This window comes from Sphingobacterium sp. HJSM2_6, from assembly GCF_049316305.1.
Lineage (GTDB): Bacteria > Bacteroidota > Bacteroidia > Sphingobacteriales > Sphingobacteriaceae > Sphingobacterium.
Genome location: NZ_JBMOXB010000008.1, coordinates 115,343 through 173,013, shown reverse-complemented (window position 1 = coordinate 173,013; position 57,671 = coordinate 115,343). Strand labels below are relative to the sequence as shown.

44 protein-coding genes and 1 riboswitch (2 of these 45 running past the window's edge) are annotated in these 57,671 nt (G+C 35.3%); of the genes, 20 read left to right on the top strand and 24 right to left on the bottom strand.

The genetic code is table 11. From position 1 onward, the window contains the following. The 6 genes from ACFRAE_RS09315 to ACFRAE_RS09290 all read right to left on the bottom strand — a co-directional run. Positions 1–1,034: the start of a GH92 family glycosyl hydrolase gene (locus ACFRAE_RS09315; protein ID WP_422796875.1), read on the bottom strand. 1,264 nt of this gene lie to the left of the window's left edge; 1,034 of the gene's 2,298 nt are visible here — the first part of the coding sequence; it begins with the start codon at positions 1,032–1,034; its stop codon lies off the left edge, out of view. 17 nt (positions 1,035–1,051) lie between these two features. Then, positions 1,052–1,768 carry a basic secretory protein-like protein gene (locus tag ACFRAE_RS09310; protein ID WP_422796874.1) on the bottom strand — a complete coding sequence of 239 codons (717 nt, stop codon included), beginning with the start codon at positions 1,766–1,768 and terminating at the stop codon, positions 1,052–1,054. 377 nt (positions 1,769–2,145) lie between these two features. Continuing rightward, positions 2,146–2,946, bottom strand: a complete 801-nt coding sequence (locus ACFRAE_RS09305; RefSeq protein WP_422796873.1) for a sulfite exporter TauE/SafE family protein — start codon at positions 2,944–2,946, stop codon at positions 2,146–2,148. A gap of 146 nt (positions 2,947–3,092) precedes the next feature. After that, positions 3,093–4,307, bottom strand: coding sequence for a carboxypeptidase-like regulatory domain-containing protein (locus tag ACFRAE_RS09300; protein WP_422796872.1), 1,215 nt, complete (start codon positions 4,305–4,307; stop codon positions 3,093–3,095). A 152-nt stretch (positions 4,308–4,459) separates the two neighbouring features. After that, positions 4,460–4,675: a hypothetical protein gene (locus ACFRAE_RS09295; protein ID WP_422796871.1), complete on the bottom strand. Its 216-nt coding sequence runs from the start codon at positions 4,673–4,675 to the stop codon at positions 4,460–4,462. Positions 4,676–4,803: 128 nt separating this feature from the next. Then, complete coding sequence (locus ACFRAE_RS09290; protein ID WP_422796870.1) at positions 4,804–6,081, bottom strand: ammonium transporter; 1,278 nt, start codon at positions 6,079–6,081, stop codon at positions 4,804–4,806. 313 nt (positions 6,082–6,394) lie between these two features. Between ACFRAE_RS09290 and ACFRAE_RS09285 the strand changes: the two genes are divergently transcribed. From ACFRAE_RS09285 to ACFRAE_RS09270, 4 genes are all read left to right on the top strand, one after another. Next, positions 6,395–7,228 carry a helix-turn-helix domain-containing protein gene (locus ACFRAE_RS09285; protein WP_422796869.1) on the top strand — a complete coding sequence of 278 codons (834 nt, stop codon included), beginning with the start codon at positions 6,395–6,397 and terminating at the stop codon, positions 7,226–7,228. An 83-nt stretch (positions 7,229–7,311) separates the two neighbouring features. Beyond that, the gene (gene ygiD, locus ACFRAE_RS09280; protein ID WP_422796868.1) at positions 7,312–8,199 is read left to right on the top strand and encodes a 4,5-DOPA dioxygenase extradiol; all 888 of its coding nucleotides are present in this window, start codon (positions 7,312–7,314) and stop codon (positions 8,197–8,199) included. 408 nt (positions 8,200–8,607) lie between these two features. Then, complete coding sequence (locus ACFRAE_RS09275; protein ID WP_422796867.1) at positions 8,608–9,039, top strand: nuclear transport factor 2 family protein; 432 nt, start codon at positions 8,608–8,610, stop codon at positions 9,037–9,039. Between the two features lie 169 nt (positions 9,040–9,208). Further along, the gene (locus ACFRAE_RS09270) at positions 9,209–10,168 is read left to right on the top strand and encodes a glycoside hydrolase family 43 protein (RefSeq protein ID WP_422796866.1); all 960 of its coding nucleotides are present in this window, start codon (positions 9,209–9,211) and stop codon (positions 10,166–10,168) included. 36 nt (positions 10,169–10,204) lie between these two features. Here ACFRAE_RS09270 and ACFRAE_RS09265 read toward each other — a convergent pair whose 3' ends face one another. The 5 genes from ACFRAE_RS09265 to ACFRAE_RS09245 all read right to left on the bottom strand — a co-directional run bounded on the left by ACFRAE_RS09265 (position 10,205) and on the right by ACFRAE_RS09245 (position 17,111). After that, positions 10,205–11,248 (bottom strand): 2Fe-2S iron-sulfur cluster-binding protein, encoded by a 1,044-nt coding sequence (locus ACFRAE_RS09265; protein WP_422796865.1) that lies wholly within the window; start codon positions 11,246–11,248, stop codon positions 10,205–10,207. A gap of 152 nt (positions 11,249–11,400) precedes the next feature. Further along, positions 11,401–14,424, bottom strand: coding sequence for a translation initiation factor IF-2 (gene infB, locus ACFRAE_RS09260; protein ID WP_422796864.1), 3,024 nt, complete (start codon positions 14,422–14,424; stop codon positions 11,401–11,403). 101 nt (positions 14,425–14,525) lie between these two features. Continuing rightward, positions 14,526–15,764 (bottom strand): transcription termination factor NusA, encoded by a 1,239-nt coding sequence (gene nusA / locus ACFRAE_RS09255; RefSeq protein ID WP_422796863.1) that lies wholly within the window; start codon positions 15,762–15,764, stop codon positions 14,526–14,528. Between the two features lie 2 nt (positions 15,765–15,766). Continuing rightward, positions 15,767–16,231, bottom strand: a complete 465-nt coding sequence (gene rimP, locus ACFRAE_RS09250; protein ID WP_422796862.1) for a ribosome assembly cofactor RimP — start codon at positions 16,229–16,231, stop codon at positions 15,767–15,769. A gap of 106 nt (positions 16,232–16,337) precedes the next feature. Next, positions 16,338–17,111: an XRE family transcriptional regulator gene (locus tag ACFRAE_RS09245; RefSeq protein ID WP_422796861.1), complete on the bottom strand. Its 774-nt coding sequence runs from the start codon at positions 17,109–17,111 to the stop codon at positions 16,338–16,340. 123 nt (positions 17,112–17,234) lie between these two features. On the opposite strand from ACFRAE_RS09245, the gene ACFRAE_RS09240 reads away from it, so the two are divergent. Next, entirely contained in the window at positions 17,235–17,549 is a 315-nt protein-coding gene (locus ACFRAE_RS09240; protein WP_422796860.1) for a GIY-YIG nuclease family protein, read from the top strand. A gap of 67 nt (positions 17,550–17,616) precedes the next feature. Here the strand turns inward: ACFRAE_RS09240 and ACFRAE_RS09235 are convergent, their stop codons facing one another. Both ACFRAE_RS09235 and ACFRAE_RS09230 read right to left on the bottom strand, forming a co-directional pair. Then, the gene (locus ACFRAE_RS09235) at positions 17,617–20,739 is read right to left on the bottom strand and encodes a DPP IV N-terminal domain-containing protein (protein ID WP_422796859.1); all 3,123 of its coding nucleotides are present in this window, start codon (positions 20,737–20,739) and stop codon (positions 17,617–17,619) included. A gap of 50 nt (positions 20,740–20,789) precedes the next feature. Continuing rightward, entirely contained in the window at positions 20,790–23,102 is a 2,313-nt protein-coding gene (locus ACFRAE_RS09230; protein ID WP_422796858.1) for a penicillin-binding protein 1A, read from the bottom strand. Positions 23,103–23,332: 230 nt separating this feature from the next. On the opposite strand from ACFRAE_RS09230, the gene rpoN reads away from it, so the two are divergent. Further along, positions 23,333–24,796: an RNA polymerase factor sigma-54 gene (rpoN, locus tag ACFRAE_RS09225; protein ID WP_422796857.1), complete on the top strand. Its 1,464-nt coding sequence runs from the start codon at positions 23,333–23,335 to the stop codon at positions 24,794–24,796. A gap of 111 nt (positions 24,797–24,907) precedes the next feature. Next, positions 24,908–25,001: riboswitch (SAM-I-IV-variant riboswitch) on the top strand. A 60-nt stretch (positions 25,002–25,061) separates the two neighbouring features. After that, positions 25,062–25,322: a 5-oxoprolinase gene (locus tag ACFRAE_RS09220; RefSeq protein ID WP_422796856.1), complete on the top strand. Its 261-nt coding sequence runs from the start codon at positions 25,062–25,064 to the stop codon at positions 25,320–25,322. Between the two features lie 166 nt (positions 25,323–25,488). On the opposite strand, the gene ACFRAE_RS09215 is transcribed toward ACFRAE_RS09220, so the two are convergent. Further along, positions 25,489–26,586, bottom strand: coding sequence for a DUF2891 domain-containing protein (locus ACFRAE_RS09215; protein WP_422796855.1), 1,098 nt, complete (start codon positions 26,584–26,586; stop codon positions 25,489–25,491). A gap of 64 nt (positions 26,587–26,650) precedes the next feature. Between ACFRAE_RS09215 and ACFRAE_RS09210 the strand changes: the two genes are divergently transcribed. Then, positions 26,651–27,334 carry a DUF937 domain-containing protein gene (locus ACFRAE_RS09210; RefSeq protein WP_422796854.1) on the top strand — a complete coding sequence of 228 codons (684 nt, stop codon included), beginning with the start codon at positions 26,651–26,653 and terminating at the stop codon, positions 27,332–27,334. 143 nt (positions 27,335–27,477) lie between these two features. Further along, a complete protein-coding gene (locus ACFRAE_RS09205) occupies positions 27,478–28,497 on the top strand; it encodes a threonine aldolase family protein (protein ID WP_422796853.1) in 1,020 nt (339 codons plus the stop codon). Between the two features lie 62 nt (positions 28,498–28,559). On the opposite strand, the gene ACFRAE_RS09200 is transcribed toward ACFRAE_RS09205, so the two are convergent. Beyond that, the gene (locus ACFRAE_RS09200) at positions 28,560–31,217 is read right to left on the bottom strand and encodes a phosphatidylglycerol lysyltransferase domain-containing protein (RefSeq protein ID WP_422796852.1); all 2,658 of its coding nucleotides are present in this window, start codon (positions 31,215–31,217) and stop codon (positions 28,560–28,562) included. Between the two features lie 297 nt (positions 31,218–31,514). Between ACFRAE_RS09200 and ACFRAE_RS09195 the strand changes: the two genes are divergently transcribed. Together ACFRAE_RS09195 and ACFRAE_RS09190 are read left to right on the top strand one after the other, a co-directional pair. Continuing rightward, positions 31,515–32,894, top strand: a complete 1,380-nt coding sequence (locus tag ACFRAE_RS09195) for a DUF3472 domain-containing protein (RefSeq protein WP_422796851.1) — start codon at positions 31,515–31,517, stop codon at positions 32,892–32,894. Positions 32,895–32,988: 94 nt separating this feature from the next. After that, positions 32,989–33,375 carry a (deoxy)nucleoside triphosphate pyrophosphohydrolase gene (locus ACFRAE_RS09190; protein ID WP_422796850.1) on the top strand — a complete coding sequence of 129 codons (387 nt, stop codon included), beginning with the start codon at positions 32,989–32,991 and terminating at the stop codon, positions 33,373–33,375. 27 nt (positions 33,376–33,402) lie between these two features. On the opposite strand, the gene ACFRAE_RS09185 is transcribed toward ACFRAE_RS09190, so the two are convergent. The 4 genes from ACFRAE_RS09185 to ACFRAE_RS09170 form a co-directional block, all read right to left on the bottom strand. Then, on the bottom strand, positions 33,403–34,449 hold the full coding sequence (locus tag ACFRAE_RS09185) for a nucleoside hydrolase (protein WP_422796849.1): 1,047 nt from the start codon (positions 34,447–34,449) through the stop codon (positions 33,403–33,405). 81 nt (positions 34,450–34,530) lie between these two features. Further along, positions 34,531–35,775 (bottom strand): Glu/Leu/Phe/Val dehydrogenase dimerization domain-containing protein, encoded by a 1,245-nt coding sequence (locus ACFRAE_RS09180; RefSeq protein WP_422796848.1) that lies wholly within the window; start codon positions 35,773–35,775, stop codon positions 34,531–34,533. A 7-nt stretch (positions 35,776–35,782) separates the two neighbouring features. Continuing rightward, positions 35,783–36,913: a 4-hydroxyphenylpyruvate dioxygenase gene (gene hppD, locus ACFRAE_RS09175; RefSeq protein WP_422796847.1), complete on the bottom strand. Its 1,131-nt coding sequence runs from the start codon at positions 36,911–36,913 to the stop codon at positions 35,783–35,785. 19 nt (positions 36,914–36,932) lie between these two features. Continuing rightward, the gene (locus ACFRAE_RS09170) at positions 36,933–38,090 is read right to left on the bottom strand and encodes a homogentisate 1,2-dioxygenase (protein ID WP_422796846.1); all 1,158 of its coding nucleotides are present in this window, start codon (positions 38,088–38,090) and stop codon (positions 36,933–36,935) included. A 316-nt stretch (positions 38,091–38,406) separates the two neighbouring features. Here ACFRAE_RS09170 and ACFRAE_RS09165 point away from each other — a divergent pair, with 316 nt between their 5' ends. After that, the gene (locus ACFRAE_RS09165) at positions 38,407–39,384 is read left to right on the top strand and encodes a fumarylacetoacetate hydrolase family protein (protein WP_422796845.1); all 978 of its coding nucleotides are present in this window, start codon (positions 38,407–38,409) and stop codon (positions 39,382–39,384) included. Between the two features lie 23 nt (positions 39,385–39,407). Beyond that, positions 39,408–40,304 (top strand): flavin reductase family protein, encoded by an 897-nt coding sequence (locus ACFRAE_RS09160; RefSeq protein ID WP_422796844.1) that lies wholly within the window; start codon positions 39,408–39,410, stop codon positions 40,302–40,304. On the opposite strand, the gene ACFRAE_RS09155 is transcribed toward ACFRAE_RS09160, so the two are convergent. Further along, positions 40,293–42,059, bottom strand: a complete 1,767-nt coding sequence (locus tag ACFRAE_RS09155; RefSeq protein ID WP_422796843.1) for an aromatic amino acid hydroxylase — start codon at positions 42,057–42,059, stop codon at positions 40,293–40,295. The two genes, ACFRAE_RS09160 and ACFRAE_RS09155, sit on opposite strands and share 12 nt — an antisense overlap. Before the next feature lie 339 nt (positions 42,060–42,398). Between ACFRAE_RS09155 and ACFRAE_RS09150 the strand changes: the two genes are divergently transcribed. The 3 genes from ACFRAE_RS09150 to ACFRAE_RS09140 all read left to right on the top strand — a co-directional run bounded on the left by ACFRAE_RS09150 (position 42,399) and on the right by ACFRAE_RS09140 (position 45,238). Continuing rightward, the gene (locus ACFRAE_RS09150; RefSeq protein ID WP_422796842.1) at positions 42,399–44,201 is read left to right on the top strand and encodes an AMP-dependent synthetase/ligase; all 1,803 of its coding nucleotides are present in this window, start codon (positions 42,399–42,401) and stop codon (positions 44,199–44,201) included. A 112-nt stretch (positions 44,202–44,313) separates the two neighbouring features. After that, complete coding sequence (locus ACFRAE_RS09145; protein WP_422796841.1) at positions 44,314–44,643, top strand: GNAT family N-acetyltransferase; 330 nt, start codon at positions 44,314–44,316, stop codon at positions 44,641–44,643. Positions 44,644–44,866: 223 nt separating this feature from the next. Further along, positions 44,867–45,238, top strand: a complete 372-nt coding sequence (locus ACFRAE_RS09140) for a hypothetical protein (RefSeq protein WP_422796840.1) — start codon at positions 44,867–44,869, stop codon at positions 45,236–45,238. Position 45,239: 1 nt separating this feature from the next. Here ACFRAE_RS09140 and ACFRAE_RS09135 read toward each other — a convergent pair whose 3' ends face one another. The 4 genes from ACFRAE_RS09135 to ACFRAE_RS09120 form a co-directional block, all read right to left on the bottom strand. Next, positions 45,240–45,968 carry a sulfite exporter TauE/SafE family protein gene (locus tag ACFRAE_RS09135; protein ID WP_422796839.1) on the bottom strand — a complete coding sequence of 243 codons (729 nt, stop codon included), beginning with the start codon at positions 45,966–45,968 and terminating at the stop codon, positions 45,240–45,242. A gap of 119 nt (positions 45,969–46,087) precedes the next feature. Then, the gene (locus tag ACFRAE_RS09130) at positions 46,088–47,536 is read right to left on the bottom strand and encodes an efflux transporter outer membrane subunit (RefSeq protein ID WP_422796838.1); all 1,449 of its coding nucleotides are present in this window, start codon (positions 47,534–47,536) and stop codon (positions 46,088–46,090) included. 23 nt (positions 47,537–47,559) lie between these two features. Next, on the bottom strand, positions 47,560–50,715 hold the full coding sequence (locus ACFRAE_RS09125) for an efflux RND transporter permease subunit (protein ID WP_422796837.1): 3,156 nt from the start codon (positions 50,713–50,715) through the stop codon (positions 47,560–47,562). 96 nt (positions 50,716–50,811) lie between these two features. Next, a complete protein-coding gene (locus ACFRAE_RS09120; protein ID WP_422796836.1) occupies positions 50,812–51,975 on the bottom strand; it encodes an efflux RND transporter periplasmic adaptor subunit in 1,164 nt (387 codons plus the stop codon). A gap of 386 nt (positions 51,976–52,361) precedes the next feature. Between ACFRAE_RS09120 and ACFRAE_RS09115 the strand changes: the two genes are divergently transcribed. From ACFRAE_RS09115 to ACFRAE_RS09100, 4 genes are all read left to right on the top strand, one after another. Continuing rightward, positions 52,362–52,874 carry an RNA polymerase sigma factor gene (locus ACFRAE_RS09115; protein WP_422796835.1) on the top strand — a complete coding sequence of 171 codons (513 nt, stop codon included), beginning with the start codon at positions 52,362–52,364 and terminating at the stop codon, positions 52,872–52,874. A 226-nt stretch (positions 52,875–53,100) separates the two neighbouring features. Beyond that, positions 53,101–54,045, top strand: a complete 945-nt coding sequence (locus ACFRAE_RS09110; protein WP_422796834.1) for a FecR family protein — start codon at positions 53,101–53,103, stop codon at positions 54,043–54,045. A 56-nt stretch (positions 54,046–54,101) separates the two neighbouring features. Next, the gene (locus tag ACFRAE_RS09105; RefSeq protein WP_422796833.1) at positions 54,102–57,203 is read left to right on the top strand and encodes a SusC/RagA family TonB-linked outer membrane protein; all 3,102 of its coding nucleotides are present in this window, start codon (positions 54,102–54,104) and stop codon (positions 57,201–57,203) included. An 11-nt stretch (positions 57,204–57,214) separates the two neighbouring features. Continuing rightward, positions 57,215–57,671, top strand: partial view of a RagB/SusD family nutrient uptake outer membrane protein gene (locus tag ACFRAE_RS09100; RefSeq protein ID WP_422796832.1) — the 5' portion only. It continues 1,067 nt past the right edge of the window; the window shows 457 of its 1,524 coding nt (coding positions 1–457); it begins with the start codon at positions 57,215–57,217; its stop codon lies off the right edge, out of view.

Here is a 57,671-nt window from a genome sequence, read left to right as displayed (position 1 = left end):
TATACAGAGGTGTAAAAATTCACCAAATCCTCTTGATTTAGCATATCCACTTGATATCTACCCAACTCTTTTTCCCAAGCTTCCTTACCTGCAGCAACAACTTGGTCGAAATTCCAATGTGGAGTTTCAACTTCCATATTCTCTAATGCATTACGCATACTTACCGGACTTAAGGCTACTTTCATCATGACCTCTTCCCCCTCTTGGGTATCAAAGTCTAAATGCATCTTAATATTATGGGCAGCTAAATCGGGATGATTATTCTGTTGATCGAATTTCCGCCAAAAACCCTTGTATGGGGATGCCGCATCCATGTACTTCGCACCATAGTTTTTGAATTTTTTTGATGTTTTAATTGCAAAATACACCGTTCTTGTTCTAGACCAGCCGTTTGTTTGCCTAAAACCTGTAATGGTTGAATCATTCAAAACTCGCACAAATGTCCATACGTTTTTACCATCGTAATTGTAAATCCCAGCGGTCAAATCTAGAATAATATGCGATTGATCTGAAGATGGGAAAGTATACCGATGCATACCTACACGAGTGGTTGTTGTCAGTTCTGCTAAAATATTATGCTTATCCAGTTTTACTTTATAATAATTGGTTTCTGCAACTTCATTATCATGACTAAATGCAGAACGATACCCGCTTGCCGGATTATCTGCTGTACCTGGATTTAACTGCACTTTACCTTGAGTTGGCATTACTAAAATATCCCCTAAATCGGAATGTCCTGTACCACTGAAATGCGTATGACTAAAACCTACGATGGTTGGATCGTCATACTGGTAACCAGCACAATAGCGATACACTTCACCATTGTACTTACCATTTACAGCATAGGGTATCGTATCCGTATCTGGAGACAGTTGTACTGCGCCAAAAGGAACTGTAGCACCGGGAAACGTGTGCCCCATTTTTGCAGTACCGATTAAGGGTTTCACATATTGCGAAAGTTTATCTTGTTGTGCCATACTCGCCGTAGGCAAAATGGCCAACAGCATAAACTTTAGTAATTTTGAATAATTCATTTGATTTGTTTAATTAATTATATTGCGGGATTTAACTTATAATCTGCCCATAATTCATCAATCGTTTTTCCTGTTTGTTCTTTCCAGAAGTCGGATGAATACGTATGATTTCTCATCGCAAGATCTAATTTTTTCATTGTTTTTTTCTTCACTTTGGTTTCTATCCAATGAAAAAATCTTGCGGTAACACGGTAGCCATTTTCATAAGAATGCTTATCCTCTAATTTTGGCAATCTCCAATTTCCAGCCTCATTAGCAACACCGTATGCATAGCGCACCCAGTCTGCAATGCCTTCAGTAACCCACCAAGGTCCAGATTTGCCTTCATAGGCCTGAACGATATGCATCACCTCATGCGTAACGACATCAATATCTTTAGGGTTTTTCGCAAACCACTTAGGGCTGTAACGTACAATTCCTCCAGCTGTTGCCGCTACCCCATCATAATCCGGGTCGATAACAAAAATGACCTCTTTGCGCGTTTTTTTATTAAAAGTTTTAGCCAATTTCGGGTAGGTAGCAAAAAATACATCAATCAATTCTTGCTTAAGTCCTGCATTAAAATTAGGCTCCTTATTAATCCAAACCAAGGTATACCCTTTCTTGGATATGGTATCTACATCTACTGCTTGTTCAATATCCTTTTTCGTATTATGCCAATCTTGGGCATGTACATTTAAAAATAATCCTGCAAATAAGAGGATGGCCAGAGATAATACAAATTTAATTTTCATAGTTTTCATAATTTTTTTCATAATCAAGTTTATCATTTAAATCAACCTAATCCTTCATTAAATAGCGATTATAGCCAACTAAAACGTTAATCTAATCCCCAAATATATTTAAAAGAAAAGGAATTTTAAGAATTTATATTCTTTTGTTTCCCAAGCTGAAATAGAGCTACTATTTTGTTTGCAATTGATATTTAGCTAATCTTAGCTAGAGGCGAAATAGGTGTAAAAGACAGGCTATTTTTCAAATAATCAAAAAATTGAGCTACTTAAAATTTACCTTATAATTTTTTTTATAGCGATTGTTGTTGTTATAAAATCTTGATCCAAGCATAAGTTATTATGACGAAAACGGTATTCCCTAAGACCAGGCAGTACAATTAATGAATCAAAATCAATTCCTTAACCAAAATATACAAGCCAATAATTAAAATCATATACCCAAATGATACCCTTAAAAATAAGTTGGACACTTTTTTCACAAGGTTAAAACCTATAAACAAACCAAATACGGTAGACAAGGTATAGGCACTAATAAGCCTCCAATCAAATTCCGGGAATTTTTCTAAATCGCCTAATAGACCAAAACACGAATTGATAGTTATGATAATTAATGAAGTGGCAACAGCCTTACGAATGGGGAGTTTATAGAAATTGATTAAAGCCGGAATTATTAAAAATCCTCCACCTGCACCAACCAATCCCGTAATAAAACCGACCATTGCTCCTTGTAGCATAACCCCATACAAAGGAACATGAAAAGCTTTTGCACTGCTTTCTAATGGAAATTTTGCTGTTCGAATCATATTGATGGAAGACGTTAACATCACTGCGGCAAACAATAGCATCAAGGCCACATGTTGTTCAAGTTGAAAGGAGCCTAATACAATGACATCCGGAACTAAGGGCAGTATAAATGCCCTGGTCGTAAACACCACCACAAGAGACGGAATTCCAAAGCTTAATACTTTACTTAAATCTGCCTCCTGATAAATGATTCCTCGTACCCCCCCTATAAAGGAGGTAATTCCAATAGCAAATAAGGAATAGGTAGTTGCTAGGATAGGATTTACACCCATGATATACACTAATATGGGAACGGTTAAAATAGTCCCTCCACTACCTATCATTCCTAAGGTAATACCAACTAAAACAGCCAACAAACAACCGAGCAAAAGCATTACAAGCAGCGATTAGAATTATTAAATCTCATGAAAACAGTAATCATTTAAACAAATGTAGGATAAAAATAGTTTCATCAAAGTTTGTCCTTCATTTTCACGCTTTCAAGGAAATTGCATTTTCCAAGCACATAAATGCTTCGCACTTAATTTTCTTGGTAATCCAAAGGGAGTAGAAACGCTAATTTTGAATAATTGACCATATAGCCATTAAACACCACCTGGTTGGCAGGAAAAAAGTTGCCGCTAGCATCAATAATAAGATTTCTACCTGATAGCAATTCTATTTCAGACACTTGTGATGCAGCAGCTTTTAACATTTTATTCTTAGATTTTTGAAATTCTGAAGGATATATAAGGTATAAAAAATCATCAAATCTAATTTCTTTCCATTGTTGGGTTACATCTTCTGAGATAATGATATCCTGAGTGGAGATTATGCCCATCAAATAACTAATTTTTTCAGGTTGCCGCATTTGATGCTGAAGTGCAGACACTTGAGCTTCAGTGTATTCTTTTTGAGAAAGATAAAACAATTTCCAATTATTTCTATATTCTTTCTGAACAATATCGGTGAGTTTTTTATACGTAGATAATGCTTCTAAACGAACTAAATTATCCTTTTTAACAAGTTTTCGGACGATATACCCATCTTCTTCCCAACGCTGTTGATAGGTACTCCGAATAAATTTCATTAACGAAATATCATAGGTTTCCTTCCTTGCTTTTTTAAACTTTGATTTATTGTTACCGATATCTTCAAAAAACGCAAAACCTTCAAAATATAATCGATTCTCTTTAAAATCCATTTGGAAATCTGTTAAATCGTAGGTTAGTAAATAACCTAATTCATCATTCTTAATTTTTAAAGGCGCTGAACAGATAGCTGTTAATAGCTTTGCATTTTTATCGTATCGGAATTGTACCACTTCAGGATTTTCAATACTAGTTTTTTCTGCATGATAACCCAAACCTAGTATTGATTCGGTAAAAAAAACGCCCCATTTTTGCCATCCATCTTTCACATAGCCGAGCACTACAATTTCCTCAATTTCAATAGCTTTAGGCTTCATAGTAATGATTAAATCCTTTTCTAGCGGTAACTGAATCTGCAAAGAAACGGTTTCGTAGCCTACCGCTGTAATGACCAACTCATTGATTTTATTTTTAAGGTTTTTGATCACAAATGAGCCCTGTTCGTTTGAACTAGTCCCTATCGAAGTATTGTTGATGTATATGGATGCGAAAGATATCGGTTTGGATGATTCTTGAGTTAATACTTTACCAACAATATCCTGTTGTGCAAATGCATCAAACAGCATAAATAAGGTGCAGAAAAATAATGAGAATTGCTTGATCAATGGTTTTTATTATTAAACAATCTCTAAAATTACATTTTTTTTACTTACTTTTTAACAGCATTAAACAACAATAAAGTATACTAAAAAAAGCCTGACTGTAATCAATCATCAGGCTTTTGACTAACAAAAATATAAAAGAATGGTTTTTGATTTTAATTTTTTAAGGTATCTCGAAGAGTGCTGTCTCTTGCTGCACTATCCAACTGTATAACCGCTTTATCGGCCTCATTGATATTGTATCGCTGTTTGTCCGATGCTTCCACAGGCGTGAGACTTTCTTTGGAATCTGATGGTTTATCCGCTGATTGACAGCTTGTCACCATCAAAATTACTGCGCATGTATAAATTATAGTTAAGAATTTCATCATAATCAATATTTGTTGATTTCCTTATTAAAAGGAACAAATCAAAACGGAATTGGTTTGTAATAAAAAAAAATACCTGCCACTTAAGTAAATGACAGGTCTCTAATTTAGGTTATGGATTGGGTGGAATATTATAATTTCTCCCCGTGCTGAGAAAGATCTAATCCGACTTCTTCTTCGTGATCAGAAACCCTAAGCTTGGAAATTAAATCTGTTACTTTTAATAGAATGAACGCCATAAGCACCGTGAAAATACTAGCCCCAACAAGACCAATAATATGTGCGTTGAACAAGGACCATTCTCCATAAAACAATCCATTATCAGGGATAGCGGCATTGATTTGATTGGTAGCAAAAACTCCTGTTAAAATCATACCGACCATACCTCCTACTCCATGGCTAGGAAATACATCTAAAGTATCATCAATATTAGATTTGGTTCTCCACTCAATTACTAAGCGACTCACAACTGCTGCTACAGCGCCTATAACAAGTGAATGGCCTACTGTTACGAATCCGGCAGCAGGCGTAATGGCAACTAATCCAACCACTGCGCCAATACAAACCCCCATAGCGGATGGTTTTATTCCTTTGGCCGCATCTAAAAACAAATAGGTTAGCGCGGCAGCACCTGAAGCTGTTGAAGTCGTAATCAAAGCCGTAGCAGCTAATTCCGAAGCGGCAAATGCGGAACCTGCATTAAATCCGATCCATCCAAACCATAACATTCCTGTGCCTAGTAAGACATAGGTAATACGTGCAGGATTATGTTGATGGGATTCTTTTCCCTTTCCTAAATAAATGGCCGACACCAATGCTGTTAAACCCGCAGACATATGTACAACGGTACCGCCAGCAAAATCTAATACTCCCAATTGCATTAATAAACCATCTGGATGCCAAGTGGCATGTGCTAATGGTGCGTAAATGAAAATGAAGAATAAACAAATAAAAAGGACATAGGAAGTAAATCGAATCCGCTCTGCAAATGCACCCGTAATCAATGCTGGTGTAATTATGGCAAACTTCAATTGATAAATTGCAAATAATGCAAATGGAATGGTGGGTGCTGCATCCCAAGGCTCTCGGTCCAAAACACCGTTAAACATAAAGAATGACATTGGATTCCCAATGACACCACCTATGGATTCTCCAAAGACTAGGCTGAATCCAAACACGACCCACAAGACAGCAACAACTGCCATACAGATAAAACTTTGCAGCATCGTGGAAATGACATTCTTCTTTTTTACCATTCCGCCATAAAAATAAGCTAATCCTGGCGTCATAATCAAAACTAGAGCAGTAGATGTCAACATCCATGCGATATCAGCATAATTATACTCGTAATTTCCATGACTTTGTGGTGGATTTGAAAAAATTAGTGAAATAATCACTAAAACTCCCATAAATATTAATGGGACAAACGATTTTTTACCTGATAATACCATATAGATTTAAATATTTCATCAAAAATATCAATAAAATGAATAAATAAAAATATTTTAACGTTTTTATTGAAAATAAATTTAAAAAAATTGATTTTTATAGAAATTTCCATAACAATATCCATTGTTTATTGAATTTTCAGCAACAAGACAAGAAACACACTAATGCAAGCATTAATTTGCTCTAAAAACGTATTGGATAATCAGGAATTCAATTTATAGTCTAATAATCTGATAAAATAAGTGGATATTAGCATTGCTAAACGGTGTAGCTATGAAAGATATATTTCAAATATTTAAAGTAACCGAAAAAAATGTAGCCCAATTTATTGAAGTTACCTACGAACCCCACCAACATAATTTTGAGGAATTAATCATTTGCTTAACGGGTAATGCTGAACATTTCATCGATTTTAATACCCAAAAATTTGAAGCCCCGTTCATCAGTTATATTTCTAAGGGGAAACTGCACAAACTAACGGTGGATTTAACAAAGCCTTTTTTATTCTGGGTCATTCGGTTTAGATCTGAGTTTATTCCCGAAACCATATTTAATTTATATAGTTATTACCACCAGCAAGCAGATATTCAATTGTCCTTTGGACGATGTTTTGAACGCCTAAACACGGTTTGCGAATTGATACATGATGAAATCAATCAAATAAAACCCTCCATGGCTGTCATTCGAGAATTGTTAAACAGTTTATTAATAATGATCGAACACGAGCGAAATAATTTAGACTTGGATCAGGACAATCAGCTTCTGTTTAATAATCAAGACACGACTTTTAAAAGTTTTCTCCAAATCCTCGAAGAAAATTTTCGACGTCCATTGGGTATTCAATATTATGCAGAAAAATTGTTTATGAGTGCCAAAAACTTAAATAGGATTACGCAAAATATACTGCAACAGTCGGTTTCTGAAATTATTGAAACAAGGAAACTCATCGAAGCTAAAAACTTACTTATTAGTACAGAAAAAAGTATCTCAGAAATAGGTTTTGAAATAGGATATCAGGATAAAGCTTATTTTACGAGTGTCTTTAAAAAAAAATCTGGTCAAACTCCTAGCGAGTTTAGGGATGAAATGAAAAATATGATGTCCTAATACTTATACGAATTATCCATTTTCTCATACCTAGCCCCTATTTAATTTATTCATCTTTGTATGTATTGTAATGCATACATCCTATGAATACGACAAATAATCTATACGGAAGTACTGGTTTTGAAAACCAACTACCTACTGCTCAAAAATTAAGCAGTCTGAACGCCTTTTTAGATAAAAAAAATAATTCATCGAAAATGCCTGTGCTCTTCTTAGGCCATGGAAGCCCTATGAACGCCATTGAAGATAACGAGTTTGTGCGAGGATTTAAAACGATAGCACAAGACTTGGAAAAGCCTAGCGCAATAATCGTAGTCTCTGCCCATTGGGAAACGAGGGGTACGTTTGTGACTGCAATGAATCAACCCAAGACTATTCATGACTTTGGTGGATTTCCTCAAGCGCTATTTGAGGTACAATACCCTGCTCCAGGATCCCCAGATCTTGCAAATGCAGTTCGTGATATTGTGACGCATCAGGAGGTTCATCTGGATGATGCATGGGGTTTGGATCATGGTTCATGGTCTGTCGTAAAACATTTGTATCCGCAGGCGGATATTCCGGTCATCCAATTGAGTATTGATTATACCCTATCCCCTACAGCACATTATGCTTTGGCTAAAGAACTTTCTATTTTAAGAAATAAGGGCGTTTTAATTATAGGCTCTGGAAATATCGTCCATAATTTACGAATGGTTTCTTGGAAACACCTGAATAGTGTAGGATATGCATTCGATTGGGCTACTGAAGCAAATGAAAAGATGAAAAATTATATGAGGGATTATAATCACCTTCCGCTAATAAATTTTGATCAACAGGGAACAGCTTTTGATTTAGCCATTCCTACCCCCGAACATTACTTACCTATGCTTTATGCTTTGGCATTGCAGGAAAAGCATGAAGATTTACAAATTTTCAATGACGCTGCAGTTGCAGGTGCATTGACCATGACTTCTTTTAAAATTGGTTAATCTTTAGTAAAAGAAGTTGTTTTACCGCTTTTAACACCAAACTATTAATGATTAGGGGGAGAAAACTATTTCTTCTTCTAATTTTTTGATGTTTTAAGGAAACTTAGGAAGAGGCTAGCCTTAGCCCTTTTACTGCGTAGTTCAATAACTTCAAGTCTCCCCCCCTTTCCTTACACCATAAACACTTAACATACAAGTCTTTGCTAATAAACAATTGCCGATTTTAATTTTTTGGAGTACGATTTAAAAGTTAACAATAAATTTTACCTGATAGGTAAAATTTTCACCGAAAAACTTCTGCTCTTTACCGAAAAAAAGATTAGCCCCACCTAATCACACATGGAGCTTTTGCGTTCTCAATATACCTTTGAATCAACAATCAAGAATTAAATTAAAAATCATAAAAACATGAAAACGCTAGCCACATTAATCGCAACTGCATTATTAACGTTAATATCGCAATTTGTGAAAGCAGAAGAAAAACCTGAACCTGTGAAATTTTTTAAGGTAGAAAATATTATCGATCATTACTTGGAAGCTACTTTACATGGTAATGTAGAATTAGTTGACTATTTATTTACTACAGATTTCTATCAATCTACTCCAAATAATAGAAGTAAAGAAAGCATCAACAAAAAATCGTTAATAAAATATTTAAAATCCTTAAAGGGTATAAAAATTAACTGCAAATCATCCTACCAATTCGTAGAGAAGAATGAGGATTGTAGCATTGTACGCATCAAAACTGAATTTGACACTTTTGAAAGAAACGATTATGTCACTATTTGTAATGGTGATGATGGTTGGAAAATAAGCAGTGTGGTCGTTACTTATCCTTAAGAAACTTGCAGATAATTCCACTAATTTTTAAATATAAAGGGTAGATTTTCATCTAACCCTTTTTTATTTTAGATCCTGCTAAGCCTAGTCTTCATAGTTATCGTAAAGAATTAAAATTGGAATAAAAATAAAAAATATGTAATTTACGTTTTACTAAAACCTTTAATCTATGAAAATAAAACTAGTTACACTACTTTTATCCCTTCCGCTTTTTATGCAGATGAGCTATGCGCAAAAAAACCCAGTGATTCCAGGCTGGTATGCAGATCCTGAAGGAATAGTTTATGATAATAAATACTGGATTTTCCCGACATACTCGGCTCCATATGAAAAACAAGTTCATTTCGACGCTTTCTCCTCTAAGGACTTGGTGAATTGGACAAAACATCCATCCATAATCGATACTGCAGAAGTGAAATGGGCAAAACGCGCCATGTGGGCACCTAGTGTTATCGAAAAAGATGGAAAATATTACTTTTTCTTTGCAGCTAATGATGTGCATCAAGGTGAGGTTGGTGGAATTGGGGTATCTGTTGCAGATAAACCAGAAGGACCGTACAAGGATTTGCTAGGGAAACCACTTATTAGTGATATTGTAAATGGTGCTCAACCTATTGACCAATTTGTGTTCAAAGATAAAGATGGTCAATATTACATGTTTTATGGGGGTTGGAGACATTGTAATGTTGTTAAACTGAGCGATGATTTTAAAAGCTTAGTTCCTTTTGAAGATGGCAGTATATACAAGGAAGTAACGCCTGAAAATTATGTGGAAGGACCTTTTATGTTTATCCGCGATAATAAATATTATTTCATGTGGTCAGAAGGTGGATGGACAGGTCCTGATTATAAGGTCGCTTATGCCATTTCTGACTCGCCATTTGGACCTTTTAAACGCATAGGTACAATTTTGCAACAAGATCCTACGATTGCTACTGGAGCAGGACACCACTCGGTGATTAAAGTTCCTAAGAAAGAAAAATATTACATTGTTTATCACCGAAGACCACTCGATAAGAAACTTGCACACGAACGCGAGACTTGTATAGATGAAATGATCTTTGATAAAGATGGTTTAATTCAACCCGTAAAAATGACTTTTGAAGGGGTTAAACATAAATTGAAATAAGATACTATTGCTTATTAAACGGGGTCATTATACGGTTTATAAAACCGAAATAATGACCCCATTTTCTGTTGGATGGGAAGTACATAATAAACATCTTCCATTTTCCACTTCCCTATCGGTTAAGACTTCATTGTAATCCATCTTTACGGCGCCATCCGTAACCTGAGAAATGCAGGTACTGCACATGCCTGATTTGCAAGAATATGGTAACTTAATCTTATGCTCCAACCCAACATCAAGAATGGTCTTGTTATATGGAATTAAGAGATTATAGGTTGCTCCTTGAAAATTTAAAGTGACTTCATAGCTTTCTGTATCTTTTACTTCTTCTTCTTTTTCATCTTCATCTTCTTCTTCCTCCGGAAAATGGAATGTTTCTCGCTTAATATGGTCATCTGCAATGCCCATTCCTAATAGGGTAAATCTCACTAAGTCCATGTAAAATAATGGACCACAGGTATAAAAAGTAGTTGAGGAAAGCTCTAAGTCATGAGTTTTTACTAATTCTAGAATATAATCTCTATTTAACCTCGCTTTTACTAAGTTTTTAATATTTGACCAAATAAATTCAATGTGTATTCTTTCGGGATATTGCTCTTTCCATTTTAATAGTTCTTCGTAAAAGATGGTTTGCTCTTTCGAACTATTGCTATAGACCAATAAGACCCTCACTGTGGAATTTGCAATTAAAGCGGTCTTTAATATGGAATATAAAGGGGTTATGCCTACTCCTGCAGCAAATAATACTATTGTTTTTATTGCATCATCGGAAGGGTCATAGGTAAATAATCCCTGAGGATCTAACACTTGGATTTCATCCCCTACGGCTAACTTATGATGCAGCAAGCGAGAGATCTCCCCATTCTCCACTCGTTTGACTGTGATTTCATAGGGTTCTGCATGTACAGGAGAACTGCTAAAGGAATAAGATCGCCTCACCTCCCGTTCACCAAACATGAATGATAGGGTTAAAAATTGCCCCGCCTTATAGCTTGGAAAACGCGTTGACAAATCATCAAATTGAATGGAAATATTATGATTGGGTTGCTGTATGATTGCTGAAACTCTGAATGTGTACATATTGTTAAAGATAAGATGTAATCTTCTTTTTTCAAATTAAAACATGTTTTAAGGAAATTACATGACATTATAACAAATAGTTTGGGCAAACTATTTATAAAAAAAACCCAACCTTAAATAAGATTGGGTTTTTAAATATTTTGAAAACTCTATTAAAGTTTACGTTTTACTTCTACTTGTTCGAAAGCTTCTACGATATCTCCTACTTGGATATCATTAAAACGATCAATATTCAAACCACATTCATATCCTTGTGATACTTCTTTAACATCATCTTTAAAGCGTTTTAAAGAAGCTAATTTACCAGTATGGATCACAACACCCTCACGAATTACACGAATATCGTTATTACGAGTAATTTTTCCATCTAATACCATACATCCAGCAATTGTACCCACTTTGGAAATCTTGAATGTTTCTCTAATTTGAACCTCTGCTACAATTTTCTCCTCAAACTTAGGAGCTAGCATACCTTCCATAGCAGATTTAATCTCCTCAATAGCGTCATAAATAATCGAGTACAAACGAATATCAATTTGTTCATTCTCTGCAAGTTTACGCGCATTTTGAGTCGGTCTTACTTGGAAACCGATAATGATAGCATCAGAAGCAGATGCTAATAACACATCAGATTCAGAGATAGCACCCACCGATTTATGGATAATATTTACTTGAATTTCATCAGTCGAAAGTTTCAATAATGAATCGGATAATGCTTCAATTGAACCATCCACATCACCTTTAACAATGATGTTCAATTCTTTAAAGTTACCAATTGCTAAACGACGACCAATTTCATCTAATGTGATATGTTTAGTAGCACGCATACCTTGTTCACGTTGTAATTGTAAACGTTTATTGGCAACTTGACGCGCTTCAGATTCACTTTCAATAACATATAATTTATCCCCTGCAGTTGGAGCACCTGACATTCCCAAGATTTGAACTGGAACAGATGGACCAGCTTCTTTCACACGTTCACCGCGTTCGTTTGTCAAGGCTTTAACTTTACCTGAATAAGATCCTGCTAGAATTGGGTCACCCACTTTTAGAGTACCACTTTGAACTAATACCGTAGTAACAATACCACGACCTTTATCTAAAGCAGCTTCAATAACCGAACCTACAGCACGTTTCCCTGGATCAGCAGTTAATTCAAGCATTTCTGCTTCTAACAATACTTTCTCTAACAAAAGGTCTACATTTTCACCTGTCTTAGCTGATATTTCTTGCGCTTGGTATTTACCACCCCAATCTTCAACTAAGATATTCATTGCAGATAATTGCTCACGTATACGGTCAGGATTTGCACCTGCTTTATCTACTTTAGTAAAGGCAAAGATAATAGGCACATTTGCCGCCATAGCATGGTTGATGGCTTCCCTAGTTTGAGGCATTACTGCATCATCCGCTGCAACAACGATAATAACAATATCTGTTACTTGAGCACCACGTGCACGCATCGCTGTAAAGGCTTCGTGACCTGGAGTATCCAAGAAAGTAATTTTTCTTCCATCTTCCAATTTCACTGCATAAGCACCTATATGTTGGGTAATACCACCAGCTTCCCCTTTAGTAACATTTGCCTTACGGATAAAATCCAATAAGGAAGTCTTACCGTGGTCAACGTGTCCCATCACCGTCACAATTGGTGCGCGAGAAACTACGCGATCTAAAGTATCTGGTTCTTCAAGTTCAGCGACCTCTTCATCTTCTGGTTTAATAAACTCAATTTGGTATCCGAATTCATCAGCCACAATCGCTAACGTTTCAGCATCTAATCGTTGATTAATTGAAACAAACATTCCTAAACTCATACAAGTAGCGATTACTTGCGTTACTGGAACATCCATCAAATTTGCCAATTCATTCGCTGTTACAAATTCGGTTACGCGAAGGATTTTTGACATCGCTTCTTGCTCCATTGCAGCTTCTTCAGCAGAAAGAGCTATATCATCACGTTTCTGACGACGTAATTTAGCACGTTGAGCGAATTTACCGGATTTACCAGCTCCGCTTAAACGAGCTAAAGTAGCTTTGATTTGATCTTGGATTTCCTTTTCAGAAGGTTCTTCCTTCGCTACTTCAGGTTTTCTTGAACGATCATTACGTCCTTTATTACCATGACGGTCAGCATTTGGATGGTTGCTTCTGTTATTGTTATTAGGGCGATTGTTATTATTTGGATTATTATTATTCGCATTGTTCCCAGAATTATTATTTCCAGGATGCTGAGGGCGATTTCCCTCTTGTCTATTGTTATTATTTGGATTGTTAGGTCCAGAAGCGTTCGGCGTATTTACATTCGGGTTACCCTTATTCGTACGCTTTCTTTTACGCTTATTATCGTTATTATTATTTCCAGAATTATTCGATGAGGATGCCACCGGTTTATGAGGCTTTGCAACAGGAAGTTGTATTTTGCCTACGACCTTAGGACCACTCAAGGTTTCAGATCTAGCACGAATAACATCGTCTTGAGGTTCAGGTTTTTCAGTTTGCTGATTCACTTGTTTGATAGGTTCTTCTTTCTTTTCTATGATAGGTTGAGGTTTCTCTTCCTTAACAGGAATCTCCTCTTTAGGTTGAACTACTGGTACTTCTTTAACCTCAATTACTTTTACAGGTTCTGGAACTGGAATTACTTCCACTACTGGTTCTGGTTTCGGTTCTGGAGTTTCCTTTTTCAATTCGATTTTTGGTTCTTCTACCTTTACTTCGATTTTTGGTTCTTCTTTTACAATGGGCTTTCCACGTTTCAAACTATCTAAATCAATTTTTCCAACAACCTTTAAAGAAGAATGAGTTTCCTCTTCCTTTTTTACTTCCTCACGAACTGGATCAGCATCAACTGTAGTATTCTTTATTAAAATCTCCTTTACTTCTGTAGGAGCATCAACTTCATCGTTAGCATCGTTAGATCCATGAACATTACCTCCAGCAGGACTTTCATCACGGCGAATTTTGCCAATTATAATCTGTTTAGCTTCATCCTTAACAATTTTATCACCTTGAAATTCTTTCAAAAGAACGCCATACATTTCGGGACTTAGTTTCGTATTTGGTCTAGAATCTAAATCGAATCCCTTCTTTACCAAATATTCAACAGCGGTACCAATACCAATGTTTAGCTCTTTTGCTGCTTTAAGCAAGTTTATACTTTTTCCTTCTGACATCTACTAACTATAAAATAAGTTTCTTTTACAAAAATATGTTTTTTTACATGGATTTAACAATTTTTTACAAATTGTTAAATCCATGGCCGAGGTTTGTTTGACTATTCAAACTCCGATTGTAATATACGTTGGATTTCACGAATGGTATCATCCTCCAAATCTGTACGTCTAATTAACTCTTCCTCTGATAATGCAAGGACAGATTTTGCTGTATCCAAGCCTACACGTTTCAATTCATCGATAATCCAGCTATCGATTTCATCTGCGAATTCTTCGATATCCACATCCTCCTCTTCTTCATCATTTTCACGATACACATCGATTTCATAACCAGTCAATTTACCAGCTAGTTTAATATTATGACCTCCACGACCAATTGCTAATGAAACTTGATCTGGTTTCAAATATACAGCTGCCGTTTTATTCTCTTCATCAATTTTGATTGAAGTAATACGAGCAGGACTTAAAGCACGAGTAATATATAAGGAATGATTTGTTGTGAAGTTGATAACGTCGATATTCTCATTCCGTAATTCCCTAACGATACCGTGAATACGTGACCCTTTCATACCCACACAGGCTCCTACAGGATCGATACGATCATCATAAGATTCTACAGCTACTTTTGCACGTTCACCTGGTTCACGAACAATTTTCTTAATCGTGATTAAACCATCAAAAATTTCAGGAACTTCAAGTTCAAATAAGCGTTGCAAAAATTCTGGAGCAGTACGAGATATAATAATTTTTGGATTACTATTCATCATATCTACTTTATGAACTACTGCACGAATACTATCACCCTTTTTGAAATAATCCGCCGGTATTTGTTCTGTTTTTGGTAAAATCAGTTCATTACCATCTTCATCTAGCACTAATATTTCTTTTTTCCAGATCTGATAAACTTCACCAATCACTAACTCACCTTCACGATCCTTATACTTTTTAAAGACTTCGTCTTTTTCAAGTTCTAAGATTTTTGAAACTAAGGTTTGACGAGCAGCAAGAATTGCGCGACGACCAAAACTTTCCAAAGTTATTTGTTCAATATAATCATCACCTACTTCTAGGTCCGGATCATAGCCATGTGCTTCAGCAAGTTCGATTTCCAAGTCATCATCTTCCGAGAAGCCATCTTCCATCACCACTCTAGTACGCCAAATTTCCAAATCTCCATTATCTGGATTGACAATAACGTCTACATTTTCATCTGTACCAAAACGCTTACGAATCATACTGCGGAATACTTCCTCCAATACAGTAATTACGGTAGGACGGTCAATGTTCTTGAAATCTTTAAACTCTTGGAACGAGTCTATCAAGTTGATATTAGTACTCATTTTTATTTAAATGAAATTAACACTTTTGTTTCTTTTATTTGATCGAAAGGAATTTCAGTCATCACATCAATGGCTTTTTTTCCTTTTTCTTTCACTTTTTCTTCTATCTGAACTAATTCCTCAGAAACTGACAGTAACTTTCCTTCCCTTTTCAGTCCATCAATAGTTTGAATCTTAACCATTCTTCCTATGTTTTTATAATATTGTCTTTTCAACAATAAAGGAGAATCAATTCCCGGTGATGATACTTCCAATCGATAAGCCGTTTCTATCGTGTTCTCTTCCTCTAAATGAAACCCTACATGCCTGCTCACTTTCACGCAATCTTCAATTGCAATTCCTTCATCTCCATCTAGTAAAATCTCTAAAACCCCATTCTTTAAAAACCGAATACTAACGATAAATAAATCCTCTCGATCAGCTATTTTCTCTTCTATTAGTTCCCTAACACGATCTTCTACCTGCATATTTTAAAATTTGAATTAAAAAAGGGGGCATACCATGCCCCCTTCCTTTCAGATTCTACAAAGATAACAATTAATATTAATATTTAGAAATATTTGCAAGATATCCTTATTTTTTATCCACTACGGAGCTTATCGTTTTCTGCATTTGAGCCATCATGGCAGACAAACCTTCTAAGGTCGGTTCTGGATTTGGCTCTGGTAGTTCTGTGCTTACGAAAGCTTTAGCTTTCCAAACTTCCAATAAATCATTTGGTTCAATCCAATATGGATCATAACTCTTATTATCTGAAACTAGTTTCAGTCCCTTATCTTCTTTAAACTTTTGCCCTATGCGTTTATAAACTATCCCATCATTTCCCGACACTACCACATAAGTACTTCCAACTTTAATGTCATGCCAATTTTCTACATATTCACAGATTACCAATGAGCCCGAAGGTAATGGAAGCATAGAATCGCCTTTAATTTCAAAGGCACGATAAGTTCCTTGACTAAATATGGGTAATGAAAATTTAGGCAATTCTTTTACAAATTCCGGATCACCATATCCATTTAAATACCCAGCACTTGCTTTAACTGGAACTAACTCTATATTCTCTCTATCCTGAGCATCCACTGTAACACTTAATACACGCAGATTTGAGGCATTACTTTTATGAGTAGGCTTCCATTTATCATCTATTACATCGTTCGCCAATTCATCCATAGATAGCTCATAAAATTCTGCTATCTTTTTTAGCAACTCATATTTAGGCTCTGCTCTATCTTCCTCATAAGCACCAACAGAAGCTCGTTTAATCTCCATTAAATCAGCAAATTGTTGTTGAGTAAGCCCTTTTTTCTTTCTTAAAAATTTAAGATTCGAAGATATATTAGACATAATATTTTATTAATTTTTCAATATAAATTTTTTATATACTAAATTTATTAGTAATATTGTGCCAATAAAATTAGTAATATTTATATAAATAACCAAATAATTTAGTAATTAAACAGATTTATCATGTATTATACTTATCTTCTTACTGACCCTAACCGTATGTTCATTCAAGCAGGAATAAGCAATGACCTCTTTAATACGATGACAGAAGCGACTATAATGAAAGGGAATACAACTACACAATCCACGTTGAATCGCATGGTGTATTTCGAATCATTTTTAAATAAAGACGAGGCAGAAAGAAGATTCATTGAATTAAGTAGTTTCGGAAGAATTGTCAAAGAAAGGTTAATTCGAAAAACGAACCCAAACTGGTCAAGTTTGCATCAGCAATTCTATACAGCACAGCACATAAAAAAAGCCGTTGTTTATGCATAAGCAATAAACAACGGCCTTAACAACCTTTTATCTAAATTTCACTTATCTCTCTCCACTCCTTCTATGACTACCATCCCGGAGCAAAGTTTAATCCAAAGGTTCCAAATTTTTCTCTAGTCGGGTTATTAAGCTGAATAGCATAATAAGGCTCCAGTACCATTGCGCCAAACAAATTGACCCTAAGCGAAATTCCTGCACTAAAAACAGGCATAGTCACATTCGGATTATACACTTGAACATTCTGTCCACCTTGGGATTCTGTGATTTTATCTTCATCCGTTTTATTCCATTTTATTTCTGAACCGCTTCGCCAAGCAAGCCCCCCGTCAATAAAGAAATTCAAGTCAGAAAATAACATTCCAGAAGGAAGAACCGCAAGTTTCTCAGGCCCAGTAAATGGTAATCGAACTTCAAAATTCCCAACAACCATTCTTGAACCCGATAAATCAGAAAATCCAATTTTGCTGTTAGGCCCAAATGAATTACCTTCAAAACCACGCACCATATAAGGATAGCCAATGTAAATATTATACAATTGATCACTATTCTCACCTATTCTCATATACGAATATAAACGTGCTGCAATCGTAACAGGCTTCATCCTATGATATTTCCTTAAGTCTATATTTAACGCTGTAAATTTATACGTTCCAAAATATTGCTCAGCACCAAGTCTATATCTATACCCTTGCAAAGGTGCTGCAATTCCAAAAACAGCATTGTCACCAACAAATCCAGCATTCACTTGCATTAAGGCAAATGGATCTAAATTATTGGCTCCAAATGCTTTGGCTGCTGTTTCATTAGATACACGTTCACGTCCGCCAATATAAGAATTCATACCTTGAAAATAGCGATCGACACGATAAGAATTGTAAGAGACTGCTCCTCCAGTTTCAAAACGATGATGTCGATTAAAAGGGTAAGCTACAAATGCATCGGCTTGAGATTGAAATGAACGAATCAAATATTGATCTAATACATATTCAGACCCTGCCCCTAAATTCCTAAAATTATATTCGTAAAATCCAAATCGATATGGAATATGAGATAAAGAGCCACCCCAATTCCAACGGCTTTTTTGATTTATATACGCAATCTGCCCACCGAAATCATAAATCTCACCATTCACATTCGCCGCAGCAAAAATCTGATTATAACCTAAAATATCGGAAAACATACCTTGTATACCAGATGAGATACCAGCGCCATATCGAGAACCAACAGACATTCCTACACCACTATTAGCCAAATAATCCAATTTAAATTTGGGCTGATAAGGAATATCAGTAATCGCATCATCATTTATACGACTGTAAGCATTGAAATTTCGTAAATTGGTATTTACAACATTCACTCCTCGCGTTTGTAAAGGAGGCAACATGGCTGCTTCAAAGTTTACATTTCCAGGATCTACCACCACGCCTTCAAAATCAGTACTCTTCGCTTTATAAACGGTATAAGCATTGTCTTTAAAATAGGAATAAACGATATCATCTTTCGCGGAAATACTCATCGCTGGCGAGTATTCCGTAATCCCACTAATTCCTGTGAAATAATCCGTTAAACGCTCCACAATTTCAGATTCTACATGATAACGATACATATTCCTAAATCCATCGCTATTCGATAAGAAGTAAATTTCTTTGCCAGTCGAAGAAAAATGCGGGTTTAAGTTATTAGCACCTGGAAAAATAGGTAGATTTTTCAACGCTTTAGTTTTCAAATCAATAATTGCCAAATTCATTGGAATATCCACGCTTCTCGAATCAGAAGTTAAAGAAACTCGATCTGTACTAAATACAATATATTGGCCATCCCTAGAAAAACTAGGTTGAAAGTCCGAAAACTTATCATTTGTCAATTGAGTAAGTTCTTTAGACTTAAGGTTATAAGTGTAGATATCACTATGACCATCATTAAGACCAGAAAATGCCACCAAATCTCCAGTTGGAGCCCAAGTAATATTAGTAAACTCCTTGATATCACCCATCGGAACCACACTCGAAGATTTACCAGATTCCACATCCACAATCATCAATTTATTTTTGCCATCACTAAACACACTAAAAGCAAACTTCTTACTATCTGGAGAAAAGGTTCCCGCGGATTCAATAAAACTAAATTCATCAATATCTTTATTCGTCAATCGGCTTCCTAATTTTCGAATGATTTTACCGTTTTCAGCATCCGCTAAATACAAGTCAATACTAAACAAATCCAATTCAGATAGAAAAACCACAAATTTTCCATCAGGAGAAATGGCAGGTGAAACATTCATACGGCCTGCATTTTTCTTAGATAAAAGCAATTGACCTATAGGATTGGAAGTTGTGTCTTTACCTAAGTTTTTATAAGTGTTCTCCATACTGCTTTTCCACAACGTAGACATGGTTTGAGCATCATAACCAAACACTCGGCGTATAGCATGCTCATATCCATATTTCGCAGTTTCCACAAACAAAGGCATAATCACCGTATCACCATATGTTGAACCTACATAAGACCAAAATGCTTGTCCATAACGATATGGAAAATAACGATTCATGTTTTCCGTCATCTGACCCAAACTCGGCAAATCATTTCGAGCATAGGCATCCCTCATCCACATAGAAGTAAACGCATCTTTCTTTCCGATTGAAAAATATTCTGCCATACCTTCCACCATCCAAAGGGGAATATTGGCTACACTTTCCAAACGTGTTGTATCAGAACCTTCTATTAATTTTCGGTATTGAAAAGCATGCACCAACTCATGACCTAAAACATGCCTTGTTTGTTGGTTTATTTGCATTATTGGCATTATCACACGCTGCTTAAAAGCTTCAGTGACACCGCCAGTTCCTACCGATATCTCCCCAGAAATAGCAGTTGTTTGTTGAAATTCCGGATGATTATTGTAAAAAATGATTGGGTTTTTTCTGAAAAAAGTATCTTGAAAAACTTGCTGATGTAACTCATACCAAACCTCAGACTCCTTAGCCAACCAATTCATCATGGAGTCGTTTTCCAGATAATAATAGAGATTAAAATGTGGGGTATCATAAACCTTAAAATCCAGTTTTTTATACCGCATCTTATTCTGTCCGAAATATTGAGCCGAGGAATCCAAAGGAACGATGGACACCAATATCATCAATAAAAAACTGAGGCTCAAAACCCTATGCAATATGTTTATTTTCAACTTCATAACTTATCGAATATCTATTAAATATACTAAAACTAGTATTAATTACATGATCAATTACTATCACTACCCTCAGGAACTACTTCTGGCAAAGTAAGACTTGGTATTTCCTGTTCCACCTGTAAACTATCAGAACCATCATTTTCTGGCTGTATCCGAATTCTTGGGCCAGGGCAATTATATTTTTTATGAATTTTTACCGAAGCTTCCGGAAATTTCCCAAAAGTAACCCCCAATTCAGGATGCTTATACAATTCCTCCATAAATACAGCATAAATCGGTAGAGCAGTCTTAGACCCCTCTCCTGTCGCTGAACTTTTGAAATGGATACTTTGTTCATCACAGCCTACCCAAACTCCAGTTACTAAATCTTTGGTAACGCCCATATACCATCCATCTACATAATCAGAGGAAGTACCTGTCTTTCCGCCGATCTCATTATCTTTTTGAAACAAGTCCCATTCCCATAAGGCCTGTGAGGTTCCTCCAGACTCTTCTAACGTTCCTCTTAGCATATAAGACATTAACCAGGCATTCTCTGCAGTTAACACTTGCTTTTGTTCAGTCTTAAACGTTTTCAAAACTTTACCGTCTTTATCTTCAATTCGGCTCACCAAAACAGGTTCAGTTCTTTTACCTTCATTCATAAATGTGGCGTAACTACGCACCATTTCAAAAACAGTGACTTCATTAGATCCCAATCCCACAGAAGGAACCGCTTCTAACTTACTTTCTATACCACAATTTTGAGCCATAGCAACAACCTTATCCCATCCAACATCTTGAGTGATTTGTGCTGTAACTGTGTTCAATGAACGAGCTAAGGCATGTCTTAGCGACAGCTTACTATAAGAAAAATTCCAATCCGCATTTTTAGGCTCCCAAACCTCATTTTCACCTTTATTATTTATAAATTCAATCTTCACCGGTTTATCCTCATAAGTATCGCATGGAGTCATCCCCTCTTCCAATGCTGTCACATAAGCAAAAGGTTTAAAGGTTGATCCTGGTTGTCGTTTGGCCTGATTCACATGATCAAACTTATAATATTGATGGTTGATCCCCCCCACCCATACTTTAATCTCTCCATTGTAAGGATCCATGGCCATCATCCCCGTATTTAACATACTTAAATAATGTTTTAATGAATCAAGGGTTGAATAATTTACTTTCTCTTGCCCATTCCAAGTAAATATTTCCATTTCCTTTTTCTTAGCAAATTCTTCAAAAACTTTTTCCTCTGTGCCAAATTGTTTTAACATGGAAGCATAGGATGGCAATTTACGAGCATGATCTTCCAAGAAGTTTGGAATTACATTCCCCTCTTTATCTCTCCATGGCAGCTCATTTGACCATACATTATCTAATCTACGTTGCAATTCTTTCATACGGTCGGCAACTGCATCTTCAGCTATTTTCTGCATTCTAGAATCGATAGTTGTATATATTTTTAACCCACTGGTGTAGATATCTATTTCATTCTCTTCGGCCCATTTTTCAAGCCATTTCTCCACTGCTGTCCTTAAATAGGAGTCATTTGAACTTCGTTGTTCTTGATTATTCAAATTGAGATTTAAAGGTAGTTTCGAATATTGTCCATATTCATCGTTAGTTAAATAACCTTCCTTCTCCATTTGTCCCAATACAACATTTCTACGTTGTAAAGCGTTTTTAGGGTTCCGAATAGGATTGTATAAGGTAGTACCTTTCAACATACCTATCAATACAGCAGCTTCATTTACACTAACTTGGCTAGGTAATTTATTGAAATAACGTTGCGTAGCCGATTTTATGCCATAGGCATTATTACTAAACGAAACTGTATTGAGGTACATATTTAGAATTTCTTCTTTACTGTATCTACTTTCCAATTTAAATGCTGTCATCCATTCTTTATATTTTGTCACCAACATACCTAGAAGCGGAACCTTGCTTAATGCCCCTTGGGCATCTTGATACCTTGTACGATATAAATTTTTCGCTAGTTGTTGTGTAATCGTACTTGCACCTCGATCACTCCCTCGAATGGTCGAAATTACTCCTGCAAATAATCCAATTACATCTACACCATGATGTTTAAAAAATCGAACGTCCTCCGTTGCTATCAACGAATTAATAATGTTTGGGGAAATACTATCGTAAGGAACAGGGTCGCGGTCTTGTTTATAATATCGCCCTATTAAAACAGAATCTGCTGTATATAATTCAGAAGATACATTTAAATTAGGTAGTAAAATTTCTTGCTTTGTCGGGGATGATCCAAATAAGCCTAAAAAGTTAATCTGAACTGCACACGTAAATAAAATGATGAAGTAAATAACAATCAGCGTTATACGCAAAAATTTATTTCGAACCCGTTTAAACATACGGTAAATATGATGAAAACTTTGGAAATTAATACACCTAACAGCCTATTTTCTTTACAGCAATTAAAAATTAACGCTTTTTAACAAATCGATTTTTTAGGTTTATTTGCTTTGAATATCAGCAAGTCATCGCCACAAAAATTATACCTAATTTAAGTAAATCCTCAATATATATATTGGATTCAATTATATTCTTTATTTTTACAGGTATATACATATTTCTTGGGAACATGTTAAAACAAACCTTACAACAAAAATTATTACAGAAATTATCTCCCCAACAGATTCAATTCATCAAGTTGCTTCAAGTTCCAACAGTATCTTTAGATGCACGGATTAAAGAAGAACTAGAAGAAAATCCAGCTTTAGAAGATGGTAGTCTTGCTAATATGAATGATCCTGTTGAAGAATATCCTGATAAAGATCCAGATGATGATTTCAGTATGGATGAGAATAGTTATGAAGAAGAATTCAGTGTAGATGAATATATACAGGAGGATGACTACCGAGAATACAGTGGTGGTTATGATTCAGATGATGACGACAACAAAAAAGAAATCCCAATTGCTATTCAAGATTCTTTTTATGAAAAACTTCAAAATCAATTAGACCTTTTAGCGCTAAACGACAAAGATTTCTTAATAGGCCAACAAATAATTGGGTCTTTGGATGATGATGGCTATCTAAGAAGACCTATCCCGTCCCTTATTGATGACCTAGCTTTTTCGCAAAATGTACTTGTGGAGGAAAAAGAAGTAGAAGATATGTTGCGTGTAATTCAAGAATTCGACCCTGCTGGTATAGGTGCTAGAAGTCTTCAGGAGTGCCTTAATATTCAACTAAAAAAGAAAGACCAAGACAATCCTGTTATCAAGGAGGCAATGGTTGTCGTTCAGAATTATTTGGATGAATTCACAAAAAAACATTACGATAAAATTGAAAAACAATTAGGTGTTAATTCTGATGAATTAAAAGAGATTGTTAATGAGATTTTAAAATTAAATCCTAAGCCTGGAGATTCCAGTTCTGCGGCAGGTAAACAGCTTCACATTATTCCAGATTTTCATATTAGTAATAATGATAGTGTTCTTCATTTAACCCTTAATAGCAGAAATGCACCTGAATTGCGTGTTTCGCGTTCGTATCAAGAAATGTTTGAGCATTATGAGAAGGCGGAAAAAAATGATAAAAAAATGAAAGAGGCAGTTCAGTTTGTCAAGCAAAAACTAGACTCTGCAAAATGGTTTATTGATGCCATCAAACAAAGACAACAAACCCTCTTAAAGACTATGAATGCCATCATGGAATATCAATATGATTATTTCTTAACTGGGGATGACAGGATGTTAAAACCGATGATCCTTAAAGATATCGCAGATAAAATTGAAATGGATATTTCAACAGTATCTAGAGTGGCGAATTCAAAATATGTACAAACCGAATTTGGCACATTCCTACTAAAATCATTCTTTTCCGAAGCTATTCAAACGGAATCTGGAGAAGAAGTCTCCAATAAAGAAGTTAAAAAAATCTTGGAGGAATGTATAGCTAATGAAGATAAAAGAAAACCTCTTGCAGATGAAAAATTAACTGATATTCTTAAAGAAAAAGGTTATTCTATTGCTAGAAGAACGGTAGCCAAATATAGAGAGGCTATGAATATTCCTGTAGCACGCTTAAGAAAAGAATTGTAGAACATATGATTCGATCTATAAAAAGCCTAATCTGTAAAATAGATTAGGCTTTTTTATTTATAAATTATTTAAGGGTATTTATTTGGAATTAAAATATATTCTACTAAATTTGTAGAGTATTCAGAATTGCCAAAGCAATACCAACCGAGTGTAGTCACCGCGGTGGTAAAATAATACGGGTAGCTTACCAAAAAAAACGCAGTTATGCCTGGTCTAAATCCCACTTCTGAATGCAATGATGGTTAAACTATTTAAACAGAATTGTATGTCAAATTCCACAGATCTAAAAAAACATTTACAATCTCAATTTTATCATTATTCTACTCAAGAATTGGTTATTCTTAATAATGATTTGATTCAATCCAATTGGGGAAAAAACAAAACAATATTTAGAACAGCATTGCTTTCTGCCTTATCAAAACGAGGCATAGACCTTTCAGCAATTATTTCTCATGAAGATGGATTCACACAAATTCATAGGGTACAGGTAAAATTGGAAGAAAACAGATTAATACCCATCCAGTAGGATTTAAGAATTTTCAAGCCTATAGATTGGAGAAATTTAACATGCATCTTGAAATGATTTCACTAAATTTTACCGAATCTATAGGCTTATAATATGGTTTTAATGAACAACAAAAAAATTGCTTAATTAAATCAAGTTGTATATTAAAAGCGTTTAAATTAAAAATCTATTTATTGCTAAGCGCATATAAGGCAAAGGTACCTAGCCAGTGAGACCCCATATAATCATCTTTTACATGTAAATTACCAATAGAAAAGTTGATATGATCATTTGCTATATTCTTCAAATGGCTTAATGCAGGAATGGATTTTGAAATTCCATTTAAACAGACTGCTCTACTGTAATTTAATCCATCCAAATGAACCAATTTACCATCACTACGATCTTTAACAATTGCAGGTTTTAATTCAAATTGTGGCTCATAAAGTTCAGGCATAAATAGCTTTAACCAGGCATCATAGCTCATTTCATCCATTAACTTACTCATTAAAAATGCTTCCTCTAGACATGGGGATAAAAAATCATATCCACTTGGCTCATAATTCAAATCACAATTTTTATCATGTTGAAATAATCTTAAGGCATGTTCCTTTATACTTGATTCAAACGGCTTATTTACTAATGTTTTAGCGTAATCAAGAGATAGAGACAACCCAAATGCCGAATTATCGTGTTGACCTGCTCGTATAGGATATACTAATTTTGGCAAATATTCCATGTAACGTTGCACCAACAAATTAACCAAAGGTTGCAAATATTCTTCCCAACGTTTTGCATCAGGATCATTCCAAGTATGTAATTCTTCTTGCAATTTGAATAACCAAGCCCAACCATAGGTACGTTCAAAACTTAAATTATTTTTATCCTCAAAAAAGGCTTTTTCCACCGCTACATGTTCCACTGTGATATGCTCATTTAAAAGCTTTCGAATATTTCCATCGGTGTCCAATTCAGGAAATTGTTTCATTAATTTGATAATCGACCAATATCCATGAACTGAAGAATGCCAATCAAAACAACCATAAAATATGGGTCTTAATTGTTTTGGACTTTTTAAATCTGCCTCACTTCCGATAACCTGACCTAATTTATTTGGATATTCTATTGTTAAACAATGAACAGGAAGTGCAAAAATCTGTTTGGCAAGTTCCGATGTGAGTTTTGCTTCCTCTTTGACCTTTAAATCTTTTTGTGATGATTTTTCAGCACATGAAAGCTGTAAGCCTGTGAGCAAAAGCAATATATACATTACATATTTATTCATATACAACGATTTGGCTTTATATTTGATTTATAAAAGTAACTTAAAAAACTAAATATACGACAATATGAATCTAACTGATTTAATTTCAGGTGGCATAGGAAATCAAGCCACGGAAGGTATTTCTCAAAAGCTAGGCTTAGATAAAAACCAAACACAATGGGTCATTGCTGCTGCCGTTCCATTAATGATGTCCGCATTAAAATATAATGCCAATAAAAGCCCTGAAAAAGCGGAAGGTATTCAACAAGCGCTTTCCAGTAAACATAATGGAAATATTTTTGATAGCCTTGGTAGTTTATTTAACAATGGACCTACAGAAGAAGAAGATAAAATTGTAAATCACATATTTGGTAAAAACACCGATACAGTTAAAGAATCTTTAGCAGAAAAATCAGGTATAAACATTGGAAAAATTGGAGGCATATTAGCTTTAATAGCACCCTTAGTTATGGGCTATCTCGGCAAACAAAAACAAAATCAAGATCCTCAACAAGAAAGCTCAGGTGGTTTAGGTGATTTGTTAGGTAATATTTTAGGAGGTGGTTCTTCCCAATCCAATTCAGGACCATTGGGTGGAATTGGCGATTTAATTGGTAGTGTTTTAGGTGGAGGATCAAGCTCCAATGAATCCAAACCAAGTTTAGGGGGTGGAATTGGTGACTTAGTCGGTGATTTCTTTAATCAAAAGAACGATAAAAGTGCTAAAGGATCTATTTTAGACAGCTTAGCTGGTATGTTTTCGAAATAAAATCGAGTTGAATTGTTAAAACCATCAAAAAGGGAACAGGTACTGTTGATCTTTTTGATGGTTTTTTTTTATTTAAAATCTATAAACCTATTTATACTCTAGAAATTTTTCACTTAATTGCCACAATCAATTTCCAAGTATTTATGTCGAAAATCAGTTTCAAAAACGATTATAGTGAAGGTGCTCATCCTCAAGTTCTACAGCTTTTATTAGCATCAAATTCAACCCAAGAACCAGGATATGGTGAAGACAGCTTAAGTCTCAAAGCTAAAGAAATGATTGCTAAAAAACTGAATAGACCTAACATTCCTATTTACTTGGTAACTGGTGGTACTCAGGCCAATTTATTAATTATTTCACATGTTTTAAAATCCTACGAGTCGGTCATCGCTGTAGACTCTAGTCATATTCAAGTGCATGAAACTGGGGCCATTGAACATGCAGGCCATAAAATTAATTTAATACCCCAACAAGATGGTAAACTAACAGTAACCGAAATCCAAAAAATTATTAAATCCCATAAAGACCAGCACATGGTCAAGCCTCGTTTGGTATATATCTCACAAACCACTGAACTTGGAAGTTTATATTCAAAAAAAGAATTAATTGAACTTTATCAGTACTGTCAGTCCAATAACTTATTATTATTTATTGATGGTGCTAGAATGGCCATTTCATTAACTGCTAAAATTAATGACCTAACTTTAGAAGATATAGCAAACTATTGTGACGTTTTCTACTTTGGGGCGACAAAAAATGGTGGTTTAATAGGAGAAGCAATCGTCTTTTCGAATACCGTATTAGCTGATGGGTTTGAATACGCTTTAAAACAAAAAGGTGCATTGCTAGCAAAAGGAAGAATTCTAGGTGCTCAATTTTATGCACTTTTTCAGGATTCCTTATATGAAGATTTATCCAAACATGCGAATGAAACCGCTGAGCGGCTTGCTAATGTGCTCGTCAGTAAAGGATATACATTTTATATTCCTCCATATAGCAATCAATTATTTCCAATCTTGCCCAAGGATAGGCTTTCAAAATTAGCCGAAAAATTCGAATTCTATATTTGGCAAGATTATGATGAACATCATTCCGTGATTAGGCTAGTCTGCTCTTGGGCCACTGAATCATCAGCAATCGATGAATTTATTCAATTAATTTAAATTTTATTATTCAGTTTCATAAAAAGATTTCAAAATCAGTATTATGATATAGTGATTAAATTTTAGGATAAACTTAATTCATTTTTCTTTGAAACAAGCTCTCTATTTGCGGGAAGTGTATCATTAGATTTCTTTGGTCTCATCACTTTCTTAAGCACCTTTGGCAGTTGTAATAAATCAAAATCGTGATCAAAAATCAAATAACGATTTTCCCAACGATGAGCGTATTTATCCTTAAAATCTTTCTGAGTTTGATGAGATTTAAATGCATTGATTCTTATCGAAGCATATTTCAATATTTTTTCCACGGTATGATTGGCTGTTTCTAAGCCAGAAAAAGCTACTAAACCAAGATTTAAATACTTAAAATTTCGTGCTATTCCATACCCAATCATTTTAACGATCAACCCATCCATTAGTGCTCCTGGAGCATCCGCTGTTTTTCTTATCAAATCATAAGTACATTCATCCATTGCAAAGTCTGGAATAATAGTTAGAAACCCTTTAACTGACCTATTCCCATCGCGAACGCAAATCACATCCAAGTTCCTTATTTCCTCAAAATCAAACATTCCTTGCGAAAAAATTTTTTCCTTTTTATTGAAAGCCTTTAACCACTCATCGGAAACGGTTTGTAATTCTTCAATAAATTCGGTTTGATGGGGTGCTAAGCATATTTCAGTAACATAACCCTTCTTTTCAAGACTGTTAAGACCATTGCGCAAAGATTTTTTACACTTCCCTTCTAAAGAAAATTTAGCAAGATCAACGATAGCCTCCTGCCCCATTAATAAGCGCTGTTTTTTCATGCCAGTAAACCAAATTTGACTATTTTCTTCCACTCGATAATAAACCGTCTTTAACCCTTGTTTAAAACAATATTGTTCAAATTCCAGGACGAATTCACTTTTAGTATTTAAGGCACAAACCGGTTCGTCCAAAACCACCGCATAATTATGTGCTACACGATAAGCGATAAATCCAGGTGTTAAGGTGGAGAAGAACAGATCCTTATCTGCTGAAATTTTAAAATAATCTAAAGAGGAGTTTCCATATTGCCTTATATATTCTTTTGCTAATTCTAATTCCTTAATTTCCCTTTGGCAGGAGTGATATTTTCTAGAAATAAAAACTACCGCTATGAGTAAAAGCCAGCAGGCAATCCCCAACCCTTTCGTAATGCTAAGAAATTCCTTTCCAAATAAAGTTTGTGGTTCTAAACCTTTATCTGCAAAAAATAAAAAACATTTTGCAGTGTAGAAAATGGATTGATTCCAAGAAAAATCAAACCCAAAGTGTCTTTTATCAATAAAATAAAAACTGATAACATCAAAAATACAAACACATAAGAAAACCACTAAAAATGTTGTAAAACCCAATTTTAGCCAAGTGGCACTTGCTTGAATTCGATATTGTTTACGATTATACCATAAGAACAACATAATAACAGTTGCGATAACAGCTTCTTCATAATCCAAGGCCTTACCTAAGTGTCCAATAATCGATAATAAACAAAAAATTAAAGCGAACCAGTAGGCTACTCGATACCCTTTGAGGAGATAAGCAGCAGTGAGAAGCAAGCCTAATCCAATTAAAAGCACTAGTAATTTAAAATCATTAATTAATAACTCAGAAAAATAAAGTTTCTCCAATTTCAACCTATTCATTAAGGGTAATGTTAAAACTGAACAAATATTAATGAGTCCTAAAAAAAATATTAATATGGCAGGCCCAAGTCGAGTAATAAGCTGTTTTCCTTTCCAACAAAAAGCTAAAAGCCCTAATAGTAAAGGAATCCAAAATTCAAATACTCGATATAAAATCGTAATACCCAATCCATCAACTTGACTATAGCCATAAGATTTGAATACATACAACATGCTTAATTCCACAGCACCTAAACCCCTTAAAAATGGAGATACAATCATTAAAATAACAGAAATAGTATAGGTAACAAGCGCTGCTTCGAATGAATGCGCCAATCCCAACGCATACATGCTAATATAGACATGGTAAATCCCGCAGCATTCTATAAGTATCGAATACAAGATTACCAAACCAACTTGCTTTTTATTGACTTCGGTATTTAGTAAAGGGTCAATTCGTTCAACAAACTGAGGGTACTTTTGAACAATAAACTGATAGAGCCAAATCTTATGTCGAAAAGAACAATAGAGAAAATAGATTGCACCTAACACGACTGCTAGGATAAGTAAGGAAGTCCAAGCCTCAGTTACCTCATGCTGCTTCCAAACACTAAAAATTAAAACTGGAAGTGCTACAATAAAGACCGTTAATAAACCTATATAACCATACAGCACGCCCGCCTGATGAATTTGGGTTTTATTCAAATTCATCCTACGCAATTGTGCAGTACTGTAGGCCAATGAGCTAATTCCGCCAGCAGGTAGAAATACACTCAAAAAATTACGTTTTAAAAATAATTCCACTGCAACTATTAACGATATCTTTAAACCTATGGCCTGAAAACTAGCCAAATACATCAAGCCCTGTAATACACAAAACAGACCTGTCAACATTAAACCTATAAAAATCCACAAGGAATCTGACTGTTGGAGCATAGGCCCAATGGCCATCAACTCCTTCCGTTCACTCCTCACAAAAATATAAGCTAATAAAATAATGAAAAATGCTATCAACTCTTTCCAATACGAAAAAGAGGCAGCTCTTTTAAAACTTGAAAATAATCGCTTATCCATATTCATTCAATTAGTATAAATACCTGCAACTTGTTAAAAAAAGCTATGTATCGTAGTGAAATTTATTTAACAACAACTAAAATAACTTTTTACAAATTAAATTTTCAAAACACAAATAAGCCATTCTAATATTAAACTACAGTAACCATCTTATAAAGTAATTGTAGAATTTTGGAGTAAACAGCCATGAAAAGAAATTTATTGTCATAAATTTTAATTTAAACAAACGATTGTGTTAACATAATGTTTTTTATTACCAAGCAACTTTTATATAATTGAGGAACCATTTAATTAATTATGTTAAACAAAAAGAATCTATCAGGACTAGCGCTATTGCTATTAGTTCATTCGAATTTGCTATTTGGATGTAGTAAAACAGAACCTACGGGTGGGCCTAGTACCACTATTATTGATCCAAGTAAAGAAACTCCTTCAGATCAACAAACGTTAAAACATACGGGATCTTCCTATGCTATTCCATTGGCAGGAAATGCGTTTGCATCTACTTTTGGTGCTGCAGAAAAAATTAATAATCCCAAAGGCCTAATTTCCTGGGTTAATGCAGCCACAACGATTAGTACTTTTGTTAAACTGGCTTCAGGGGGTAACTTAAGAGTATCTGTAATCGGAAAAACACTCGCTACAGGAGAAAGCTCTTCCATCAAAGTTACTGTAAACGGCACAAGTAAAACGATCAAACTAAACAGTGAAACTTTTACTGATGTGATGGTAGGTGATTTTACAGCAACCCAAGGGTATGTTAAAATTGACTTGCAAGGCATTAGTAAAACTGGAAATTTCTTCGGTGAAATCTCTGATATTAAAATTTCTGGAGCTTCAACTTCCAAAGGTGTTTTATTCAGTAACAAAACCGATTATTATTATTGGGCAAGAAGAGGACCATCCTGCCATTTGAGTTATTCCCTACCAACAACTGAAAACACCTCCTATTATTATTCAGAAATTACGGTTCCTCAAAACGAAGATAAAATAGGTTCATATTTTATGGCTAATGGCTTTGCAGAAGGTTATTTCGGTTTTCAAGTGAACTCCTCTTCGGAAAGAAGAATCTTATTTTCTGTTTGGAGTCCTTACACGACCGATAATCCTTCTTCAATACCAGATGAATATAAAATCGTCTTAAATAAAAAAGGTTCCGATGTTTATACCGGAGAGTTTGGAAATGAAGGATCAGGTGGCCAAAGTTATTTAAAATACAATTGGAAGTCTGCAACAAACTATAAATTTTTGTTAAAGGGTGAACCTGATGGTGCTGGAAACACCAACTATACGGCATGGTTCTTTCTTCCAGAAGCTAATGAATGGAAACTTATCGCTAGTTTTAAGCGTCCGAAAACCAATACTTATTTAAAGAATTTTCATAGCTTTTTAGAAAATTTCAATCCTGATTATGGACAGCTTAGTAGAACTGCAAATTACCACAATCAATGGATTAGGACAACTGCAGGGGAATGGAAGAAAATTAAAGAGGCTACATTTACGGTCGATGCAACTTACAGCAACCAACAACGTATAGATGCTATGGGTGGAATTAACAGCATGGGTTTCTTTTTAAAGAATGGTGGATTTTTTAATGAAGTAGTTCCTCCGAATTCCAAGTTTACTTTTAATAACAGCAATTCAGAACCGCAAATTGATATTACAAAACTTCCTTAATACCTAAAGCATTTCAGAATAAACCCAAAGTAATAGCCTTGGGTTTATTCTGAAATCCATAAATACATCAACGTAATTCGTTATATTTACCCTAATGATACATGTTGCCTGTGCTATAATTGAAAAGGATCAGCAAATATTAATTTGCCAAAGATCAGCGAGCCAAAAACTTCCATTAAAATGGGAATTTCCTGGTGGAAAGCAAGAATTAAATGAGACGCTTGAACAATGCTTAATTCGAGAAGTCAAGGAAGAAATAAATTTAGATATTCTTATCCATCAATCATTAAGTAAGGTAGAATATCATTATCCAGACTTTTCTTTGACGCTATATCCTTATATATGTTCTATAAAATCTGGTGAATTAAAAAATTTAGAACATGAACAAATTCTTTGGGTAAACCCTACAGATTTATTTCGATATGATTGGGCAAATGCAGATTTACCCATAATTGAAGAGTATTTAAGAACAAAGAGGTAATCGTTCGATTACCTCTTTTTATTTACCTTATTTCTTGTTTTTGGGTTTTATAGTGATCAATTCCACAAATCTTTTGGAAATCATTTCTTTTTGTTGTTGATTAACGCCCAATACAATATGTTGTCCATTTCCTTCCGTATAATACGTTTTTCCATTGGCAACTACTTCTACTTTTCCTGGTTTAGATTCTGAAAAATAACCCTTGCCATTTCCTTCCACCGCATATAAGACCGAAGTCAAATCCCATGTTGCTCGGTCATAAGGCATAGGTAGATACGCCTCATAAGCCACCACCATAGGATGTGGTTTTAATGCTATAAAATCATTTTGAATGCTACTTCCAGGGTATTTAATCTCATCACCTACTTCATAAGGACTTACGATTATTTTTGTTGGCCATTGCGCAAAAACTGCTCTTGCAGCAGGGACATCCTTTGCTACGTTATACTCCACAAATCGCTTACTTGTGTCGGCATAGAAATTTCCAGCCATCATACTTAAAAACTTGACTTTTTTAGCAATCAATTCCTTACCGGACAATTTACTGTATTGGTCAGCTTTTGTTTCCAACAGCTTAGCTAAATTTGTAGAAAAGCCTACAGAGGCAATTACCACTGATCCATCGGCTTGTTTGCTTAGGATTTTCCGATAAAGAGCGACCGCATCTATCGTTTCATCCATGGTTTTTTTTGATTGGAATGGTTTAACTCCTCCAATTTCATATTTCATGGTTTTCTCTGCAAAATTGACCGCATCGCCTTCTGAATTAGCCCCATTTTTCACCGTACCTATAGGTATTTTTCCATACCCATACCAATGATTTAACATATCCATAAAGGGAACAGTATAAGGACTATTCTTATTGCTAGTTAATGCTAATAATTTTATTTTCCCTTGGTCTTGATATTTATACAGCATATCTAATGCTAAAGCATCATCGATATCATTTCCCATATCTGTTTCAAAAATAACCGGTATAGCCTTATTCGATTTTGATTGGGCAATGGATTCCGTACTTCCAACAATCATTGGAATAAATAACAGCAGAAATTGGGGTAGTTTAAATAAGTTCATGTCTTTATGGTTAGGCTTATTACTCTTGTAAAGACCTAAACTAACCAAAATTTTCCGATAGGCTATCCTGCACTGTCCTTATTAAAGCAGTTGTTTTAAGGCCAATTCATACGCTCTGGAAGAAACATGAATCTTTTCTTCAGGTGCCAATTCATAAATTTTGGTCAAGGCTATTTTAATGATTTCCGAGACATCTTGAAATAAATTTTCATCACTAATTTCTATGTTTGCCTGCATAAGATGTGCAAAAACACGAGCCATTCCACAATTCGCAATAAAATCAGGGATGACGGAAACATGTTCGTCAGCATATTCCATCACTGGTCCATAAAATATTTCCCGATCTGCAAATGGGACATTTGCTCCGGAGGCGATAACTTCTAGCCCTTTTGCTATCATTTGGCTTATCTGTTCTTTGGAAAGTAATCTCGAAGAAGCTGCAGGAATTAAAATTTCCACATCCATATTCCAAATTCGCTCATTTACTTCTTCAAATGGAATCAATAATTCACTATGCAATGAGTTACCTTGGCGCTCTAACAATAAATTCTTTATTTCCAGCTCCGTAAATCCCTTAGGATTCATTAATCCACCAACACGGTCTATAATACCAACAATCTTCACCCCTGCCCGACTCAAAAAAAATGCTGCTGAAGCTGCCACATTACCCCAACCCTGAATTACTGCCCGTTTATCTTGCATTTTTCCTTTGAACAAATCATAATAGTGCCTTACTGATTCAGCTACTCCATAGCCCGTAATCATATCAGCAACTTTATATTTTCTTTTCAAGTCTGGAGAATAATTGGAATCATCCAATACCTTCGACACCCCAAAGCGCAATTGACCAATTTGATGAATTCGACCTTGTTCTTGAACTTGAAAATGACCATTCAGCACCCCTTCCTGCGGATGCCATAAACCATATTGCTCGGTCAAGGGGATTACATCATGTATCTCATCAATATTCAAATCTCCTCCAGTACCATAATAATTTTTCAACAGGGGCGTAACTACTTTAAACCAACGATTTAGTACCTCATATTTTCGAGGATCTTGAGGATCAAAATTAATACCTGATTTTGCGCCTCCAATGGCAGGACCAGAAACCGTAAATTTAACTTCCATTGTTTTTGCCAAGGACTCAACTTCATGCCTATCCAAGCCCAACCGCATTCGGGTTCCTCCACCGGCTGCGCCTCCTCGCAAGGAATTGATGACCACCCATCCTTCAGCTTCTGTTACTGTATCTTTCCATTCAAAAACTATTTCTGGTTTTTTATTTTCAAATGTTTTCAGTAGGGATTTCATTGTTAATTCGTTCATAAAAATCTTATAAATTCCCTCTTTTTTCTTGTTCCCGCTCGATTGCTTCAAACAAAGCTTTAAAATTTCCTGCTCCAAAACTTTGTGCTCCTTTTCGTTGAATAATTTCGAAAAATAAGGTTGGTCTATCTTCCACTGGCTTCGTAAATATTTGCAATAAATATCCTTCCTCATCCCTATCCACTAAAATCCCTAATGCTTGGATCGTATTAATTTCTTCCTCAATTTCACCAACACGATCAGGTAACATCGTATAATAGGCTTCAGGAGGCGCACTTAAAAATTCCACGCCTCGTTGTTTTAACGCATTCACAGTGGCTATAATATCATTCGTCGCCAATGCCGCATGCTGTACCCCTTCCCCTTCATAAAATTCTAAATATTCTTCAATCTGTGATTTCTTTTTCCCTTCAGCAGGTTCGTTTATGGGAAATTTCACAAAGCCATTACCGTTACTCATCACTTTACTCATCAATGCAGAATACTCCGTATTAATTTGTTTATCATCAAATGAAAGTATATTTACAAATCCCATGACCTCTTGATACCAACGTACCGTTTCATCCATTCGATTCCAGCCTACATTGCCCACACAATGATCCACATATTGCAAACCCGTTGCTGATGGATTGTAATCACTAGCCCATTTTACATAACCAGGCATAAAAATTCCTTTGTAATTCTTTCGTTCTACAAATAAATGAACCGTTTCCCCATAAGTGTAAATTCCTGAGGTTATTACTACGCCGTATTCATCTGTCTGTATCTTAGGTTTCTGAAAACATTGTGCTCCGCGATTAATGGTTTCTTCGTAGGCTTTAATCGCATCATCTACCCATAAAGCCAAAATTTTCACCCCATCTCCATGTTTTTTAACATGTTCCGCAATTTCATGATCTGAATGCAATGCCGTTGTTAGAATAATTCTGATCTTATGTTGTTTCAAGACATAAGAAACTCGATCCTTAACGCCTGTTTCTGGTCCAGCATAAGCTTCCGATTGAAAACCAAAGGCAGTCTTATAATAATGAGCCGCCTGTTTGGCATTTCCTACATAAAATTCTATAAAATCGGTACCATGAATAGGTAAAAAATCTTGTGCTAAAGCAATTTTCTCTGCAAATGTTTTTGTTTTCATCGTTAATTTCAATTGGTATTTAGTGAATCCATGACTTGTAATAATCCTGATCTTCGATCTCTAAAGCTTCCTTTGTTAACATAAGGGGGCGGAAAGGATCAATCATAACCGCTAGTTCCTCCGTTTTTTGTTGTCCAATACTTTTTTCAACCGTTCCTGGATGTGGTCCATGCGGAATCCCCCCAGGATGTAATGTTATTTGTCCTTTTTCTACCGATTTTCGACTCATAAAGTCACCATCTACATAGTATAGCACCTCATCAGAGTCTACATTACTATGGTTATAAGGTGCAGGAATTGCATCTGGATGGTAATCATATAATCTTGGGCAGAAACTGCATAAAACAAAAGAATTAGTTTCAAAGGTTTGATGTACTGGAGGTGGTTGATGCAACTTACCGGTGATGGGCATAAAATCATGGATTGACAATGCCCAAGGATAATGAAATCCATCCCAGCCTATAAAATCAAAAGGATGACTTCCATATACATATGGGTATAATAATCCTTGCTTCTTAATTTTTACAACAAAATCACCTGACATATCATAGGTTTTTAAATCAGTAGGTTTTCGAATATCACGTTCACAAAATGGAGCATGTTCCATTAACTGTCCGAACTCATTCCTATAGCGTTTCGGAGTGCTTATTGGTTCAAATGATTCGATAATAAACAATCTATTTTCGGCATTATCAAATTCAAATTGATGGATTATACCTCGGGGAATTACTAAGTAATCTCCAAAAGAAAATTTGATCTCTCCATATCCTGTTAACAATCTACCTGAACCATCATGTATAAAAACTACCTCATCAGCTTGACTGTTTTTATAGAAATAATCATGCATAGATAAACGTGGAGCAGCAACGGAAATATGTAAATCTGCATTCACTAATACCGCTGTTCGGCTCTCCAAATAGTCATCTTTCGGATGAACTTGAAATCCTTTTAGGCTGGTATGCTTTAAATGCTTTTCGCGAGCTATATGGGGACTCACATCGATTGGCTCTTTAATTTCTTTCACCATCGTTGGTGGAAAACAATGATACACTAAGGAATAAACATTGGAAAATCCATGTGTGGAAACAAGTTCTTCTGCATATAAAGACCCATCAGTTTTCCGAAAAACAGTGTGCCTTTTTGGAGGAATTTGTCCTAATTGATAATAAATAGGCATAACTAAAAGTTTATAATAATGAAAATCAATTAACCGGAATGGTTAAAACAACTGCGAACTGGGAGAAGATAAATTTAGTACTGCGCAAATACCACATTAGCAATCAATGCTCTTGTTAGAGGCATTAGACCTGTTGGAAGGTTATTCAATTGCTTGATTGAACAGTTCATAATGGTGTTTATACATTCAAATATAAAGTAAAAAAATCATATATTTACTTCGAATTCAGAAAATTATTTGGATAATATGAAATAAATTTTCCAAATAACAAACTGATCAATAGCCAAAAAAATAGTAGATCATCGTTTTAGCATTTATGAAAATTGCCACCTGCCTTATCGATAAGCAAGCCTATTTAGCCATCATTATTGATGAGTTTGCATACCCGATACCCAAGGATCATCCGGAGCTTCCATCAACGATTTATGAACTGTTAGCACAAGGAGCATCCGGCTTTGATAAATTAAAAAATATACAAGATCAAATCCTAGCAAGCAAATCGGAAATAATCCCAGCTTATCATTTAAAAGAAATTCAGCTTTTAGCCCCAATTCCAAGACCGAATTCCTTTCGGGATGCGTATGCTTTCCGCCAGCATGTAGAAACTTCCAGAGCCAATAGGAATTTGCCAATGATTCCAGAATTCGATGAATTTCCAGTCTTTTATTTTTCAAACCATCTCAGTATTCAAGGACCAGGGCCAGTATATATTATGCCTAAACAATTCGAGCAATTAGATTTTGAACTGGAAATTGCTATATTAATTCATAAGGAAGGTAGAAATATTCAGGCCAAGGATGCAGATAACTACATTGCTGGCTATATGATACTCAATGATTTTAGTGCTAGAAAACTGCAAATGGAAGAAATGAAATTAAATCTAGGCCCTGCGAAAGGCAAGGATTTTGCAACTACTATAGGCCCATATTTAGTAAGTAAAGATGAATTGAAACCTTACCTAATCCCCACAAAACCTGGGCATATCGGAGATAGCTATGCATTAACTATGACCTGTAAAGTGAATGGTATACAGGTGTCTCAGGGTAATGCCATCGATATGCATTGGACCTTTGCAGAAATTATTGAACGGGCCTCTTATGGTGTCACCCTATATCCCGGCGATTTGATTGGCTCAGGTACTGTAGGTACTGGTTGTTTTTTGGAATTAAATGGCACAGCCATTCGTTCCAATCCCAATGCTCAAATGCAGTGGTTACAAGCAAATGATCTCGTAGAACTGGAAATAACCGCATTAGGTACATTGAAAAACCAAGTAATTTTAGATATATTTTAGTAGAAACTTCGCTTATCCATATCATGCCCAATAAGTCAACAAAAACATTCTATCAAGAAAAAGACCGATTCACTTTTGATAATCTGATTAAATATGCCGTTGCTCCAAGACCCATTTGTTTTGCAAGTACCATAGATACAGCTGGCAATGTTAATCTTAGCCCATTCAGTTATTTTAACTTTATGTCTCAGAATCCACCAATATGTGTATTTTCCCCACTTAGCCGCATGCGCGATGGTTCGCATAAACATACCCTAGAAAATATTCAGGAGGTTCCGGAAGTCGTTATCAATATAGTAAACTTTAGTATGGTTCAACAGCAATCATTAGCGAGTACCGAGTATGCTAAAGGAATAAATGAATTTACCAAAGCTGGATTACATGAAGTTCCCTCCTTACATATAAAACCAGCACGTGTAGCAGAAGCGCCAATACAGTTGGAATGTAAAGTGAGAGAAGTCATTGAAATCGCTAGTATTCCAGGTGCGGGCAATTTGGTTATCGCAGAGGTCATCTGCATGCATATTCAAGAACATTTATTAACAGCGGATAATCAACTCCATCAAGCTGATTTAGATTTAGTCGCACGCTTAGGAGGAGATTGGTATTGTAGAGTTACCAAGGATAACCTGTTTCAAGTTCCAAAACCACTGCGTAAATTAGGAATCGGCATCGATCAACTTCCTGAACATATCCGTAAATCTCCCTATTTAAGCGGAAATCACCTCGCTTTACTAGCAAATATTGAACACATACCCACTCCAGATCCGCAGTTTCATTTTCAGGATATATGGTCCACTATTTCCAAAGAACCAATTAATTTGGATGATTTAAATCAGGAAATCAGCCATAACATGGCCATGAAATATTTGGATAATGGAGATTTAAACACGGCCTGGCAAATCTTATTAATCCGTTAAATCAAAATTAATCTTCAGCAATGTCGCTAAACGGATGCCGTCTTGAATCTGTTTCGTGAATTCAGGGTATTTTTTCATTTTTTTGTTCAAATCAGTTAATGCAAATTTCCCTAATTCTGAATAATCCCAAAAATGGGCCAATTCATATACTTCAAGCATTGCTAACCAATCTTTAGGATATTCATTTTTTAATATTTCATATATCTCAAACAATGGAATATCATTTGGCTGATCTTCTCTTATGTTCCTAAGCTTAGCATATAAACCAAATAGTTTAAGTTTTTTCTTGCTTATTGAACTTGATTCCTTCTTGGAAGAAGCTAACTTTGATACAGGTTCAAACGCTAATTTATCCGCCGCACCAGCATATACCGAATGAATTGCTTCTCCTAAAGCCATATCATAAATTCCCCATTCCGGCTGAAATAATACAGTTTGACTGGGAATATGGATGGTTATACATTTATCAAAACTAATCAGGATATTTTTATCAGCAGACCTCCATATTTGGATCACTTCACCAGTTACTTTTATACCCGATTCAAAGAGAATGCTTACCCATTCTCCACGGATAATACCAGCATTATTCAACTCGATGAAAGTGAAATCTTCCAAAGGTTTACTATAGCCAATCAATTTACCTACCGGTGATCCAAATCCATCTTGATGATAAGATGTACCATGACCTTGGAGTTCTTTACCATCAATTGATAAGGCTGTAGGTCCATTAGTTTTAATATAAACTAAATCATTGTCCAAGTTTATGTCTTGAAAAATTCCAGATACTTGTAGTCCCGAACTATAAACTGCAGTTGCCATATGCCCACTGTTAACAGCTTTGCAAATACCTACTTTTCCTCCTTGTCGAAATGCCATTTGATTTGCAAACTCTTCCAGCACCTGATAGGCTTGTTCAAAATCCCGACTTACAAAAAGTTGAGGTTGTGGTTTCGTGATATCATAAGCATAGTCCAATGCAGCTAATGTATAATTTAGTTTCTTCACATCCTCTTGAAGACAGCTGGCACTTTCTCCAATTGAAGATAATAAACCAGCTCCATATATTTTGAAATCTTCGACGGTTCCAATCAAACCATATTCGACAGTCCACCAATGTAATCTACTTAATAAAGTCATTTCTGATGGCTCCTCCGCTATCGCTAACGCTAGGTCCAATTGTTCATTAGCTTTAGCTAATTCGTGCTCTTTCACATGCTCCTGCTCTTTTAAAATCGATAACTCACGAATCGCTTCATATACGGCAAAATCCTTTGCTGAACTCATGGCTTTGGTACCAATTTTTCCAAAATATTGTAAATATGCCGCATAGGCTGGTTCTCCAATAATTGGAGCATGTCCCGAGGATTCGTGAATAATATCTGGAGCTGGGGTGTAGGTGATATGATCAATTTGCCGAATGTCCGCAGCAATCACCAATACACAGTTTGCTTGGAATTCCATAAACGCCGCTGGAGGAATAAATCCATCTACAGTAACTGCAGCCCAACCTATTTTTTGCAAACTATCATTCATCTGCTGCAAATCTGGGATATATTCTATACTTAAACCGGCTTTTCTTAAACCTGGAATGTAAGGATAAAATGCTACCTCTTTTAAAAATTCATAATTCTGTCGCATAACATATCGCCATATCGCTTGATCTTCTGCAGTGTAACGATTATAATTTTGAGCAACAACATATGGAGCAAGGTGCTTCGGCAATTTCTCGAGTATTGGATTATTATAGGTTTGCATCAAATTTTATTTAAACAAAACTAATTATATGAAATCAACTTATCAACTTATTCGAAGTAAAATAAATTATTATTTACATTATTCATACTCTAAGTAAAATTCATTCAAAACATCCAAATTTTCATTTTATCGAGCTTAAAATTAAAATAATGCGACAGTTACCCTAATTCAAATAAACTTTTGAGAATTAATCCATATTAATTTTTTTAATTTAAAAAAAAGAAAAAGGCATCCTTGGATGATTGAACGTATAAGAAAGCATATTTATTAACTATTTTATACTTTTGCAAAACTTCTTAATCCATTAATCTGTTCTTAGGGTTAAGAATCTGGCAGATCATGTGCCAGTTATACTATGTTATTATGGAAGACAATTTAAGAATCTTTGATCTAGCATTTAGACAATTAGATCTATATCCTAACCTGCCGATTATGTCGCATAAAATCGAAGGTGAGTGGATTAATATGAGTACGGAGGAATTTCTGAATGAAGTCAATCAGCTTGCTAAAGGATTGTTAGCTCTTGGAGTGAAAAAGCAAGAAAAGGTAGGGCTTATTGCAGATAGTAGCCTGGAATGGCATATCATTGATTTTGCTATCCAACAAATTGGAGCAGTCGTTGTTGCCATATATCCGAACATTACCGATACAGATTATCAATTTATTTTTAATGATGCAGAAATAAAATTATGCTTGGTAAGTAATAAAAACTTATATAATCGATTAGTAAATCTCAAAGATTCGATCTACAGCCTACAATACATTTTCTGTATTGATGAGCATATTGAAGCTAGAAACTGGAATGAACTAAAAAAAGTAGGTTCCCAAATTACAGATGACATCCTCCTAACTCATCGGAATAGCGTTCGTTCCTCAGACTTAGCAACTCTAATTTATACTTCAGGAACAACCGGTAAACCAAAGGGAGTAATGCTTACTCACCACAATATTATCAGCAATGTACTTGCTGCTCGTGAAATTACACCATGTCAAGCTTTTGACCGGGGCTTAACATTCTTACCTCCTTGTCACGCCTATGAACGCATGGTGATCTATACCTATATGTATATTGGTATTACAATTCACTTTGCAGAATCATTAGACAAAATTGGGGCAAATATTAAAGAAGTAAAACCTCATATCATGACAGCTGTCCCTCGAATACTCGAAAAAGTATACGATAAAATCATGAAAACCGCATTAGAATTAACTGGATATAAACGCAGCATCTTTGATTGGGCAGTTAAAATAGCCGAACAGTATGATCCAAAACCAGAAAACAGGTCTTTTGCTTATCAATTGAAATTAAAGATTGCCCAAAAATTAGTATTAGATAAATGGTATGAAGCCCTGGGTGGTCATTTAAAAACAGTTGCCTCGGGTAGTGCTTCCCTACAAAGTAAATTAGCCCGTGTCTTTCTTGCTGCTGGAATTCCACTTTATGAAGGCTATGGTATGACGGAAGCTTCACCCCTAATCTCCGTAAACCATTACTTGAAAGGCACCCGAATAGGTACTGTAGGACTTCCTGTAAAGTTTGTAGAAGTAAAACTAGCAGAAGATGGAGAAATCTTAGTTAAAGGACCTAATGTGATGCAAGGATATTACCAAAACAAGGAAGAAACTGATAAAACTATCATCGATGGCTGGTTACATACTGGAGATATCGGAACTTGGGAAGACGGAGAATTCTTAAAAATTATTGACCGTAAAAAAGAAATGTTTAAAATTTCTGGCGGTAAATATGTCATTCCTCAGCCTATTGAAAAAAAATTAGTAGAGTCCAATTTTATTGAACAGGCCATGGTTATTGGCGAAGGCCAAAAGTTCGCATCTGCCTTTATCGTCCCCAACTATGCCCATTTACAAGATTGGAGTAAATATGAAGCCCCAGAACTTTTAGGACTCTCCAAATTGGAATTTTTAAAACAACCTCAGGTACTTCGTAAGATTAATAAAGAAATTCAACTTGCTAATCAACACTTTGGAAATTGGGAACAAATAAAAAAACCGATTATTCTACCCAATGAATTTAGCATTGAAGATGGTGAGCTGACGCCTACGCTAAAGATGAAAAGGAAGGTGATCCTTGAAAAATATAAAAAAGAATTTGATGAGCTCTATCATGTGGAGGCAGAATAAAAAAAATTGCTCAATCAAATCCTTTTTTTTGGGCAATGATTCCCTTATTTCTAAAAATATTAACTTATCTTTAAATAAGCACTTCTATTAATCATCGAAAAATTATACTGATATGAGAGATCAATTTTTAAATGTTCCCTTGATAAAAAACGAAGAAAATAAACGTTTCGAAATCCAATTCAACAATTCATTAGCATTTATTGATTACAAAGAAACATCTACTACCATTGCGTTAATCCATACCGAAGCTGCAGAAGAACTAGCAGGAACAGGAGCAACGGCTGCGTTGGTAGAGAAAACATTGATGAACATACGCGATTCAGGTAAACTTATTGCCCCTTATTGCCCCTATGTTTATGCATTTATTCTTAAAAATCCGCAATGGAAAAAATATGTCTCGCCCTCTTTTCCAAAATACAAAGAGTTAATGGAGCAGGCTTAAAATGCAATTAGTATTTAGCAAACAATTGGATGTAATGATTTCTAACCTAATCGTTTCTTATAGCGATTAACTTCGAATGCTATTTTTAAATTCCCTAAATTTGCCTGCTAAATACTAATTAATTTAATTTTATTAATCATTGTATTCCCACTTACTTATCATTCATTCCTACTATCGATGGATAGTATTGTTTGCGTTAATCTTACAATTCATCTGGGTATGGATGCAATATCGAAGAAATAAAGTTTTTAATAAACAAGATTACCAAATCTTGCAGGGCTTTATTGGCATATTCAATATTCAGTTTTTATTAGGTTGGTTATTATTTTTTAATAGTCCATTATCGATGGCTTTTTGGGGAGATGTAGGAACCCACCTAAAAAATCGAGAGTTGCGTTTTTTTGGACTAGAGCATATCTCTATGATGAGTTTAGGAATTATTTGGATGAATATTTTGGGCAGCAAATCTAAGACTAAGATCGGTGTGCTACATTTTAATTATCTATTTAAAAAACTGTGTTGGATCTACCTCATCATCTTATCTTCCATACCTTGGGCATTTTCACCTTTAACCAGTCGACCTCATTTCAGATAATCTATTTTTGAAAATAATTGATAAACTGAACAATTGAAGTCGCTAAAATTACAGCCAAAACAAGGTATTTAAAAACTTTTTCAGACGTTTTAAGTAAAATAAGCTTCCCTAAATAACTACCAAATAAACTAATAAGAATTAAAAAAGGGATTAATCCAATAAATTCTTTAGGAAAATAGCCTTGGCTTACGTAAATAATTGCTCGACTTAAATCAACGCCTAAATCAATTAATGAAGATGTCGCAATAAATACATCTTTAGGTAAGTTAAATGCAGCCAAAGTAATCCCTCGAATTGCACCTCCAGTACCAACAAGGCCAGCGAAAAATCCAGAAAGTATCCCTCCTACGTATAAATTTCGATTACTCTGTGCCAATGGTTTATTAAATCGAAAAAGGAGGAATATTGCCAAACAAAAGATCAGTATATTCATTCCTAATTCCATTTCTTCCAATGGAATATAATTCGTTAATAATGCGCCTAAACTCACAAAAATGACCGCTGGAATTCCCAACTTTATGGCTATTCCTTTGTTAATGCCATTTCGGAATAGTGCGATTTTAGACAAGTTACTAAATACATGAAAAACTGCTGTTATACCTAGAACCGTTTTAAAACTAAAAAACAAGGATGCAGTCGGCACAAATAAGATCGATGATCCGAATCCCGATACAGTACCAATGACCTCGGTAATCAAAGCAAGCACTAAGAAAACAACATACTTTTCCATTTGGAGATTCCCCAGAATTCATAAATACCAAAAATAGCGTTTGCTAACTGATGGTGAAGGCTAATAAAGCTTCAAATATAAATGATTCTAAGAAATAATCAAGTATTAATCCAGGACAACTATCGCCATCCTCCCCCTAAGGAACGGTATAAATCTACATAGGAAACAAGACGTTCTTGTTTCAATTCTACTAAAGCCAAATCACTATTTAAGGCATTGCTTTGCGCAGTGATCACTTCTAAATACGTGGCATAACCACCTTTAAATAATAAATTTGCATTCTTAACCGCTTTTTGCGCATTTTCAACCCGCAATTGAGCAAATTCCAATTGCTCACGCTGCTTGCCGTTTGTAATAATCACATTAGATATTTCGTGTACTGCTTCCAAAACTGTTTGTTGAAAAACAAGCTCCGCTTTATCCCTTTCCAATTTGGATATTTCCCATTTCGTTTTTAAAGATTTTCTCTTAAAAATCGGTGCAGTTAAATTCGCCCCAAATCCTCCTAACAAAGATCCCGGAATAGTAAACCAATTTTTAGGAAGCATGGCATTCAGGCCAAATTCCCCACCTAAGGATAAATTTGGGTACCGCATTATTTGTTGAATATTAACTTCGGCATTCGCTGCAACCAATTCCAATTCAGATTTTCTGATATCTGGTCTATTACGAACAATCTCGAGTGGACTCCCTAATGAAATCTCCTTAATTTCCGCAAATAGTTGCTCATAATTTGTCCCTCGCTGTATTTGATTGGGCAGCTGACCAGTTAATAAGCTTAAGGCATTCTCTTGGATCGTGATTTCTTTCTCCAATTCTGGCACCAACGATGCCGCAATTAGTCGCTGAGATTCCGTTTGCTGTATGGCCAATGCCGTAATTTCTCCGGCTTGAAATTGCAAATTCAACATGTGCTTGGTACTGTCATTCAATTCTACATTTCTTTTTGCAACTTCAATTTTTGCATCTAACATAAATAAATTGAAATAACCTTTGGCAACCTCGGCAATTAGTTTAGTTTGAATAGCATGTTTTTGCTCATGTTCATTGAGCCAATCTGCATTGAGAAGATCTTTAGTTTGTCTAATTTTTCCCCAGATATCTATTTCCCAACTAAAGGCGACATCAGAACCAAACTGCGACAAATACGTGTACATATTTTCAGGAGCTTTTTCACCCTGCTTTTCGTACCATTTTGAGGAGGCTGATGAACCAAATTCTTTTGAGCGCCACTGCTTATTCACTGTACCCAAGGTTGCGTCTACATCTGGAAGATAATTGTATGAATTCTGCGACAGTTGTTTACTAGCAATGTCAATATTTAAAAGCGCCATTTTCATATCATAATTATGTGCTAAGGCTGCGTCTATTAAAACTTTCAAATGTTGATCCTGAAAAAACATCTCCCAAGATAAATGGCTGATGCTGGAAGTATCTCCAAAATTCAATAAACTGTCACCTCGAAAATGGTCGGGAATGGATACCTCTGGACGAACATACTTTTGCCCAATTCGACAAGATTGAATCAGAACCATACCAAACCATAAAATCGCCAAAATCCTAAGCATTTTTACAAAATTTTTCTTTACCATTATTCCTCCTCAGATTTAAACTTTTTACGAACGGCCTCATCCCAGGTTTTAAATACAACGAAAAGCATGGGAATAATAAAAATACCGATGGAAACGCCAAATAACATCCCTCCTGCTGCACTAAAACTAATGGAGTGATTCCCGATAGCCGATGGACCAACCGTCCACATCAAGGGGATAAGCCCAGCGACAAAAGCCAAACTGGTCATTAAAATGGGTCTCAATCTTAATTTTGCGGCTTGCAATGCTGATTCAATAATACTTAATCCCTTGGCTCGTTCTTGCACCGCGAATTCAACAATTAGAATTGCATTTTTCGCCAATAATCCTATTAACATAATCAAACCAACTTGAACATAAATATTATTTTGAAGCCCTACGAGATTCACACAAGTAAAGACCCCCAACAAACCAACCGGTATTGATAGTAACACGGCCAGTGGAATGATATAACTTTCATATTGTGCTGCCAAAAGGAAGTAAACAAAAAGGATGCTTAGCATAAAGATGAAAACCATTTGTGTACCAGATTGACTTTCTTCCAGACTCATGCCCGTCCATTCATACCCCAAGTTTGCGGGTAGGTGTTCTTCTGCATACCTTTCAATGGCCTTCAATGCATCTCCCGTACTGTAACCATCCGCAGCTGTGGCATTCACGTTAATCGCATTGTACAAATTGTACCGTGTAATAGTTTCAGGACCAACTACTTTTTCTAAGGTTAAAATGGTATTTATAGGCACCATATCCCCGCCTGCATTACGAACAAAAATGGAATTAAAAGATTCGGGATCTTTTCGATAATCGAAATCAGACTGTACATAAACACGGTATTGCCGACCAAACCTATTAAAATCACTAGCTTGGACTCGCGCAAAATAAGAACGTATAGTAGCCATTAAACTATTAATACTCACGCCCAAGGTTTTTGCTTTGACCACATCAATATCAACAGCATATTGCGGAAAATTCGATTTAAAACTACTGTAGGCTGATGCAATTTCAGGCAATTCATTTAACTCTTGAATGATGGTATCGGCAATTTTATTGAAATCACGTATATCCCCGCCGAGACGATCTTGCAAAACCAATTCTAATCCGTCAAAATCTCCAAATCCTTGCACTGTAGGTCTGGAAAAAACCGTAAACTTAGCTTCATGTAAAACTGACAAATCCTTTCGGATGCTGTCCATAAAATCATTGATTTTTGTTATGTGTTTACGTTCTGCATGGGGCATTAAATTTATGTAGCCAGCAGCAAAAGCAGGACTCGAACTGGCATCCAATGCATTATATCCAGATACTGTAGTCATCCCTAGGATATCTGCCCTCCTTTTTAAAATACTATCTGCCTTATGCAACGTTTCCGTCGTTCGAGCTAAAGAAGCGCCCGCAGGCATGGCTAAATTATAAGTAATAAAACCATCGTCTTCTGTTGGAATAAATGATTTTGGAGTTTTCATCATCATAAAAATTCCCAATCCAGTCACGACAACTAGTAATCCCCAACCCATTATTTTGCGATCAATAAAATAACGCGCAAGTACCATATATTTCCTGCTAAATTGATCGAATGAATGATTGAATGCCTTAAAGAAACGTGATTGATATTGCTTAAACTTAGATCTTTTCTTTTTAGCTTCTTCGGCTTCATCAGGAAATTTTAGCAATAAAGCACAGAGCGCCGGACTTAGGGTTAAAGCATTTAATGCGGATATCAATATGGCTGTAGCTAAAGTATATGCAAACTGCCTGTAAAATATTCCTGCAGGTCCTTCCATAAAGCCCACTGGTAAAAAAACAGCTGCCATGACTAAGGTGATGGATAAAATGGCTCCTGTAATTTCGGACATCGCAGATAAGGTGGCCGTCCTTGCTTTCTGACCTGTTTGATGCATTTTACTGTGAATTGCTTCCACCACTACTATCGCATCATCTACTACAATACCAATTGCTAAAACCAAAGCAAACATGGTCAGTACATTCAAGGAAAAACCGAACAATTGTAAAAAGAAAAATGTGCCTATTAAGGATACAGGTATCGCAATGGCTGGAATAAGTGTTGATCTAAAATCTTGCAAGAAAATAAATACAATCAGAAAAACCAATACAAAGGCTTCTAGTAAGGTATGTTTCACTTGATTGATGGATTCATCAATCTGATCCCGAACGGAGTAAGTAATTTCATAGTGAATACCCTTGGGAAAGGTTTTAGCCTGCTCTTCCAAAACTTTTCGCACCTCTACATCAATATCATGGGCGTTTGATCCACTGGTTTGTGTTAAATTCAATGTTAAGCCAGGAAACCCATCTACTTTATTATCAGAATTCAAATTTGTGGCACCAAACTCTACCCGAGCTACATCTTTTAAATAAAGTACAGAGCCATCTTTATTGGTTTTTATTACGACTTGTTGAAATTCTTCAGGCTGACTAAAGCGGCCTTTATGCCGAATTACCGTTTCAAAAGCTTCTTCCGATGTTTCGCCGAATTTTCCGGGTGCTATCTCAAAATTTTGATCTTTGATGGCATCAGAAACATCTTTTGGAACCAAGTGATAGAGGGCTAATTTTTCTGGATTTAACCATACCCTCATTGCATAATCCCTAGCCCCTAATCGCGATACTTGAGCTACGCCATCTACCCGCAATAAGGGCCTCAATAAATTGATTTGAGCAAATGCTTGTAAAAAAGTTTCATCGTATAAACTATCGGGATGATCGCTATATAAATTGATGGTCATGATAACACCACTTTGTCTTGGCATCGTGGTTACGCCGGCTTCATTCACTTCGGGAGGAATAGAATTTAGCGCTTTGGAAATACGCGTTTGCACATTTACAGAAGCGATATCAGGATTAGTCCCTGTTTTAAAAAACACGGTTACCGATCCAGAACCTGAATTGGAAGCACTGGATTTAATATAGGTCATATCCTCCACACCATTTATGGCTTCTTCTATGGGCAGTATTACGGAGGACGCCACGGTTTCTGCTGTTGCTCCCGGATAACTAAGGGATACCACCACACTTGGTGGAGCAATTTCTGGAAACCGAGTTACGGGTAGCAATTTCATCCCTAGCAGCCCGAGAATAACTAAAATAATAGAGATGACCGTCGCTAAAACAGGACGTTTTACAAAGGTTTTTAACATAAATTATTGGATTATCCATAGCCTTGCTAAACCAAAGAGATTAACTAAGGTTTCAAGGACATGTTATCTGATTAAAATTTTGGATACGTAGAATTTTTATTGCAGTATAGGCTGAATGATTGTTCCATCTGTTAATTTATCAAATCCGCTCAAAATAACTTGATCCCCTTCTTCAAGACCCTCAGAAATAATATAATTGGATTTACTTTTTCCAGCGATTGTCACGTTTCGTCGTTGGGCCTGGTTTTGCTTATCCACAACAAAGACAAAAGTTTTATCTTGTAATTGACTGGTAGCAATTTGTGGGATTTGCATCACTTGATCTTTAACTTCCGAAATTTTTAATGTTCCCGAACTTCCTGAACGAAGTATATTATCGGGATTTGCAAAAGTAGCCCGCAAGGATATAGCCCCTGTCATACGATCTACTTGTCCGTTTACAGCATCTACATCTCCTTTCAACGGGTATTCCTCCCCATCCGCAAGCACTAGCGTTACTTTGGGAAATGTAAGTTTTTTCAATTTATCGAAAGCTCGACCTTCTACACTGTCTTTTCTTGCTTGCGCTTTAGAAAAATATAAAAAGTCCGATTCATTCATTGCAAAGTAGACATATACTTCTTGGATATCCGATAAAAAGGTAAGCGGTTCCTTATCTCCTTTTGCTACCAAATTACCTATCCGTTTCGGTATACGACCTATATATCCATTCACAGGTGCTTTTATTACCGTAAAATCTTTACTTAATTTTGCCGATCGAACTTCCGCATTCGCCTGATCCAAACCCGCCTTCGCAACTTCATACTCTGATTCTGCGGAGGCTAATCGAACCGAAGAAATTACTTCATTGTCTACTAATGGTTTTAATCGATCAACCTCTAATTGGGCATTTTTCAATTTTGCCTTAGCCACATTTGCATTCGCTAAGGTATTATTTAAATCCTCTTGGTAAAAAGAAGGATCAATTTTAAATAAGGATTGTCCCTTACGCACAAATGAACCTTCATCCACATATATCTCTTCCAATAAACCTTCTACCTGTGGACGAACTTCAACATTGATTTTACCCTCAATAGTTCCTAAATAATCCTTTACCGTGACTGCGTCAGATTTATTGACTTGATAAACTGGAAGCGCTAATAATTTGTTTTGATTTTCCTTCTCTTTGGATTTTGATTCCGAACAACTAGAAAGTATGGCTACTGAACTAATAAATAAAATGGATCTTATAAAAATTTTCTGCTGTTTTTTTGTAATCATATGCTAACTGTACTTTTCGTAATATTTTTATTACACTACTTATATAAACGTATATTTTATCAATTATTGCTTCGTTTAACATATGTTAACATATTAATTTAATGTTAAAAACTATTTTTTTTTCTAATTGACTATAAACGAATACTTTCCAAACTATGTATTTGTCATGGAAAAAATATTTTAAAAAATTCATTCAATTTAAATTCTGAATCTGATATCCAAACCATACTAAAATATAATTTAAGGAATAGGTTAATTAGTATTGAAAAAAACAGATTGTTATCAATTAATATATTAAAAGACAATTATTTTATTATTAATATATTAAATTAGCTAAAACATTTCATTTTACTAAATATATTAAATCACCAATCAAACAATCAGTAATGTTAGACGAAGAACAATTTATACGTTTATTTAATCAATATTATGACCGTATTTTAAATACACTATATAAAAAAATTGGTTCGACTGAAACTGCACATGACCTTACCCAGCTAACTTTTTTCAATTTATGGAAATACAAAGAATCCTTTAATAAGGAATTACCTGAAAATATACAGATATACCGTAAAGCCAACCTGGTTTTTATAGATTGGTTACGAAAAGAAGCAAATCAACGAAAACTATTAGCTGAAATAAAACAAAATTTACCAAAAGCAATCGATGAAGTTGACCACAGTTTGCAGGACCATTTAAATAATGCAATGCAATCACTCCCCCCGATGAGAAAAAAAGTTTTTAAGCTAGCATACATTCAAGGTTACTCTCATAAAGAAATAGCTGAACAGTTAGACATCTCTGTCAAAACAGTGGATGCGCATATATACAAAGCATTAATTCAATTAAGAAAAATACTATCTGTAATCAGTATTATCTACCATTTCTACAAACATTAGTTAGTAATCTCTTATTTAATTAATTATTTTTTTTTACAGCGAGTAGGTAATTTATTAATCTAAAACGAATATGATTATGTAAAGAATTAGGCTCTGCTATATTATGACGCTCAATACAATAAAAAATGATCAGATTCACCGTTTCATAAATAACCTCTCAGATCCTGAAGAGGCGAACTATCTTTCTCATTATTTCAAAAACGTCATTGAAGAATTTGACCAATATATGGATTATGAAGAAATTTCCGAATTAGACTTTATAAACACGCTCCCTTATTATAGAATTGAAATTCTCAACAACATTCTTAATCACCAAAATAAAATTAAAACCTTTAAAAGATTCTTGTTGGTTGCTAGCGTCGTTATAGCAATTACCATAGGATGTTGGTCCATTTTTCATATCAATCAACCAAAATCATTTAAAACGAATCTTGAACGAAAGGGCATGGTACATGTCGTTAACTTGAATTTAAAAGACAAAAACTACGTATTACCTGATAGTTCTTTTATCCAATTAAAACCAAACACAGAAATTTCATACGATAGCTTAAATTTTAAAAAAAATAGAATCCTTTATCAACTTAAAGGTACAAGTCTATTTCAAGTAAAATCCAATATGAATTATCCTTTTACTGTCATTGCAAACCACATACTTACGACAGCCACAGGTACAGAATTTTCAGTAGAAAACAACCAGTCTAAAAATCAAGTTATTGTTTATTTGATCAAGGGAGTTGTTACCTTAAACTCAAGTCATGAACATTTTAAATTGAACAATTTTCAACTCTATCCAAGCCAAGTTTGCACCCTAGATTTATCCAATTCGGCTATTCATATCAAAGAAAATGCAATAGTTAAATCTTACAAAACAACAAATGAAATTAGCAAAGAAGAGTTGAAAAATGAACTGGTTTGGACCAACAAAGAAATCATTTTTAATAAAATTAAACTACGTGATTTATTTATCCATTTAGAAAACCATTATTCAGTAAAATTTAACATCGTAGATGCAGCTCTAAATCAATCTACAATCACGGGTAAAATTTATTATGAAGACTCACTGGATACAATTGTCAGGGCTATCTGTGAAATTTCAGGTCTTAGTTATAGTATACAGCAAAATCAATATTTTATAAAAGTCAAAAATAAACCTTTAAAATTAGACAATTAAATACTATATACATTAAATGTTTACGCTTAGGAATATACCTTTTATTTCTATGTGGAATGGCTATACCTGTCGCTGCGCAACAAAGCATCCACATTCAAGGAAAAATATTATCCGAATCAGGCATCAGTTTAGGTGGTGCAACTATCAGAACCAAGTTGAATAAATCAGGAAAGATCAACAATGTATTAGCTGATGACCAAGGTATCTTTACCTTAAGAGATATCTTATTAAACGAGAGATATACCCTATATTTTGATCATATTGGATACGAAAGTGATTCTATTCAAAATTATCAAGTATTAAGTAGTGAATACAATTCGCTATTAATACGATTAGTTCAAAAATCTAACCGAATCGATGATATCGTTGTAATAGGATATGGTACACAAACTAGAAGAACTATTACAGGAGCGATATCTTCAATCAATGCCCATAATCTAAAAGACATGCCTGTAATGCGATTAGAGGACGCATTGAAAGGCAGGGTGTCTGGGGTATTAATTACAGCGAGCTCAGGAATCCCAGGGAGTCCATCTAACGTCAATATCCGAGGTATTACCTCAATTAACGGTGGAAATCCATTGTATATTGTAGATGGGATTCCAATCGATGGCGGAATTGATTACCTTAATCCTTCAGACATTTACTCCATTGAAGTTCTTAAAGATGGTGCATCTGCAGCAATATATGGTACAAAAGCTGGCGCCGGTGTGATTATTATTACCACAAAAAAAGGAAAAGCTGGAAAAACCCAAATTAATTTCACTGGCTACTATGGACTTCAAAGTCCTGAACGTCAAGTAAATGTTTTAAATCCTGAACAATATGCCATATTACGAAATGAATCCTATTTAGCAGCAAATCCAGATAAAGATCTCTTATTCCCAAACCCAAAGGCATTTAAACAAGAAACAAATTGGCAGAATGAAATATTCAACAAATCTGCGCCAATTCATAATACTGAAATAAATTTAATAGGTGGAAATGAAAAATCAGACTTCTATTTTTCAGCAGGACATCATCAACAATTTGGAATAGTATTATCTGAAATATCCAATTATCAACGATTTAATACCCGAATAAATTCAAATCACCAAATTAACAAATGGATTAAATTTGGAGAAAATATCGCTTACGCAAAAACCAAAAATCAAGGTGAAGTTTCAGCAAATAATTATCTTGGAGGCACTCCACTTATTTCTGCACTTAACCTAGACCCAATTAGCCCAGTATTTGTCAGTAATGATGATTGGTTAATGCAAGAACCCTACTTCTCTAACCAGCAATTCCTTGTTCGAAATACGAATGGAATTCCATTCGGCATTTCACCTTATGTAAAAGAAATGGCTAACCCTCTGGCCTTTGCTGAAACCAGAAAAGGCAATTTTTATTGGGGGGATAAGTTTGCTGGGTCTGTATTCCTGGAAATTGAACCTATCAAAGATTTAAAAATTAAGTCAATGTTAGGGTTCGATTATGCTTTTTGGGGCACAGAAAGTTTTTTTCCTAAGTTTTACATGAATGAAACATTCTACAATAAATCCAATACCAGTTTTAATCGGGACATAAATAAGTCGCTAACCTGGATTTGGACCAATACAGCAACATTTTCAAAAAGCTTTGGAGCGCACAACTTGGCTTTCCTACTGGGGTCTGAAGCCATTGATCGTTCCGCACAATTTGGCCTAAACGGTGATTTTCGTAATATCCCAGCTGATAAATTTGAAGATGCTAGTTTAAACTTTCCAATTATTGCCGAAAATACAGTGGCTACGGGATGGGATGCGCAACCTTACACCATGGCTTCGTATTTCGCTAGAGCAACATATGATTTCGCCGGTAAATACCTGTTTACCGGAGTTTTAAGACGCGATGGCTCTAGTCATTTTGGTCGAAATAACCTCTATGCTACCTTTCCTGCCTTTTCTTTAGGATGGAATATTCACCAAGAAGCATTTTGGAAAAAAAATGAAATCATCAATAATTTGAAACTACGCGTTGGTTACGGTGTCAATGGAAATGAAAATATAGCCCCATTTCTTTTTGTTTCTACTGTAGGTTCAGCTGGGATGTACGTGGTAGGCGATCAAATTGAATTAGGCAATGCTCCCCAAGCACCTGCAAATCAAGACCTGAAATGGGAGAAAATTCAACAAACCAACCTAGGTATAGATGCCCTCATATTTCAAAATTTCAATATTAGCTTAGATTATTTCACTAAGAAAACAGACGATATGCTATTAGCAATTAACCTCCCGGCCTATGTAGGAGCAACGGCTACTCCCTATGGAAATATTGCTTCCATGATAAATAAAGGTCTGGAATTAGAACTTTCATATCAGAAAAAATTCAATGCTTTTCAACTGAACCTGTCCGCAAATACCAGCTATATTCAAAACAAAGTGACCAATTTAGGAGTCAACGAATTTTTATCAAATGCTGGATTTCAGGCTGCATCTTATGAAATTAGTCGTAAAATGGTTAATCAACCGGTCAATTTCTTTTACGGATTTGAACAACATGGTATTTTTCAAAATCAACAAGAGGTCAATTCTTACCTTAATTCTCAAGGTGAATTATTGCAACCAAATGCCGTTCCAGGTGATTTCAAATGGGCTGACCTCAATGCCGACGGGAAAATAGATGCGGATGATCGGACTTACTTAGGCAACCCAACCCCTTCTTGGATGTTCGGATTCCATGCTGATGTTATGGTTAAAAACTTCGATTTAAAGGTATTTGCACAAGGGGTTTCCGGAAATAAAATCTTCCAACAATTAAGAAGACTCGATGTGCCAAGTGCAAATTATTTGACTTCAGCTTTAGAACGATGGACGGGTGAAGGTTCTACAAATAGTTATCCACGCTTATCAGATATAGATTTAAATGGAAACTTCACAAATCCTAGCTCATTCTACCTTCATAATGGATCTTTTTTAAGAGTCAAGACTCTTCAAATAGGCTACAACTTTCAAAAAGAACAAGCAAGAAAATATAAAATTGAACATATACGCTTCTATTTAAGTGCCAATAACTTATTTACACTTACCCCATATAATGGATTTGATCCTGAAATCGGAGGGGCACTATTTGGAATTGACCGAGGGATATATCCCCAAGCGAGATCTTTCAGTTTTGGATTGAATTTAACCCTATAATTTAAATGTACATGAAAATTCACCTTTATAAAACATTCAGCCTGCTTACTTTAATTTACTGTATTCAAAGTTGTTCAAAGAATTTTTTAATAGACGACCCTAAAGGCAAAGAGCTTGAAATAAATTACTACAAAACACCTGAAGAATTATACAGTGCTATGATATCGGCCTATTCCATTCTTTCCAAACAAGTTTCCGATCGTTCTGCAAATTGGTATAGTAGTAAATTAGTGCCATTAAATGCGGCTGCTGATGAATGTTATGCCGGAGGTGGATCTGCTAGTGATCAACTAGCATGGCAAGCCATGAGTAATTACAAACTATTAAGTTCAACGATGGGACCCCAAGCGGCATTCTGGGGCAATAATTACGATGGTATTTACAGAGCAAACTTAGTTATCGAAAAATCAGAAACAAATATCCCAGGTCTGAATGAAGAACTCAAACACAGATATATTGCGGAAGCTA

Coding starts and splice junctions, on each gene's coding strand:
- ACFRAE_RS09310 (WP_422796874.1), bottom strand. CDS start 1,768: ATGAAAATTAAATTTGTATTATCTCTGGCCATCCTCTTATTTGCAGGA.
- ACFRAE_RS09305 (WP_422796873.1), bottom strand. CDS start 2,946: ATGCTTTTGCTCGGTTGTTTGTTGGCTGTTTTAGTTGGTATTACCTTA.
- ACFRAE_RS09295 (WP_422796871.1), bottom strand. CDS start 4,675: ATGATGAAATTCTTAACTATAATTTATACATGCGCAGTAATTTTGATG.
- ACFRAE_RS09290 (WP_422796870.1), bottom strand. CDS start 6,081: ATGGGAGTTTTAGTGATTATTTCACTAATTTTTTCAAATCCACCACAA.
- ACFRAE_RS09285 (WP_422796869.1), top strand. CDS start 6,395: ATGAAAGATATATTTCAAATATTTAAAGTAACCGAAAAAAATGTAGCC.
- ygiD (WP_422796868.1), top strand. CDS start 7,312: ATGAATACGACAAATAATCTATACGGAAGTACTGGTTTTGAAAACCAA.
- ACFRAE_RS09275 (WP_422796867.1), top strand. CDS start 8,608: ATGAAAACGCTAGCCACATTAATCGCAACTGCATTATTAACGTTAATA.
- ACFRAE_RS09270 (WP_422796866.1), top strand. CDS start 9,209: ATGAAAATAAAACTAGTTACACTACTTTTATCCCTTCCGCTTTTTATG.
- ACFRAE_RS09265 (WP_422796865.1), bottom strand. CDS start 11,248: ATGTACACATTCAGAGTTTCAGCAATCATACAGCAACCCAATCATAAT.
- infB (WP_422796864.1), bottom strand. CDS start 14,424: ATGTCAGAAGGAAAAAGTATAAACTTGCTTAAAGCAGCAAAAGAGCTA.
- nusA (WP_422796863.1), bottom strand. CDS start 15,764: ATGAGTACTAATATCAACTTGATAGACTCGTTCCAAGAGTTTAAAGAT.
- rimP (WP_422796862.1), bottom strand. CDS start 16,231: ATGCAGGTAGAAGATCGTGTTAGGGAACTAATAGAAGAGAAAATAGCT.
- ACFRAE_RS09245 (WP_422796861.1), bottom strand. CDS start 17,111: ATGTCTAATATATCTTCGAATCTTAAATTTTTAAGAAAGAAAAAAGGG.
- ACFRAE_RS09240 (WP_422796860.1), top strand. CDS start 17,235: ATGTATTATACTTATCTTCTTACTGACCCTAACCGTATGTTCATTCAA.
- ACFRAE_RS09235 (WP_422796859.1), bottom strand. CDS start 20,739: ATGAAGTTGAAAATAAACATATTGCATAGGGTTTTGAGCCTCAGTTTT.
- ACFRAE_RS09230 (WP_422796858.1), bottom strand. CDS start 23,102: ATGTTTAAACGGGTTCGAAATAAATTTTTGCGTATAACGCTGATTGTT.
- rpoN (WP_422796857.1), top strand. CDS start 23,333: ATGTTAAAACAAACCTTACAACAAAAATTATTACAGAAATTATCTCCC.
- ACFRAE_RS09220 (WP_422796856.1), top strand. CDS start 25,062: ATGTCAAATTCCACAGATCTAAAAAAACATTTACAATCTCAATTTTAT.
- ACFRAE_RS09215 (WP_422796855.1), bottom strand. CDS start 26,586: ATGAATAAATATGTAATGTATATATTGCTTTTGCTCACAGGCTTACAG.
- ACFRAE_RS09210 (WP_422796854.1), top strand. CDS start 26,651: ATGAATCTAACTGATTTAATTTCAGGTGGCATAGGAAATCAAGCCACG.
- ACFRAE_RS09205 (WP_422796853.1), top strand. CDS start 27,478: ATGTCGAAAATCAGTTTCAAAAACGATTATAGTGAAGGTGCTCATCCT.
- ACFRAE_RS09200 (WP_422796852.1), bottom strand. CDS start 31,217: ATGGATAAGCGATTATTTTCAAGTTTTAAAAGAGCTGCCTCTTTTTCG.
- ACFRAE_RS09195 (WP_422796851.1), top strand. CDS start 31,515: ATGTTAAACAAAAAGAATCTATCAGGACTAGCGCTATTGCTATTAGTT.
- ACFRAE_RS09190 (WP_422796850.1), top strand. CDS start 32,989: ATGATACATGTTGCCTGTGCTATAATTGAAAAGGATCAGCAAATATTA.
- ACFRAE_RS09185 (WP_422796849.1), bottom strand. CDS start 34,449: ATGAACTTATTTAAACTACCCCAATTTCTGCTGTTATTTATTCCAATG.
- ACFRAE_RS09180 (WP_422796848.1), bottom strand. CDS start 35,775: ATGAACGAATTAACAATGAAATCCCTACTGAAAACATTTGAAAATAAA.
- hppD (WP_422796847.1), bottom strand. CDS start 36,913: ATGAAAACAAAAACATTTGCAGAGAAAATTGCTTTAGCACAAGATTTT.
- ACFRAE_RS09170 (WP_422796846.1), bottom strand. CDS start 38,090: ATGCCTATTTATTATCAATTAGGACAAATTCCTCCAAAAAGGCACACT.
- ACFRAE_RS09165 (WP_422796845.1), top strand. CDS start 38,407: ATGAAAATTGCCACCTGCCTTATCGATAAGCAAGCCTATTTAGCCATC.
- ACFRAE_RS09160 (WP_422796844.1), top strand. CDS start 39,408: ATGCCCAATAAGTCAACAAAAACATTCTATCAAGAAAAAGACCGATTC.
- ACFRAE_RS09155 (WP_422796843.1), bottom strand. CDS start 42,059: ATGCAAACCTATAATAATCCAATACTCGAGAAATTGCCGAAGCACCTT.
- ACFRAE_RS09150 (WP_422796842.1), top strand. CDS start 42,399: ATGTGCCAGTTATACTATGTTATTATGGAAGACAATTTAAGAATCTTT.
- ACFRAE_RS09145 (WP_422796841.1), top strand. CDS start 44,314: ATGAGAGATCAATTTTTAAATGTTCCCTTGATAAAAAACGAAGAAAAT.
- ACFRAE_RS09140 (WP_422796840.1), top strand. CDS start 44,867: ATGCAATATCGAAGAAATAAAGTTTTTAATAAACAAGATTACCAAATC.
- ACFRAE_RS09135 (WP_422796839.1), bottom strand. CDS start 45,968: ATGGAAAAGTATGTTGTTTTCTTAGTGCTTGCTTTGATTACCGAGGTC.
- ACFRAE_RS09130 (WP_422796838.1), bottom strand. CDS start 47,536: ATGCTTAGGATTTTGGCGATTTTATGGTTTGGTATGGTTCTGATTCAA.
- ACFRAE_RS09125 (WP_422796837.1), bottom strand. CDS start 50,715: ATGTTAAAAACCTTTGTAAAACGTCCTGTTTTAGCGACGGTCATCTCT.
- ACFRAE_RS09120 (WP_422796836.1), bottom strand. CDS start 51,975: ATGATTACAAAAAAACAGCAGAAAATTTTTATAAGATCCATTTTATTT.
- ACFRAE_RS09115 (WP_422796835.1), top strand. CDS start 52,362: ATGTTAGACGAAGAACAATTTATACGTTTATTTAATCAATATTATGAC.
- ACFRAE_RS09110 (WP_422796834.1), top strand. CDS start 53,101: ATGGATTATGAAGAAATTTCCGAATTAGACTTTATAAACACGCTCCCT.
- ACFRAE_RS09105 (WP_422796833.1), top strand. CDS start 54,102: ATGGCTATACCTGTCGCTGCGCAACAAAGCATCCACATTCAAGGAAAA.